Annotated in this window: 44 protein-coding genes and 1 pseudogene (2 of these 45 only partly in view); 32 read left to right on the forward strand and 13 right to left on the reverse strand. The window is 73.6% G+C overall.

From position 1 onward, the window contains the following. The 5 genes from ITX44_RS05290 to ITX44_RS05310 all read left to right on the forward strand — a co-directional run. Positions 1-382 carry the 3' portion of an ABC transporter permease gene (locus ITX44_RS05290; RefSeq protein ID WP_236060129.1) on the forward strand. Its footprint begins 509 nt before the window's first position, so 382 of the gene's 891 nt are visible here — the last part of the coding sequence; the start codon falls outside the window, past its left edge; the stop codon is at positions 380-382. Further along, positions 382-1179, forward strand: a complete 798-nt coding sequence (locus tag ITX44_RS05295) for an ABC transporter permease (protein ID WP_205355785.1) — start codon at positions 382-384, stop codon at positions 1177-1179. The genes ITX44_RS05290 and ITX44_RS05295 overlap by 1 nt, the downstream gene beginning before the upstream one ends. A gap of 102 nt (positions 1180-1281) precedes the next feature. Next, positions 1282-2676 (forward strand): NAD(P)/FAD-dependent oxidoreductase, encoded by a 1395-nt coding sequence (locus ITX44_RS05300; RefSeq protein ID WP_205355786.1) that lies wholly within the window; start codon positions 1282-1284, stop codon positions 2674-2676. Positions 2677-2852: 176 nt separating this feature from the next. Further along, positions 2853-3305: a hypothetical protein gene (locus tag ITX44_RS05305; protein ID WP_205355787.1), complete on the forward strand. Its 453-nt coding sequence runs from the start codon at positions 2853-2855 to the stop codon at positions 3303-3305. A gap of 127 nt (positions 3306-3432) precedes the next feature. Further along, the gene (locus ITX44_RS05310) at positions 3433-4935 is read left to right on the forward strand and encodes a CoA-acylating methylmalonate-semialdehyde dehydrogenase (RefSeq protein ID WP_307795102.1); all 1503 of its coding nucleotides are present in this window, start codon (positions 3433-3435) and stop codon (positions 4933-4935) included. Here ITX44_RS05310 and ITX44_RS05315 read toward each other — a convergent pair. Both ITX44_RS05315 and gabT read right to left on the reverse strand, forming a co-directional pair. Beyond that, entirely contained in the window at positions 4907-5563 is a 657-nt protein-coding gene (locus ITX44_RS05315) for a phosphatase PAP2 family protein (RefSeq protein ID WP_307795103.1), read from the reverse strand. The genes ITX44_RS05310 and ITX44_RS05315 overlap by 29 nt on opposite strands. A 432-nt stretch (positions 5564-5995) precedes the next feature. After that, positions 5996-7327, reverse strand: a complete 1332-nt coding sequence (gene gabT / locus ITX44_RS05320) for a 4-aminobutyrate--2-oxoglutarate transaminase (protein WP_205355790.1) — start codon at positions 7325-7327, stop codon at positions 5996-5998. A 256-nt stretch (positions 7328-7583) separates the two neighbouring features. Between gabT and ITX44_RS05325 the strand changes: the two genes are divergently transcribed. The 10 genes and pseudogenes from ITX44_RS05325 to ITX44_RS05370 all read left to right on the forward strand — a co-directional run bounded on the left by ITX44_RS05325 (position 7584) and on the right by ITX44_RS05370 (position 23175). Next, positions 7584-9947: a type IV secretory system conjugative DNA transfer family protein gene (locus ITX44_RS05325; protein ID WP_236060025.1), complete on the forward strand. Its 2364-nt coding sequence runs from the start codon at positions 7584-7586 to the stop codon at positions 9945-9947. 118 nt (positions 9948-10065) lie between these two features. Further along, on the forward strand, positions 10066-11607 hold the full coding sequence (locus ITX44_RS05330; RefSeq protein WP_205355791.1) for a PucR family transcriptional regulator: 1542 nt from the start codon (positions 10066-10068) through the stop codon (positions 11605-11607). Positions 11608-11753: 146 nt separating this feature from the next. Next, positions 11754-13214 carry an aldehyde dehydrogenase family protein gene (locus ITX44_RS05335; protein WP_205355792.1) on the forward strand — a complete coding sequence of 487 codons (1461 nt, stop codon included), beginning with the start codon at positions 11754-11756 and terminating at the stop codon, positions 13212-13214. Between the two features lie 321 nt (positions 13215-13535). Then, positions 13536-15458 carry an acyl-CoA dehydrogenase family protein gene (locus tag ITX44_RS05340; RefSeq protein ID WP_205355793.1) on the forward strand — a complete coding sequence of 641 codons (1923 nt, stop codon included), beginning with the start codon at positions 13536-13538 and terminating at the stop codon, positions 15456-15458. Positions 15459-15712: 254 nt separating this feature from the next. Then, positions 15713-16963 carry a 1-deoxy-D-xylulose-5-phosphate reductoisomerase gene (gene dxr / locus ITX44_RS05345; protein ID WP_205355794.1) on the forward strand — a complete coding sequence of 417 codons (1251 nt, stop codon included), beginning with the start codon at positions 15713-15715 and terminating at the stop codon, positions 16961-16963. Beyond that, positions 16960-18279, forward strand: coding sequence for a M50 family metallopeptidase (locus ITX44_RS05350; protein WP_205355795.1), 1320 nt, complete (start codon positions 16960-16962; stop codon positions 18277-18279). The genes dxr and ITX44_RS05350 overlap by 4 nt, the downstream gene beginning before the upstream one ends. Before the next feature lie 100 nt (positions 18280-18379). Further along, a complete protein-coding gene (ispG, locus tag ITX44_RS05355; RefSeq protein WP_205355796.1) occupies positions 18380-19534 on the forward strand; it encodes a flavodoxin-dependent (E)-4-hydroxy-3-methylbut-2-enyl-diphosphate synthase in 1155 nt (384 codons plus the stop codon). A 283-nt stretch (positions 19535-19817) separates the two neighbouring features. Then, complete coding sequence (locus ITX44_RS05360) at positions 19818-20663, forward strand: GNAT family N-acetyltransferase (protein WP_205355797.1); 846 nt, start codon at positions 19818-19820, stop codon at positions 20661-20663. A gap of 89 nt (positions 20664-20752) precedes the next feature. Continuing rightward, a pseudogene (locus tag ITX44_RS05365) lies at positions 20753-21286 on the forward strand (GNAT family N-acetyltransferase); the annotation flags it as partial. A 203-nt stretch (positions 21287-21489) separates the two neighbouring features. Next, a complete protein-coding gene (locus tag ITX44_RS05370) occupies positions 21490-23175 on the forward strand; it encodes a proline--tRNA ligase (RefSeq protein WP_205355799.1) in 1686 nt (561 codons plus the stop codon). Positions 23176-23196: 21 nt separating this feature from the next. Here ITX44_RS05370 and ITX44_RS05375 read toward each other — a convergent pair whose 3' ends face one another. From ITX44_RS05375 to ITX44_RS05385, 3 genes are all read right to left on the reverse strand, one after another. Further along, positions 23197-24138 carry an aminoglycoside phosphotransferase family protein gene (locus ITX44_RS05375; RefSeq protein ID WP_205355800.1) on the reverse strand — a complete coding sequence of 314 codons (942 nt, stop codon included), beginning with the start codon at positions 24136-24138 and terminating at the stop codon, positions 23197-23199. Positions 24139-24366: 228 nt separating this feature from the next. Further along, positions 24367-24873, reverse strand: coding sequence for a ferritin-like domain-containing protein (locus ITX44_RS05380; protein ID WP_205355801.1), 507 nt, complete (start codon positions 24871-24873; stop codon positions 24367-24369). Between the two features lie 202 nt (positions 24874-25075). Next, complete coding sequence (locus tag ITX44_RS05385) at positions 25076-25588, reverse strand: hypothetical protein (RefSeq protein ID WP_205355802.1); 513 nt, start codon at positions 25586-25588, stop codon at positions 25076-25078. A 187-nt stretch (positions 25589-25775) separates the two neighbouring features. Between ITX44_RS05385 and rimP the strand changes: the two genes are divergently transcribed. From rimP to ITX44_RS05435, 10 genes are all read left to right on the forward strand, one after another. Continuing rightward, on the forward strand, positions 25776-26393 hold the full coding sequence (gene rimP, locus ITX44_RS05390; RefSeq protein ID WP_205355803.1) for a ribosome maturation factor RimP: 618 nt from the start codon (positions 25776-25778) through the stop codon (positions 26391-26393). 2 nt (positions 26394-26395) lie between these two features. Further along, positions 26396-27382, forward strand: a complete 987-nt coding sequence (nusA, locus tag ITX44_RS05395; protein WP_205355804.1) for a transcription termination factor NusA — start codon at positions 26396-26398, stop codon at positions 27380-27382. Between the two features lie 67 nt (positions 27383-27449). Then, complete coding sequence (locus ITX44_RS05400; RefSeq protein ID WP_205355805.1) at positions 27450-27728, forward strand: YlxR family protein; 279 nt, start codon at positions 27450-27452, stop codon at positions 27726-27728. Positions 27729-27900: 172 nt separating this feature from the next. Then, positions 27901-31020, forward strand: coding sequence for a translation initiation factor IF-2 (gene infB, locus ITX44_RS05405; RefSeq protein ID WP_205355806.1), 3120 nt, complete (start codon positions 27901-27903; stop codon positions 31018-31020). Positions 31021-31113: 93 nt separating this feature from the next. Continuing rightward, on the forward strand, positions 31114-31407 hold the full coding sequence (locus ITX44_RS05410; RefSeq protein WP_205355807.1) for a DUF503 domain-containing protein: 294 nt from the start codon (positions 31114-31116) through the stop codon (positions 31405-31407). 48 nt (positions 31408-31455) lie between these two features. Further along, positions 31456-31980, forward strand: a complete 525-nt coding sequence (rbfA, locus tag ITX44_RS05415; RefSeq protein ID WP_205355808.1) for a 30S ribosome-binding factor RbfA — start codon at positions 31456-31458, stop codon at positions 31978-31980. Next, positions 31977-32867: a tRNA pseudouridine(55) synthase TruB gene (gene truB / locus ITX44_RS05420; RefSeq protein WP_205355809.1), complete on the forward strand. Its 891-nt coding sequence runs from the start codon at positions 31977-31979 to the stop codon at positions 32865-32867. The genes rbfA and truB overlap by 4 nt, the downstream gene beginning before the upstream one ends. Positions 32868-33386: 519 nt before the next feature. Then, positions 33387-37469 carry a serine protease gene (locus ITX44_RS05425; RefSeq protein ID WP_205355810.1) on the forward strand — a complete coding sequence of 1361 codons (4083 nt, stop codon included), beginning with the start codon at positions 33387-33389 and terminating at the stop codon, positions 37467-37469. Positions 37470-37703: 234 nt separating this feature from the next. Further along, a complete protein-coding gene (locus ITX44_RS05430; protein ID WP_205355811.1) occupies positions 37704-38663 on the forward strand; it encodes a bifunctional riboflavin kinase/FAD synthetase in 960 nt (319 codons plus the stop codon). 74 nt (positions 38664-38737) lie between these two features. Further along, entirely contained in the window at positions 38738-39301 is a 564-nt protein-coding gene (locus ITX44_RS05435; protein ID WP_205355812.1) for a DinB family protein, read from the forward strand. Between the two features lie 25 nt (positions 39302-39326). Here ITX44_RS05435 and ITX44_RS05440 read toward each other — a convergent pair whose 3' ends face one another. From ITX44_RS05440 to eccE, 7 genes are all read right to left on the reverse strand, one after another. Further along, positions 39327-40004: a response regulator transcription factor gene (locus ITX44_RS05440; RefSeq protein ID WP_307795114.1), complete on the reverse strand. Its 678-nt coding sequence runs from the start codon at positions 40002-40004 to the stop codon at positions 39327-39329. A gap of 113 nt (positions 40005-40117) precedes the next feature. Next, positions 40118-41323 carry a sensor histidine kinase gene (locus tag ITX44_RS05445; RefSeq protein ID WP_205355813.1) on the reverse strand — a complete coding sequence of 402 codons (1206 nt, stop codon included), beginning with the start codon at positions 41321-41323 and terminating at the stop codon, positions 40118-40120. A gap of 25 nt (positions 41324-41348) precedes the next feature. Next, positions 41349-42182 carry an ABC-2 transporter permease family protein gene (locus ITX44_RS05450; protein ID WP_205355814.1) on the reverse strand — a complete coding sequence of 278 codons (834 nt, stop codon included), beginning with the start codon at positions 42180-42182 and terminating at the stop codon, positions 41349-41351. Beyond that, positions 42179-43120, reverse strand: a complete 942-nt coding sequence (locus tag ITX44_RS05455; protein WP_205355815.1) for an ABC transporter ATP-binding protein — start codon at positions 43118-43120, stop codon at positions 42179-42181. The genes ITX44_RS05450 and ITX44_RS05455 overlap by 4 nt, the downstream gene beginning before the upstream one ends. 218 nt (positions 43121-43338) lie before the next feature. Further along, positions 43339-46215 carry an SCO5717 family growth-regulating ATPase gene (locus tag ITX44_RS05460; protein ID WP_307795105.1) on the reverse strand — a complete coding sequence of 959 codons (2877 nt, stop codon included), beginning with the start codon at positions 46213-46215 and terminating at the stop codon, positions 43339-43341. A gap of 329 nt (positions 46216-46544) precedes the next feature. Continuing rightward, on the reverse strand, positions 46545-47243 hold the full coding sequence (locus tag ITX44_RS05465) for a hypothetical protein (protein WP_236060026.1): 699 nt from the start codon (positions 47241-47243) through the stop codon (positions 46545-46547). 152 nt (positions 47244-47395) lie between these two features. After that, positions 47396-48691 carry a type VII secretion protein EccE gene (eccE, locus tag ITX44_RS05470; RefSeq protein WP_205355817.1) on the reverse strand — a complete coding sequence of 432 codons (1296 nt, stop codon included), beginning with the start codon at positions 48689-48691 and terminating at the stop codon, positions 47396-47398. A gap of 286 nt (positions 48692-48977) precedes the next feature. On the opposite strand from eccE, the gene eccB reads away from it, so the two are divergent. The 7 genes from eccB (at position 48978) to mycP (ITX44_RS05505) (ending at position 56456) form a co-directional block, all read left to right on the forward strand. Beyond that, positions 48978-50504, forward strand: a complete 1527-nt coding sequence (gene eccB / locus ITX44_RS05475; protein ID WP_205355818.1) for a type VII secretion protein EccB — start codon at positions 48978-48980, stop codon at positions 50502-50504. Next, a complete protein-coding gene (mycP, locus tag ITX44_RS05480) occupies positions 50501-51943 on the forward strand; it encodes a type VII secretion-associated serine protease mycosin (RefSeq protein ID WP_372440832.1) in 1443 nt (480 codons plus the stop codon). The genes eccB and mycP (ITX44_RS05480) overlap by 4 nt, the downstream gene beginning before the upstream one ends. Before the next feature lie 161 nt (positions 51944-52104). Then, complete coding sequence (locus ITX44_RS05485) at positions 52105-52443, forward strand: WXG100 family type VII secretion target (RefSeq protein ID WP_205355819.1); 339 nt, start codon at positions 52105-52107, stop codon at positions 52441-52443. A gap of 49 nt (positions 52444-52492) precedes the next feature. Then, positions 52493-52786 (forward strand): WXG100 family type VII secretion target, encoded by a 294-nt coding sequence (locus ITX44_RS05490; protein ID WP_205355820.1) that lies wholly within the window; start codon positions 52493-52495, stop codon positions 52784-52786. 248 nt (positions 52787-53034) lie between these two features. Continuing rightward, positions 53035-53505, forward strand: a complete 471-nt coding sequence (locus tag ITX44_RS05495; protein WP_205355821.1) for a DUF2563 family protein — start codon at positions 53035-53037, stop codon at positions 53503-53505. 149 nt (positions 53506-53654) lie between these two features. Further along, complete coding sequence (locus ITX44_RS05500) at positions 53655-55166, forward strand: WXG100 family type VII secretion target (protein ID WP_205355822.1); 1512 nt, start codon at positions 53655-53657, stop codon at positions 55164-55166. Between the two features lie 45 nt (positions 55167-55211). Further along, the gene (mycP, locus tag ITX44_RS05505; protein ID WP_205355823.1) at positions 55212-56456 is read left to right on the forward strand and encodes a type VII secretion-associated serine protease mycosin; all 1245 of its coding nucleotides are present in this window, start codon (positions 55212-55214) and stop codon (positions 56454-56456) included. A 123-nt stretch (positions 56457-56579) separates the two neighbouring features. On the opposite strand, the gene ITX44_RS05510 is transcribed toward mycP (ITX44_RS05505), so the two are convergent. After that, positions 56580-57671, reverse strand: the 3' portion of a protein-coding gene (locus ITX44_RS05510) for a hypothetical protein (protein ID WP_205355824.1). It continues 1203 nt past the right edge of the window; the window shows 1092 of its 2295 coding nt (coding positions 1204-2295); its start codon lies beyond the right edge, outside the window; its stop codon occupies positions 56580-56582.

Genomic DNA, 57671 nt, shown 5'->3' on the forward strand with positions numbered 1-57671 from the left:
CGGCCTGACGTACAACTTCCTGCCGTTCATGGTGCTGCCGCTGTACACCTCGCTGGAACGGGTGGACGGGCGGCTGCACGAGGCGGCCGGCGACCTGTACGCCACCCCGTTCACCACCTTCCGCAAGGTGACCTTCCCGCTGTCGCTGCCCGGAGTGGTGGCCGGCACCCTGCTCACCTTCATCCCCGCCTCCGGCGACTACATCAACGCCGAACTGCTCGGCTCCACCAATCAGAAGATGGTCGGCAGCGTCATCCAGTCGCAATTCCTGCGCGTGCTGGACTACCCGACCGCCGCCGCCCTGTCGTTCATCCTCATGGCCGTGATCCTCGCGATCGTCACCGTCTACATCCGCCGGGCCGGAACGGAGGAGCTGGTCTGATGCGTGCCGTCCGCTGGATCCGCCGCAATCTCGTGGTGATCGCCGGGGTGCTCACCCTGGCCTACCTGATCGTGCCCAACCTGGTGGTGCTGGCCTTCTCCTTCAACAAGCCCAAGGGCCGCTACAACTACACCTGGAACCACTTCTCCACCGACGCCTGGCGGCATCCGTGCGGGGTCCCCGGGATGTGCGGCTCGCTGGGCCTGAGCCTGCGGATCGCCGTGTACGCGACGATCGGCGCCACCGTGCTGGGCACCATGACCGCCTTCGCGCTGGCCCGCTACCGCTTCCGCGGCCGGGCCGCCACCAACATGCTGATCTTCCTGCCGATGGCGATGCCCGAGGTGGTGATGGGCGCCTCGCTCGGCACCCTGTTCCTCAACATGCGCATCCAGTTCGGCTTCTGGACCATCCTGATCGCGCACATCATGTTCTGCCTGAGCTTCGTGGTCACGGCGGTCAAGGCCCGGGTGATGAGCATGGACCCGCGCCTGGAACAGGCCGCGCAGGACCTCTACGCCTCCCCGGCGCAGACCTTCCTGCGGGTCACCCTGCCGCTGGCCGCCCCCGGCATCGCGGCCGGCGCCCTGCTGTCCTTCGCGCTGTCCTTCGACGACTACATCATCACCAGCTTCAACGCCGGCAACTCGGTGACCTTCCCGATGTACGTCTGGGGCTCGGCGCAGCGCGGCACACCGGTGCAGGTCAACGTGATCGGCACCGCGATGTTCCTGCTCGCGGTGGTGCTGGTGCTGGCCGGGCAGCTCGTCGCGGGCCGCCGCAGGGCGCGGGCCTGAACGGGGCGCCGTGGCGGAGGGGCCTGAGCAGGGCGCGCCTGACCGGCGCGTCATCGCGCAGGACCATGGAAGAGACGACCGAGAGCGAAGGTGCCCGACGCCATGGATCCAGCCCGCAGCCTCGCCGAAGCCGAGCCGGTGCCGTACTGGCTGGACGACCCCGGCCGGCCCGCCGCCGGGCCCGCGCTGACCGGGGAGGAACACTGCGGCCTGCTGGTGGTCGGCGGCGGCTACAGCGGGCTGTGGACCGCGCTGCTGGCCAAGGAGCGCGACCCGGGCCTGGACGTGGTGCTGATCGAGGCCGCCAGGATCGGCTGGGCCGCCTCGGGCCGCAACGGCGGCTTCTGCGCGGCCAGCCTCACCCACGGCCCGATGAACGGACTGGCCCGCTGGCCGGAGGAGTTCGCCCGGCTCCAGGAGTTCGGAGCGCGCAACCTCGACGCCATCGAGGAGGCGGTCGGCCGGTACGGCATCGCGTGCGACTTCGAGCGCACCGGCGAGATCGACGTGGCCACCGCGCCGTACCAGGTCGAGGAACTGCGGGAGGTCGCCCGCGTCACGGCCGGCCAGGGCGTCGGGCTGGAGTTCCTGGACCGGGACCGGGTGCGCGCCGAGGTCGACTCGCCCACCTTCCACGCCGGCCTGCTGGACCGGCGCGGCGTCGCCATGGTCCACCCGGCGAAGCTCGCCTGGGGCCTGCGCCGGGCGGCGGCGCGCGCCGGAGTACGGATCTACGAGCGCACGCCGGCCACCGCGCTGGCCCGCGACGGCGCCGCCCTCGCGGTGCGCACCCCCTACGGCCGGGTCCGCACCCACCGGGTCGCCCTCGGCACCGGCGTCTTCCCGTCACTGATCCGCCGGGTCCGCCCGTACACCGTGCCGGTCTACGACTACGCGCTGGTCACCGAGCCGCTGGACGCGGGCCGGCTGGCCTCGCTCGGCTGGCGCGGCCGGCAGGGCCTGGGGGACAGCGGCAACCAGTTCCACTACTTCCGGCTCACCGCCGACAACCGGGTCCTGTGGGGCGGCTACGACGCGATCCACCCGCGCGGCGGCCGGCTCGACTCCGGCTACGAGCAGCGGCCCACGACATTCCTGACCCTGGCCCGGCACTTCTTCGCCTGCTTCCCGCAACTGGAAGGGGTCCGCTTCAGCCACGCCTGGGGCGGCGCCATCGACACCTGCACCCGCTTCTCGGCGTTCTTCGGCACCGCGCACGGCGGCCGGGTGGCGTACGCGGCCGGCTACACCGGGCTCGGCGTCGGCGCCACCCGGTTCGGCGCCGAGGTCATGCTCGACCTGCTGGCCGGCGAGCCCACCGAACGCACCCGGCTGGCCATGGTGCGCCGCAAGCCCGTGCCCTTCCCGCCCGAGCCGCTGGCCTCCGCCGGCATCGAGCTGACCCGCTGGTCCCTGGCCCGCGCGGACGCCCACCAGGGGCGCCGCAACCTGTGGCTGCGCGCCCTGGACCGGGCCGGCCTGGGCTTCGACAGCTAGCGCCGCTCACCAGGAGCGCCTGAGTCCGATCGTCCACCGGTTCGAACCACGAAAATGTGACCTGGATCACCTGACTTCGGGCAGAAGCCGCGTAATAGGCCCGGCACACCCCGCTCTCCTCCCTGACCGCATTCGTCGGATGCGTTCGTCGGACGCGAGTGAGAGGGAGGGCCGCCATGGGCGGGGACGGCGGGACGAGGAGCGCGGTGGACTGGCTGGTGTCGGTCGCCGCGGACCCCGAGGGGTGCCGTTTCGAATGGGAGCGCAACCCGCTGGGCGTCACCCTGCTGCCGGCCGGCCGGCTGTGGGACGTGCTGATCCTGACCGGTGAACTGGGCTACGCCACGCTGGACGTGCTCACCCGGCTGATGGACCGCCCCGGCCCGGTGCTCTCCGACTTCGGCGACGCGCGGATGGGCTTCTTCGTGCCGCCGGGCACCGCCACCCGCTGGCTGGGCTCAGGTGTCCGCGCGGCGGGCCGCGGCACCTGGATCGTGGTGCCCTATCCGGGCCGCCCCACCGGCGGCGTGCGCTGGCTGGTCCCGCCGGACGGCACCGGGCACCTGACCGACCCGGTGGTGCTGGAACTGGCCATGCACGAGGCCGCCGCACAGCTCGCCGGCGGGTGAGGCCGACATCGGGGAAGGTCGGCGGTACCGGAGCACGGCGTCAGGGCAGGCCGGCCACCGCATGGGTTCTTGTCCGCGGCGCCCCGGGCTGGACACACTGGCCGCATACGACGAGGAGGGTCAGCCCGTGACTACGCGCATCACACACTGGATCGCCGGCCGGTCGTGGTCCGGCACCGCCGAGCGGCAGGGGGAGGTGTACGACCCGGCGACCGGCACCGTGACCGGCCGGGTGGACTTCGCCGGGCCCGAGGTGGTCGACGAAGCGGTCGGCGCGGCCCTGGCGGCCTTCCAGGACTGGCGGAACACCTCGGTCGCCCGGCGCACCACGGTGCTCTTCGCCTTCCGGGAACTGCTCAACGCCCGGCGCGAGGAACTCGCCGCGATCATCGTCTCCGAGCACGGCAAGGTGCACTCCGACGCGCTCGGGGAGATCGCCCGCGGTCTGGAGGTGGTGGAGTACGCCTGCGGGATCCCGCACCTGCTCAAGGGCGGCTTCACCGAGCAGGCGTCCACCGGCATCGACGTGTACTCCCTGCGCCAGCCGCTGGGCGTGGTCGGGGTGATCTCGCCGTTCAACTTCCCGGCCATGGTGCCGATGTGGTTCTTCCCGATCGCCATCGCCGCGGGCAACGCCGTGGTGGTCAAGCCGTCCGAGAAGGACCCCTCGGCGGCGAACTTCCTGGCCGGCCTGTGGCGCGAGGCCGGGCTGCCCGACGGGGTGTTCAACGTGGTCCACGGCGACAAGGCCGCGGTGGACCGGCTGCTGGAGCACCCCGACGTCAAGGCGGTCTCCTTCGTCGGCTCCACCCCGATCGCCCGGTACGTGTACGAGACCGGCACCCGGCACGGCAAGCGGGTGCAGGCACTGGGCGGGGCGAAGAACCACATGCTGGTGCTGCCCGACGCCGACCTGGACCTGGCCGCGGACGCCGCGGTGAACGCCGGCTTCGGCGCGGCCGGCGAGCGCTGCATGGCCGTGTCGGTGCTGGTGGCCGTCGACCCGGTCGGCGACGCCCTGGTCGAGCGGATCAAGACCCGGATGGCCGCCCTGACCGTGGGCCCCGGCAGCGCGCCCGCCTCCGAGATGGGACCCCTGGTCACCGGCGCCCACCGCGACAAGGTCACCGCCTACCTGGACAGCGGCGTCACCGACGGCGCCGACCTCACCGTCGACGGCCGCAAGCACCCGGTCACCGGCGAGGGCACGGTCGGCGGCTTCTGGCTCGGCCCGACCCTCTTCGACCGGGTCCGGCCGGGGATGTCGGTCTACGACGACGAGATCTTCGGCCCGGTGCTCTCGGTGGTCCGCGTCGGCTCCTACGACGAGGGGCTGGTGCTGATCAACGGCAATCCGTACGGCAACGGCACCGCGGTCTTCACCAACGACGGCGGCGCCGCCCGGCGTTTCCAGCACGAGGTGGAGGTCGGCATGGTGGGCATCAACGTGCCCATCCCGGTGCCGGTCGCCTACTACTCCTTCGGCGGCTGGAAGTCCTCCCTGTTCGGCGACGCGCACGCCTATGGCGAGGACGGGGTGCGCTTCTTCACCCGCGGCAAGGCGGTCACCCAGCGCTGGCTGGATCCCTCCCATGGCGGAATCAACCTGGGCTTCCCGACGAATCAGTGACCGGGGGCTCATGGGTGACCGGAGGCTCGCCCTCCCGTGGCCGGTGCGCCAGCGCGCCGGCCGCGGTCACCCACGGCAGCAGCACCGCCGCCAGGCACCAGCTCGCGGCCACGTCCAGCGGCCAGTGGTAATCGCACCACACCAGGGCCACCCCCACCGCGAGCACCAGCAGCGCGGTGCCCGCGACCAGGATGCGCCGCAGCAGGCCGCGCAGCCACGGCAGGAGCAGCAGCAGCGCCGCCCCGTACGCCACCGACGAGGTGGCGGTGTGCCCGGACGGGAACCAGCCGTAGCCGCTCGGGTCGGGGTGGGTGCTGCCGGGCGGCGGGCGGTGCACCCCGTCCTTGACGGTGACCACCACCAGCGGCACCAGCGCCATCACCAGCGCACCCGCCAGCGGCGGCAGCCACCAGCGGCCCAGCCCCGCCCGCCGGCCCCACCAGGCCGCGGCGCACACCGCGACGAACAGCACGGGCACGGCCGCCTGGATGTTGCCGAGTTTGCACAGGTAGTGGGCCGGGGTGTTCAGCCCCGGGTGCGCGGCCGAGCGGCGCAGCACCGCGTGCAGCAGGTGCCGGTCGGGGCCGAGCAGTACGCCGTGCCCGGCGACCTGCCAGGTCAGCAGCACGAAGAGGAGAGCGCCCGCGGCCGAGACGGCGTAGAGGACGCGCAGCAGCCGGAAAAGAGCCAGCCGCCCCGGAACAGGGGGGAGAGTTCCGGGGCGACCAGGGCGATCGCCGGTCCGTCCGTCCCGGGGGGTGTGGGACGAACGGCCTACCGATCGGCGAGGATTGCCGGGACCGGCCTCGGACCCGGCGGTGTCGTGCGCGAGGGCACTGCCGAGCCGGTGATGGGGATTCACCGGCGCGTTGTCGCCCGTGGCTTTCTGGGGAGTCCGCCACGTGCGGGGTGTTCGTGAAAAACGGTACGTCATCCGAGTGCCGCCAAGGCCGCCGATCACCCCTCCGCCATCAGGCCCGCACACCTTCTTCACGACCCCTTTCGTCCCGCCACGTCCGGAAGCCCGGCCGCCGTCCCGGCAGCCGGGCGCCCGCGCGGATCACACGCCGGCAAGGGCCTCCTCGATGATGTCGAGTCCCTCGTTCAGCAGATCCTCGCCGATGACGAGCGGCGGAAGGAAACGCAGCACGTTGCCGTAGGTGCCGCAGGTCAGCACCACCAGGCCGGCCGCGTGGCAGGCCTTGGCCACGGCCGAGGTCACCGCCGCGTCCGGCTCCTTGGTGCCCGGCTGCACCAGCTCGATCGCGATCATCGCGCCGCGCCCGCGGACCTCGCCGATCACCGGGAACTTCTCCTGCATCGCGCGCAGCCGCGGTGTCATGATCTCGCCGATCCGCCGGGCCCGGGCCGGCAGGTCCAGCTCCTGCATGGTCTCGATGGCCCCCAGCGCCGCGGCGCACGCCACCGGGTTGCCGCCGTAGGTGCCGCCCAGGCCACCGACGTGCGCGGCGTCCATGATCTCCGCGCGCCCGGTGACCGCGGCCAGCGGCAGGCCGCCCGCGATGCCCTTGGCGGTGGTGATCAGGTCCGGCACCACACCTTCGTCCTCGCAGGCGAACCACTGGCCGGTGCGGCAGAAACCGGTCTGGATCTCGTCGGCGACGAACACGATCCCGTTCTCCCGGGCGAACTGCGCCATGCGCGGCAGGAAGCCGCGGGCCGGCACGATGAAGCCGCCCTCGCCGGCGATCGGCTCGATCACGATCGCGGCCACGTGCTGCGCCCCGATCTGCTTGGTGATCAGGTCGATGGCCTGGGCCGCGGCCTCCTCGGCGGCGTTCTCCGGCCCGGTCAGCCAGCGGTAGGGATAGGGCAGCGGCACCCGGTACACCTCGGGTGCGAACGGTCCGAAGCCCTCCTTGTACGGCATGTTCTTCGCGGTCAGCGCCATCGTCAGGTTGGTCCGGCCGTGGTAGCCGTGGTCGAACACCACCACCGCGGGCCGCTTGGTGTACGAGCGGGCGATCTTCACCGCGTTCTCCACCGCCTCGGCGCCGGAGTTGAACAGCGCCGACTTCTTCGGGTGGTCGCCCGGGGTCAGCTCGGCCAGTTTCTCGGCGACCGCGACGTACTCCTCGTACGGCGTGACCATGAAGCAGGTGTGGGTGAAGTCGGCGAGCTGGGCCGCGGCCCGGCGCACCACGGCCTCGGCGCTGTTGCCGACCGAGGTGACGGCGATGCCGGAGCCGAAGTCGATCAGCCGGTTGCCGTCGACGTCCTCCACGACGCCGCCGCCGGCCCGGGCCACGAACACCGGCAGGGTCACCCCGACCCCGTTCGCCACCGCGGCCGACTTGCGGGCGAGCAGCTCCTGCGACTTCGGTCCGGGCACGGCGGTGACGAGCCGGCGCTCCTGGGGCAGTTCGGTCATGGCGGAGATCTCCCTCGTACGTCCTGCTTGCGGCCTGTCCTGCGGTTCCTGCGTGTCCCCTTTCCGCAGGCTAGGCTCCCCGCTCCGGCGCCCGCATACGCCGCCGGGTCCCACTGCGGCCCCCGGATGCGCCGCCACGGCCAGTGCGCGCGGCCCCTCCCGCTCCCCACTTACCGCCCCAAGATCCTTTTTCCGGCGTAGCGGCTCCACTACATTGAGCGCATCGTCGGAGACGAGGGGCGAGGGGCACGCGCCGATGAACGCCAAGGACTACGAGGGCACGCCGGGTTACGGCCACGGGGTGCCGCAGCGGCCCGGGCATGCCCCGGTGCCGCGCCCGGCCGCCCCGCCGCCCGCGCCCCCGCAGGCGCCGCCGATGTCCGCGGTGGAGCGCTGGCTGCGCGCCCCCCGGGTGTCCGACGCGCCCGGGGTGTTCGCCTACGAGCACGTGCCCCGGCAGCCCGACGACCCCGACCGCGTCACCGACCGCCGGCTGATCGGCGGCGCGCTGCTGTCGTTCCTGACCGGCGTGCTCGTCTGGTCGCTGCTCCACAACGGCTACATCCCGTTCTGGCGCGAGCCGCTGACCCTGCTCACCCCGCGCGACTGGTGGAACGGCGGCGGGCTCTCCCGCCCCGAGGCCGTCGCCGACAACCTCTACAGCGTGCTGTGGTCCGCCCTGCTGGCCTACTACTTCGGCCGGATCGGCAACTGGGCCGAGGTGCCGCGCCGCTACCTGACCACGCCCGCGCTGCGCGCCTGGGCCGCGCTCGCCGTCGGCCTGGTGATCTGGGAGCTGAGCTGGAAGGGGTACGTGCCGATCCTGGGCGCCGTGCTGCCGCTGTTCCCCGCCTCCTGGATCGAGGGCGGCGGCGACAAGTACACCGCGGCCTTCGTCACGTACACCATCTACGCCGCGGTGGCGCTGCTGATCGCCTGGCCGTGCGCGAAGTACGGCGGCTGGTTCGATCTGCTGCGCGGGCGGGCCGGGACCGGGCCGGACCGCCCGCAGCCGCGCCCGGGCACGGGCGGCGCGGCCGGTGCCGGGCAGCCCGGGCCGAGCCCGGCCGAGTGGCCCGAACTGCGGGCCGCCGGCCACCACGACGCGGCCGAGCGGCTCACCCGCGAGGTGACCCTGGGCCGGATGAACGACGTGGACTGCATCCGGATCCGCCACGCCTGGGACCTGGTGCGGGCCACCCACGAAGGCGCCCGCGAGTTCACCGACACCGTGCTGCGCCTGGGCGGCGCGACCGGCGTCCACCCCTCCGGCGACCGCGACCTGCCGGCCCGGGCCGCCCCGCACGACCTGCTCACCGGCCAGGTCCGGATCGGACAGGGCGTGGCCGACAAGCGCAACGGCTACCACTACCGCGGCTCCGGCCTGGCCCTGGACCCCACCCTCCTCGGCACCGGCCTGCTGATCGTCGGCCCGCCCGGAGCCGGCAAGACCCGCCAGGTGATGCGGCCGGTCGCCGAGTCGCTGTGCCTGCACGCGCTCACCGGCCAGGCCGCGGTCATCGCGGTGGCCGGCGCCGACGCCGACCTCGGGCCGCGCGAGTCCTACGACGTGGTCATCTCGCCCGGCAACCCCGCCTCCCGCTACGACCTGGACCTCTACGGCGGCACCGCGGACCCCGACCAGGCCGCCTGGCTGCTGGCCCAGGCCCTGGTCGACGGCCCCGAGGCCGAGCAGCGCCGGGCCGCCACCGCGCTCGGCCAGCTCCTCGGCCCCTACGCCGCCGCCCACGGCCACTTCCCGTCGGTGCCGCTGCTGCGCGAACTGCTGGACGGTGTCGAGCACGTCTACGCCGACCTGCGCGGCGCCCTGGACGCGGCGGGCGCGCCCGCGCTGGTGCGCGAACTCGACGCCAGGCAGCGGCAGTCCGCCCGGCCCGGCGACATCGGCAGTCAGCTCGCCGACCGGATCGCGCTGCTCGACCGGCCCGCCTTCGCCGGCTTCTTCGACACCTCCGGGCGCACCCGGCCGTTCTCCATGGACGCGCTCGCCCACCCGCTGCGGGTCCGCGTCGAACTGCCCGAGAGCGGCCACGCCGAGGCGTCCCGCATCCTGGTGCGGCTGCTGATCGCCCAGTTCACCGCCACCGTGCTCGCCCGGCGCGACCGCTCCCAGTTCGCCTGCCTGCTGGTGGACGACGCGGGGCACGCCGTCACCCCCGGCACGGTGCGCGCCCTGTCCTCGCTGCGCTCGGCCAACGCCGGCATGGTGCTCGGCCTGCGCACCCTGGACGACGTGCCCGAGGCCCTGCGCGCCTCACTGGTCGCCTCGGCCGGCTGCCGGATGGCGCTCGCCGGGGTCACCCCCTGGGACGGCCGGTTCTTCGCCGAGGCGTGGGGCACCACCCGGGTGGAGACCCGCGACGTGACCCGCACCCCCGACCAGTCCGGCGGCCTGCCGCGGCGGCTCAGCCGCGGGGTGCGCCGGGTGTTCACCGGCGAGACGGTCACCACCGAGTCCGTCACGGTCCGCGAGGTGGAACGCGAGCGCTGGTCCGCCTCCGATCTGGCGCACACGGTGCCGGCCGGGCACGCGGTGCTGTCGCTGACCACCACCGGCGGTCAGTCGGCCGCGCCGGTGCTGCTGGACCTGCGGGCCTGAAGGGGGGAGGTCGATGTACGGTGCGGCACAATTGAGGGTGCCGGCCGCTGTCGGCCGGACAGGAAACACAGACCGGGGGTCCGCAAGGCGCCCGCCCGACCCACGGCAACAGGTACGCATGCCCCTCACACTCGCCTCGCTCGCCCAGCACTCCGCGCTCCGGCTCGCCGTGCTCGCCGGGAACCCGGAACGCCTGGGCGCCGAGGTCAGGTGGGTGCACACCAGCGAACTGGACGACCCCGGGCCCTACCTGGAGGGCGGCGAACTCCTGCTGACCACCGGGCTGAAGCTGGACGGCGGCGACCCGGTGGCGCTGCGCGGATACGTCCGCAGGCTCGCCGCGGCCGGAGTGGTCGGCCTCGGCTTCGGCGTCGGGCTCGGCCACGACCGGGTGCCGCCCGCCCTGGTGGACGCCGCCGCCCACGAAGGACTGCCGCTGCTGGAGGTGCCGCGGGCCACCCCCTTCATCGCCATCAGCAAGGCCGTGTCCGCCGCGATCGCCGCCGACCAGTACAAGGCGGTCACCGCCGGCTTCGAGGCACAGCGCGAACTCACCCGGGCCGCCCTGGCCCCCGACGGCACCACCGCCCTGCTCACCCGGCTGGCCGCCCACCTGGACGGCTGGGCCGCGCTCTACGACGCCTCCGGCGCGGTGCTGGCCGCCGCCCCGGAATGGGCCGGGCGCCGGGCCGCCCGGCTGGCCGGCGAGATCGACCGGCTGCGCGACACCCCTGCGCCGACCAGCGCCGCGCTCGCCGGCCCGGCCGGCACCGAAGACCGGGTCGAGGTGCAGTCGCTCGGCACCGGGCGGCGCCCCCGCGGCTTCCTCGCGGTCGGCACCGAGGAACGCCTCGACACCTCGGCCCGCTACGTCGTGCACGCCGCCGTCGCGCTGCTCACCCTCTCCCTGGAACAGTCCCGCACCCTCCAGGAGGCGCAGGCCCGGCTGGCCGCCGCGCTGCTGCGGATGCTGCTGGCCGGCGAGCCGGGCCACGCCCGCAGCGTCGCCGGGCGGCTGTACGGCACGTTGTTCGACCACCCGCTGCGGCTGATGATCGCCGAGCCCGCCCAGGCCGGCGCCGACGCCGAGGCGGTCACCGTACTGGGCGAACGCGCCGAGGCCGCCGCCGTCCGCTCCGGCGAGCCCATGCTCACCGTCCGGGACGGGCCGCGCCTGCTCCTGCTGGCCGCCGAGGACGCCCTCGCCCTGGCCACCGCCGCCGACCTGGCCGAGGCCAGCGACGGGCTGGCCGCGGGCCTGTCGGCGTCCGTCGACCCGGCCGGCGTCCCCGAGGCCCACCGCCAGGCCGAACGCGCCCTCGCCGTCGCCCTGCGCCGCGGCCGCCCCTTGGTCGAACACGGCGAGGTCGGCGCCGGCTCGGTCCTGCCGCTGCTCGCCGACGAGGCCGTACGCGCCTTCTCCGAGGGCCTGCTGCGGCCGCTGCGCGAACACGACGCGACCTCCCGCGGCGACCTGATCGCCTCTCTCGCCGCCTGGCTCTCCCACCACGGGCAGTGGGACGCCGCCGCCGCGGACCTCGGCGTCCACCGCCACACCCTGCGCTACCGCATGCGCCGCGTGGAGGAGATCCTCGGCCGCTCCCTGGACGACCCCGACGTCCGGATGGAACTGTGGCTCGCCCTGAAGGCGGGCGGATAGGGCACCCCCGCGAGGGCCCCGCCCGCACTGGCCGATCCGTAGCGTCGCGGCCGCCGCGTACTCCGCGGTGGACAACACCTCACCCGTACGGCCGCGCCTACCGTGAAGGGGATCCGAGGGTGTCGGGCAGGAAGGGCGGAGTGGCGATGGCAACGGCAGGGGCGGCGCAGCCGCGGGCGTTCTGGGTGGCGGGGCGCCCGGTCACCGGCGAGGAGAGCTTCGAGGTCACCAGTTCCTGGGACGGCTCGGTGGTCGGCACCGTCAGCGTGCCCACGGACCAGCAGGTGGAGCAGGCCGTGGCGGCGGCCGACGCCGTGCAGTACGACTTCGCCGCCACTCCCGCGCACGTACGGGCCGCCGCGCTGGACCACGTGTCCCGGCGGCTGGCCGAGCGGGCCGAGGAGATCGCCCAGCTGATCACCGCCGAGAACGGCAAGCCGGTCAAGTGGTCCCGCGGCGAGGTCGGCCGCGCGGTGTCGGTCTTCCGGTTCGCCGCCGAGGAGGCCCGCCGGTTCAACGGCGGCGAGGCCCAGCGGCTGGACACCGACCCCGGCGGCGTGGGCCGGCTGGCCCTCACCCGCCGCTTCCCGCGCGGCCCGGTGCTCGGCATCGCCCCCTTCAACTTCCCGCTCAACCTGGTCGCCCACAAGGTCGCCCCGGCCATCGCGGTGGGCGCGCCGATCATCGTCAAGCCCGCGCCCGCCACCCCGCTCACCGCGCTGCTGCTCGGTGAGCTGCTGGCCGAGACCGAGCTGCCCGAGGGCGCCTGGAGCGTGCTGACGGTGCCCAACGACCGGATGCCGTCCCTGGTCCAGGACCCGCGGCTGCCGGTGATCTCCTTCACCGGCTCCGACACCGTCGGCTACGCGATCACCGACTCGGTGCCGCGCAAGCACGTCACGCTGGAGCTCGGCGGGAACGCCGCCGCCGTGGTCCTGGCCGACTGGTCCTCCGACGCCGACCTGGACTGGGCGGCGACCCGTATCGCCACCTTCGCCAACTACCAGGGCGGCCAGTCCTGCATCTCCGTCCAGCGGGTGATCGTGGCGGACGCGGTGTACGACGCCCTGGCCGAACGCGTCCTCGCCAAGGTCCGCGCCCAGGTCACCGGCGACCCCGCCGACGACGCCACCGACGTGGGCCCCCTGGTCAGCGAGGCCGCCGCCGCCCGGGTGGCCGACTGGGTCGACGACGCCGTGACCAAGGGCGCCAAGCTGCTCACCGGCGGCGCCCGCGACGGCGCGAGCTACGCCCCCACCGTCCTCACCGACCTGCCCGGCGACTCCGTCCTGGCCACCGCCGAGGCCTTCGGCCCGGTCCTCTCCCTGCACCGCGTCAGCGGCCCCGACGAGGCCTTCGCCGCCGTCAACGACTCCCGCTTCGGCCTCCAGGCCGGCATCTTCACCCACGACATCCAGCTCGCCTTCCGCGCCCACCGCGAACTCCAGGTCGGCGGCGTCATCATCGGCGACGTCCCCTCCTACCGCGCCGACCAAATGCCCTACGGCGGCGTCAAGGACTCCGGCACCGGCCGCGAAGGCATCCGCTACGCCATGTCCGACTACACCTACGACCGCGTCCTCGTTTTGACGAGTTTGGACCTGTAGCCCGTCCAAGGCTGCGGGTGGCATATGGGGGGGCTGGGGTCCGCAGGACCCCGTGTCCCCCCGGGCACGCCGGGAGCACCCAGGGGCGCGGGGTTGCATTCGATATGCGGCTGGCGCCGAGTGGGCGCGACAAGCCCACCACAGCCCGCAGAAGGCCACCGGCTGAGCGGGGCAGACGCTGTCAAAAAAACCCACTATCCGCACAAATGACCGTACCCTTGAGCCCGCGTCAGCGACCCGCACACAAAAATGGTGCCCTCACCCCGCATCGGGTAATACGGACAGGTAGCACTGATCGGTAACCCCCACCGGAGGTGAACCGTGTCCGCACCAGCCGCCACACGCAAGGTCTCCGAACGAGAAGCCCGCCAGGTCGCGGAGGCCGCCCGGGAGCAGGCCTGGCACAAGCCGAGCTTCGCCAAGGAACTGTTCCTCGGCCGCTTCCGCCTGGACCTCGTCCACCCGCACCCGCTGCCCTCGCCCGAAGCCGTGGCGAAGGGCGAAGCCTTCCTCGCCCGGCTCCGCGACTTCTGCGAGACCGAGGTGGACGCGGCGCGGATCGAGCGCGAGGCCCGTATCCCGGACGAGACCGTACGCGGGCTGAAGGACCTGGGCGCGTTCGGGATGAAGATCGACGAGGCGTACGGCGGCCTCGGCCTCACCCAGGTGTACTACAACAAGGCGCTGGCCCTGGTCGGCAGCGCGAGCCCGGCGATCGGCGCGCTGCTGTCGGCCCATCAGTCGATCGGCGTACCGCAGCCGCTGAAGCTGTTCGGCACCGAGGAGCAGAAGGCCCGCTTCCTGCCGCGCTGCGCCCGTACCGACATCAGCGCCTTCCTGCTCACCGAGCCCGACGTCGGCTCGGACCCGGCCCGGCTCGCCACCACCGCGGAGCCCGACGGGGACGACTACGTCCTGGACGGCGTCAAGCTGTGGACCACCAACGGCGTGGTCGCCGACCTGCTGGTCGTGATGGCCCGGGTGCCGAAGTCCGACGGGCACAAGGGCGGCATCACCGCGTTCGTGGTCGAGGCCGGCACCGAGGGGATCACCGTCGAGCACCGCAACGCCTTCATGGGCCTGCGCGGCCTGGAGAACGGCGTCACCCGCTTCCACCGGGTCCGGGTCCCGGCGGCCAACCGGGTCGGTCCGGAGGGCGCCGGCCTGAAGATCGCCCTGACCACCCTCAACACCGGCCGCCTGTCCCTGCCTGCCGGCTGCGCGGGAGCCGGCAAGTGGTGCCTGAAGATCGCCCGCGAGTGGTCCGGGGCCCGCGAGCAGTGGGGCAAGCCCATCGCCGAGCACGAGGCGGTCGGCGCCAAGATCTCCTACATCGCGGCCACCACCTTCGCACTGGAGGCGATGGTGGACCTCGCCTCCCAGATGGCCGACGAGGACCGCAACGACATCCGCATCGAGGCCGCGCTCGCCAAGCTCTACGGTTCCGAGGCCGCCTGGACCATGGCCGACGAGCTGGTGCAGATCCGCGGCGGCCGCGGCTTCGAGACCGCCGAGTCGCTGGCCGCCCGCGGCGAACGCGGCGTGCCCGCCGAACAGTTGTTGCGCGACCTGCGGATCAACCGGATCTTCGAGGGCTCCACCGAGATCATGCACCTGCTGATCGCCCGCGAGGCGGTCGACGCGCACCTGTCGGTCGCCGGCGACCTCATCGACCCCGACACCTCACTGAGCGACAAGGCCAGGGCCGGCGCCCGAGCCGGCGGCTTCTACGCCCGCTGGCTGCCCAAGCTGGTCGCCGGGCCGGGCCAACTTCCGCACTCCTACGCCGAATTCGGCACCCTCGCCGGCCACTTGCGGTACATCGAGCGCAGCTCCCGCAAGCTCGCCCGCTGCACCTTCTACGCCATGTCGCGCTGGCAGGGCCGGATGGAGCTCAAGCAGAACTTCCTGGCGCGGATCGTCGACATCGGCGCGGAGCTGTTCGCCATGAGCGCGGCGTGCGTGCGGGCCCAGCATCTGGCCGCGACCTCCGATCACGGCCTTGAGGCGCGGTTGCTGGCCGACACGTTTTGCTCGCAGGCGCGGGTTCGGACGGATGAGCTTTTCGGGCGGCTCTGGAGCAATACGGATGGGGCGGATCGGGGGCTGACCAAGGCTGTGCTGCGGGGGGACATGGCGTGGCTCGAAGCGGGGATCGTTGACGTCAGCGGTGGGGGGCCCTGGATCGAGGAGACTGCTCCTGGGGCTTCGCGGGTCGAGAACGTGCGGCGGGTAATTCGTTAAGGGGCCGGACGTCGGCTTGGCGTTCTCCCTGATCCGGCTTCGCGCCGTTACGGTTGCGCGGTTCTCTGTGTGCGCGCTGTTTGTGGCTTGTCGCGCCCACGCGGCGCCAGCCGCGAATGGACAACAGCCTCGCGCCCCTTCGGGGCACGTCCCGGCTCGGGCTCGCTCATAGGTGCGGGCGCTCCTCGGTGCGGGTTTTCCACAGGCTTGGCTCCGGTGCGTCGGGAGGGGCGGGGGCAGGACAGAATGAGGGCATGACCGACGCACTCGCAGACCCGCACTACCGACCCTTCGCCGCGCCGGATGCCGGTGGGGGGCCCCGGGACATCGTGATTCTCGGCTCCACGGGGTCGATCGGCACGCAGGCGATCGACGTGGTGCTGCGCAACCAGGAGCGGTTCCGGGTGGTGGCGCTTTCGGCGGCCGGCGGGCGGGTGGGGCTGCTGGCGGATCAGGCGCACACGCTGGGAGTGCACACGGTCGCGGTGGCGGACGAGGGGGCGGCGTCGGCACTGCGGGAGGCGCTGGCCGAGCGGTACGGGGCGGAGCGCACGCCGGAGATCCTGGCCGGGCAGGGGGCGGCGGCGGAGGTGGCGGCGCTGCCGTGCCACTCGGTGCTGAACGGGATCACCGGGTCGATCGGGCTGCGGCCGACGCTGGCCGCGCTGGAGGCGGGCCGGGTGCTGGTGCTGGCCAACAAGGAGTCGCTGATCGCCGGGGGGCCGCTGGTCAAGGCGGTGGCGAAGCCCGGGCAGGTGGTGCCGGTGGACTCCGAGCACTCGGCGCTGTTCCAGGCACTGATGGGCGGCACCCGCGGGGAGGTGCGCAAGCTGATCGTGACGGCGTCGGGGGGCCCGTTCCGCGGCCGGACCCTGGCCGAGATGGCCGGGGTGACGCCGGCGGAGGCGATGGCCCACCCCACCTGGGACATGGGGCCGGTGATCACCATCAACTCGGCCACGTTGGTGAACAAGGGCCTGGAGGTCATCGAGGCCCACCTGCTGTACGACATCCCGTTCGACCGGATCGAGGTCGTCGTCCACCCGCAGTCCTACGTTCACTCGATGGTGGAATTCACCGACGGCTCCACGCTCGCCCAGGCCGGCCCGCCGGACATGCGCGTACCCATTGCGCTGGGCCTGGGCTGGCCGCACCGGGTGCCGGACGCCGCACCGGCCTTCGACTGGTCCAAGGCGTCCACCTGGGAGTTCTTCCCGCTGGACGAGACGGCCTTCCCGTCTGTCGCGCTGAGCCGCCATGTGGGTACCCTCGGGGGCACCGCGCCCGCGGTGTTCAACGCCGCCAACGAGGAGTGCGTAGCCGCCTTCCGGCAGGGCACGCTGTCCTTCACGGGCATCATGGACACCGTCGCCCGGGTGGTCGGCGAGCACGGCACACCCGTTCCGGGAACTTCTCTCACCGTCGAGGACGTCCTGGAAGCGGAGACCTGGGCCCGCGCCCGGGCCCGGGAACTGGCACAGGCATCGGAGGCAGCAGGCGTATGACGGCCCTCATGACGGTCCTCGGCATCGTCGTCTTCGCCATCGGGCTGATGATCTCCATCGCCTGGCACGAGTTCGGGCACCTGTCCACGGCCAAGCTCTTCAAGATCAGGGTGCCGCAGTACATGGTCGGCTTCGGGCCGACCGTATTCTCGCGACAGAAGGGCGAGACCGAGTACGGCCTCAAGGCCGTCCCGCTCGGCGGCTACATCCGGATGATCGGCATGTTCCCGCCCGGCGAGGACGGACGGGTCACCGCCCGTTCCACCTCGCCGTGGCGCAGCATGATCGAGGACGCCCGCTCGGCGGCGTACGAGGAACTGAAGCCCGGCGACGAGACGCGGATGTTCTACACCCGCGCGCCGTGGAAGCGGGTCATCGTGATGTTCGCCGGACCGTTCATGAACCTCATCCTGGCCGTCGCCCTGTTCCTCGGCGTCTTCATGGGCTTCGGCATCAGCATGCGGACCACCGTCATCGGATCGGTCAGCGACTGCGTGATCTCCCAGTCCGACACCTCCCAGCGGAACCCGGACAACCCGTGCCGGTCCACCGACCCGGTCGCGCCCGCCAAGCAGGCCGGCTTCAAGGCGGGGGACAAGTTCCTGGAGTTCAACGGCCGGCCGGTCAAGGACTGGGCCCAGCTGTCCAACGACATCCGCGACAACCCGGGCACCAAGGCCACCGTCGTGGTGGAGCGCAAGGGACAGCGGGTCACCCTGCACCCGACCATCACCACCAACACGGTGGCGAAGACCGACAGCAACGGCGACTACGTCACCGGCACCGTGAAGGCCGGCTTCCTCGGCTTCGCCCCCGCCACCCACGTCCAGCCGCTCGGCTTCACCGACTCCTTCCAGCACATGGGCGACATGGCCCGGCAGGGCGTCGACTCCCTGGTCAGCCTGCCCAAGCGGATCCCCGACCTGTGGAACTCGGCCTTCAACGGCGCTCCGCGCAAGGCCGACTCGCCGATGGGCGTGGTCGGCGCGGCCCGGGTCGGCGGCGAGGTGTTCGCCCTCAAGGCGCCCGCCATCGACCGCGTGATGTTCATGGTCACCCTGGTCGCCGGGTTCAACCTGTCGCTGTTCCTGTTCAACATGCTGCCGCTGCTGCCGCTGGACGGCGGCCACATCGCCGGCGCGCTGTGGGAGGCGCTGCGCCGGCACACCGCCCGCGCGTTCCGCCGCCCCGACCCGGGACCGTTCGACGTGGCGAAGCTGATGCCCGTCGCCTACGTGGTGGCCGGCATATTCGTGTCCTTCACCCTGCTGGTGCTGATCGCCGATGTGGTGAACCCCGTCAAACTCAATTCGTAATGCCCCGAGCCGGGTGAGACGCGTGGGCGGGTTGCCGTAATCTCGATGCCGGAGCCCGCCCACGCGGGACCTCGATCACCACCTTGGGGATGCCACGCACATGACCGCGATTTCGCTCGGTATGCCGGATGTTCCGACCAAGCTCGCCGACCGCCGCAAAAGCCGTCAGATCCAGGTCGGAAGCGTCGCAGTGGGCGGCGACGCACCGGTTTCCGTTCAGTCGATGACCACCACCCGCACCTCCGACATCGGCGCCACCCTCCAGCAGATCGCCGAGCTCACCGCCTCCGGCTGCCAGATCGTCCGGGTCGCCTGCCCCACGCAGGACGACGCCGACGCGCTGCCGGTGATCGCGAAGAAGTCGCAGATCCCGGTCATCGCCGACATCCACTTCCAGCCCAAGTACGTGTTCGCCGCCATCGACGCGGGCTGCGCCGCGGTGCGGGTCAACCCCGGCAACATCAAGCAGTTCGACGACAAGGTCAAGGAGATCGCCAAGGCCGCCGCCGCGTCCGGCGTGCCCATCCGGATCGGCGTCAACGCCGGCTCCCTGGACCGGCGGCTGCTGGAGAAGTACGGCAAGGCCACCCCCGAGGCGCTGGTGGAGTCCGCGCTGTGGGAGGCGTCGCTGTTCGAGGAGCACGATTTCCGCGACATCAAGATCTCGGTCAAGCACAACGACCCGGTCGTGATGGTCAACGCCTACCGGCTGCTGGCGCAGAAGTGCGACTACCCGCTGCACCTGGGCGTCACCGAGGCCGGTCCGGCCTTCCAGGGCACCATCAAGTCCGCGGTCGCCTTCGGCGCGCTGCTCAGCGAGGGCATCGGCGACACCATCCGGGTCTCGCTGTCCGCGCCGCCGGCCGAGGAGGTCAAGGTCGGCATCCAGATCCTGGAGTCGCTGAACCTGCGCCAGCGCCGGCTGGAGATCGTCTCCTGCCCGTCCTGCGGCCGCGCCCAGGTGGACGTCTACAAGCTCGCCGACGAGGTCACCGCGGGTCTGGAGGGCATGGAGGTGCCGCTGCGCGTCGCCGTCATGGGCTGCGTCGTCAACGGCCCCGGCGAGGCCCGCGAGGCCGACCTCGGCGTCGCCTCCGGCAACGGCAAGGGCCAGATCTTCGTCAAGGGCGAGGTCATCAAGACCGTGCCCGAGTCCAAGATCGTGGAGACCCTGATCGACGAGGCGATGAAGCTCGCCGAGCAGATGGAGAAGGCCGGGGTCGCCTCCGGCGAGCCGCAGGTGAGCATCTCCTGACCGGCGCCGCCGCACGCCTCCTGACCGGCGCCGCCGCACGCCTCCTGACCGGCGCCGCCGCACGCCGCGGCCCGTACCGCGCACGCTTCGGCCGCACGCCGGCGCATCGTCTCCCGCTTCGGGACGGCGGTGCGCCGGCGGCGTATGCCCCTGCCCGCCCGGCACCTCCCCCAGGCTTCGCCCGGGAGGTGCCCCCACGAGCGGCCCACGGCCCGCCGTACGAGGTAAAGTGCTCGGACCATCCGCCGCCGTCGCCCGCGGCCCCATCCGGTGAGGCGCTGCCTTGTTGACCCACCCGACTGCCCGAGTCCTCGAACCCGGCGACCTCGACGCGGCCCTCGCCGTCCTCGACCGTGATCCGGTGGCCAACGCGTTCGTCACCTCGCGGGTCAACGTCGCAGGGCTCGACCCGTGGCGGCTCGGCGGCGAGATGTGGGGCTGGTACTCCGGCGGCAAGCTCGCCTCGCTGTGCTACGCCGGTGCCAACCTGGTGCCGATCTGCGCCACCCCCGAGGCGATCAGCGCCTTCGCCGAGCGTGCCCGCCGGGCCGGCCGCCGCTGCTCGTCCATCGTCGGCCCCGCCGAGACCACCAAGGACCTGTGGGCCCGGCTCGAACCGCACTGGGGACCGGCCCGCGAGATCCGCGCCCACCAGCCGCTGATGACCACCCGCACGCTGCCGCCCGACGTGACCCCCGACCCGCTGGTCCGCCGGGTCCGCCGCGACGAGATGGACGTGATCATGCCGGCCTGCGTCGCCATGTTCACCGAGGAGGTCGGCGTCTCCCCGCTTGCCGGCGACGGCGGCCTGCTCTACCAGGCCCGGGTCGCCGAACTGGTCTCCACCGGGCGGGCGTTCGCGCGGATACAGGACGGCCGCGTGGTCTTCAAGGCCGAGATCGGCGCGGTCACCCGGCACACCTGCCAGATCCAGGGCGTCTGGGTCGCCCCCGAGTACCGCGGCCGCGGCCTGTCCGAGAGCGGCATGGCCGCCGTGCTCCACTACGCACTGCGCGACGTCGCGCCCGTCGCCAGCCTCTACGTCAACGACTTCAACGCGCCCGCCCGCGCGGCGTACCGCCGGGTGGGCTTCACCGAGGTCGGGGCGTTCATGAGCGTGCTGTTCTGACCCCCTGAAGACTCTGCGCAAGGCCCGGAAACGGTCCCGGTTCGCCCGGGAAATGGTTACCGAGGGTGCCCGCCCGGTAGGGTCGGCTCATGGGAGACGTGGTGATCGGCCCGTGCGACCTCGCCGCACACGTGGACGAGGCGCTGGCCGTGCAGGCGGTCGCCTTCGGGCTGGGCCCCGAGGAGGTCGCCATCCGGCGGCAGATCGTGCTGCGGCACCTGGCCTCGCCCGGGGCGCGGGCACTGGCCGCGCACACCGACGACGGAAGCATGGTCGGCTTCGTCTACGGGCTGCCCAACGACCGCGCGCACTGGTGGTCCAGCGTGGTCCAGCCCTATCTTCGCGACCGCGGCAACGACGGCTGGCTGGACGACTCCTTCGTGATCACCGAACTGCACGTGCTGCCCGGCTTCCAGAACCGGGGCATCGGCCGCCGCCTGATCACCGAGATCACCGACACCGCGAGCGAACCGCGCTCCATCCTGTCCGCGATCGACGGCGAGAGCCCGGCCCGCCACCTCTACCGCAACCTCGGCTACCGCGACCTGGCCCGCCCGGTGCACTTCCCCAGCGCCGCCCGCCCGTACGCCGTGATGGGCGCCTTCCTGCCGCTGCTGCGCAAGCCCGCGACGCCGGGTCCGGCGCAGGCGACGGCCCCGCACGAGCCGTCGGCGGCACGGGAACCCGGACGTGAACCCGGGCGCGAGCCGGGGGCGTAAAGCCGAACCGGGGGCGTAGAACCGGAGGCGTAAAACGTTTGCGGGCGCCCGCGGCACGGCCGGTATCCTCGCCGGACTTTCCCGATCCTCCCGGAGGAGGCCCGCCCATGGTGCTGCGCATGTCCCGGCTGATGGTCACGACGCTGCGCGACGCCCCGGCCGACGCCGAGACCCTCAGCCACAAGCTGCTGGTCCGCGCCGGGTACGTACGCCGGTCCTCGGCGGGGATGTGGAGCTGGCTGCCGCTGGGCAAGCGCGTGCTGGACAACGTGGCGCGGATCGTCCGCGAGGAGATGGACGCCATCGGCGGCCAGGAGGTGCTGCTGCCCGCCCTGCTGCCCGGCGAGACGTACGAGGCCACCGGCCGCGCGCAGGAGTACGGCGACCTGCTGTTCCGGCTCACCGACCGCAAGGGCGCCGGCTACGTGCTCGGGCCCACCCATGAAGAGGTCTTCACGCTGCTGGTGAAGGACCAGGTCAGCTCGTACAAGGACCTGCCGCTGATCCTCTACCAGATCCAGGCCAAGTACCGGGACGAGGCCCGGCCCCGCTCCGGGGTGCTGCGCGGGCGCGAGTTCCTGATGAAGGACGCGTACTCCTTCGACACCGGCGAGGAGGGGCAGATCGCCGCGTACCGGGCGCACCGCGAGGCGTACGTACGGATCTTCCGCCGGCTCGGGCTGGACTTCCGGATCGTCTCCGCGGTCTCCGGCGCGATGGGCGGCTCGGACTCCGAGGAGTTCCTGGCGCCCGCCGCGGCCGGCGAGGACACCTTCGCCGACTGTCCGGCTTGCGATTACGCGGCCAACACCGAGGCGGTCACCTTCACCCCGCCGCCCGCCGCGGACGAGGGGCACGGCGCTCCGACCGAGCTCGACACGCCCGACACGCCCACCATCGAGGCCCTGGCCGCCCACCTCGGCGTGCCCGCCGCCGCCACGCTGAAGAACCTGCTGGTCACGGTCGACGGCGAGATCACCGCGGTGGGCGTGCCCGGCGACCGCGAGGTGGACCTCGGCAAGCTCGCCGAACACCTCGCGCCGGCCACCGTCGCCCTGGTCACCGCCGAGGACTTCGCCCGCCGCCCCGACCTGGTCCGCGGCTACGTCGGGCCGCAGGGCCTGGACCTCCCCTACCTCGCCGACCCCCGGGTGGCCCCCGGCACCGCCTGGATCACCGGCGCCAACAAGCCCGGCCGGCACGCGGCGAACGTGGTGTGCGGGCGGGACTTCACCGTGGACCGCTACCTCGACGTGGTGACCGTCCGGTCCGGCGACCCCTGCCCGAACTGCGGGGCCGGCCTGAGCCTGGGCCGCGCCATCGAGATCGGCCACATCTTCCGGCTCGGCACGAAGTACACCGACGCCTTCGGGGTGGACGTGCTCGGACCCGACGGCACACCCGTCCGCGTGACCATGGGCTCCTACGGCATCGGTGTCTCCCGCGCGGTGGCCGCCCTGGCCGAGCAGACCGCCGACGAGCACGGCCTGTGCTGGCCCGCCGAGGTCGCGCCCGCCCGGGTGCACGTGGTCGCCGCGGGGAAGGCCGCGCAGGCCGAACTGGCCGAGCAGATCGCGGATCGCCTGCACGCCGCGGGCGTCACCGTCCTGCTGGACGACCGCACCGGAGTGTCGGCGGGTGTGAAGTTCACCGACGCCGAACTCCTCGGCGTCCCGCGGATCCTGGTCGCCGGCCGCCGCGCCGCCGAAGGCGTCGTCGAACTGCGCGACCGCCGTACGGGTGAACGCGAGGACCTGCCGGTGGCGGAGGCGCTCGCCCGGCTCACCTCCTGACCGGCGGTCCCCGGCAGGGTGTTACAGCCAGCTCGCGAACTCCAGCAGCAGTTCGCCGTCCTCGCGGCCGCCCACCGACAGGTACCAGACGCCCGCCTCCACCGCGCGGAACAGCGACCAGCCGCGCAGCCGGTCGCGGTCGACCTCCAGGGCGTCGGCGAGGCTGGTGATGCGGCGCCGGGCGGCGGCCCGGGAACCGGGTTGGGCGGCGAGTGTGGCGAGCCGGTCGCGGGCCAGCCAGGCCAGGTCGTAGGCGCGTTCGCCGACCTTCGGCTTGGGGTCGATGGCCAGCCAGGGCATCCGGTCGCCGGCCAGCACGTTCCCGTGGTGGAAGTCGCCGTGCAGCAGGAAGCTCTCCGCGCTGTCGGCCACCAGGCCGGCCCGTGCCGCCAGCGCCTCGTCGATCAGGGCCCGGGCGTCCGCGGCGTACGGCTCCGCCCGGCGCCGGGCCAGCAGCTCCGCCAGCTCACCGGTGAAGTCGGCCACCGAGGTGAAGGGGTGGCCGGCGGCCGGCGGCACCCACAGCCGCCGCAGCAGGTCGGTGGCCTCCAGCATCGCCCGCGGTTCGGCGAGCGAGCGCAGGCTCTCGTCGGCGTGCAGCCGTTCCAGCAGCAGCGCGCCCTGCCCGGGATCGGCGGCCAGCAGCCGTACGGCCCCGTGTCCGTCCCAGTGCGCCAGCGCCGCGTGCTCCTGGTCGGTCTCCCGGTTGACCAGGCCGACCTTGAGCACGGCCGGGCCGCCCTCGGCGTCCCGCACCAGCACGATCATGCTGATCTGACCGCCCGCGGCGAGCACCCGCTCCGGGGTCAGCCGCCAGCGCCGCAGCAGCTCCGCCGTCAGGTCCGGCAGGGCCGCCAGCCACGCCCGGCCCGCCTCGCCCTCCCACGCGGTGACCGTCCTGCTCAGCCGCTCGGGCGGGTCCAGGCGTACGGGCGCGGCCCCGTCGTCCCCCGCTGAACCCATGGCAGTGCGTCCCTCCGTCGTGCGTACGTCCCCGGCGCGGCCTGCACGCCCCGCGCTGCGACTACCGGCCGGACGGTTGGCCGGGTTCCGGCAGTCCCGGGAAGGCTACGCCGCTGCCGGTCCAGCGCACCGCGCGCACCGCCGCCTCGCGCAGGGCGGCCGCCGTGTCCGGCCGGATGTCGCCTGTCGCGTACGTCCCCGGCGCGGCCCGTACCCCCCGCGCTGCGACTACCGGCCGGACGGTTGGCCGAGTTCCGCCAGTCCCGGGAAGGCTACGCCGCTGCCGGTCCAGCGCACCGCGCGCACCGCCGCCTCGCGCAGGGCGGCCGCCGCGTCCCGCCGGATGTCGCCTATCGCGACCCGCACCAGGTCGCCGTACGCGCCGGCCACCCGCTCCTCCAGGAAGGCCGCGAGCTTCACCGCACCGGCCGCGTCCGGCACGGCGAACGGCAGCTCGTACCCCGGGGCGGCGGCCACCGGCACCGCGCCCAGGTCCACGACCGTGCGCGCCAGCGTGTCCCGCCGGGCCCGGTGCGCGTCGTACGCCTGCCGCGCCTCGGCCTGGCGGGCCCCGGCGACCCGGCCGCCGACCACCGTGTACCCGTACACCGCGGCGTGCTCGGCCGCGAGCGCCGCCTGGGCGGCGTCGATGACCGCGTTCACTTCTCTCCCCGACTTCTTCCGGATCGTTCTCGGTCGTTTCCGGGCTGTGCCCGGTTGTGCCTGGCTGTTCATGATCGTTGCCGGCCGTTCCCGGCTGATCGCGAATGTTCGCGGCCGTTCCCGCCCGGCCTGCCCGGCCGGCCGCTGGGGGCCGGTTCTCCTCGTCCGCCCGCGGCCGGGGCCAGTCCTTCTCCTCCGCCCGCGGTCCGGCTCTCCGCTTCCCCGGCCGCGGTCCGGCTCTCCGCTTCCCCGGCCGCGGCGGTCGTCCGCGCTGTCAGCCGGCGCCGGCGCCCGACACCGCGCCGGGCCGCCCCTGCGCCGCAGTCAGCAGGACCACGTGCGCTGCGCCCGCCGCCGCCACCGAGGCCAGCAACCGCGCCAAGTCCCCGGGCACCTCCAGCACAGTGGCGGCCCTGCGGTCGGCGAGCGTGCGCTCCATCGCTACGAGCGAGGTGAGCGTGGGGACGGACCGGGCCGCCGGGGTGCTTGCGTGGCCGGGAGCCGCCGGGGTGCCGCCGAAGGCCTGGACGTGGCGGGCGACCTCCGCGCGCAGCGGGCGCAGCGAGGCGGCCAGCGCGGGGTGGGCGGCGATCACGGCGTCGTACGAGGCGAGCAGCGCGGCGCTGTCCCGCAGGGCCTGCGTGCGCTCGGCGGTCCCCGGTGGCCGCGGTGCCGCACGGTGGCCGCTGCCGCTGTCCGGCGCGCACCCGGCCGTGGTGCCCACGGTGCCCGCGGCCGCGACGGCCAGTAGTCTGCGCCTGCTCGGCCGGGGGATGTCCGGGATCATGCAGGGAGTTTAGGGCCTGTTCCGGGTGCCGGAGCCCGGGGTCCGCGGCGACCGCGGCCCGCCGCGGGAGCGTGCTCGCAGGAGTCCCGCCCGGGGCGAATTGGTCGGGGAGCCGCCCGCCCGGGTAAAGTTTGGCTGACACGCGACCTTCCATGACAACAGCAGACGCGGCCGAGGAGTCACCCGGATGAGCACCACCCAGAGCGAGAGGCTGCGCGCGCTGCTGGAGCCGCTTGTGAGCAAGGCCGGCCTGGACCTGGAGGAGATCAAGGTCACGGCGGCCGGGAACAGGCGTCAGCTCCTGATCGTTGTCGATGCGGACGACGGCGTGGACCTCGACGCGATGGCGGAGGTCAGCCGGGAGGTCTCCCAGGCCCTGGACGTCTCGGACGTGATGGGCGAGACCCCGTACCAGCTCGAGGTGAGCTCGCCCGGCACCGACCGGCCGCTCACCGAGCCCCGCCAGTTCCGGCGCAACACCGGCCGGCTGGTCAAGCTGCGGCTCAAGGAGCGCGGCGAGCTGATCGCGCGGATCATGGCGGTGGACGACACCGGGCTGGACCTGGAGGTCCCCGGGGTGAAGGGGCGCAAGCCCAAACCGGCCAGGGCCGAGTTCGACGAGATCGAGCGGGCCCGGATCGAGGTGGAGTTCAGCCGGAAGCAGGACGCGGCGGACGGGGACGACGCGCTCGACACCGTCGACACGGACGACGCCATCGACGCGGACGACCTGGACCACGACACCGACCTGGACGAACCGGGGACCGACGGCGGCGCCGTCGACGAGAGCACTGAGGAGGCGTAGCCGTGGACATCGACATGAAGGCCCTGCGGGGCTTGGTGCAGGAAAGGCAGATCTCGTTCGACCTGCTGGTCGAGGCCATCGAGTCCGCGCTCCTCATCGCCTACCACCGCGAGCCGGGCAGCCACCGCAAGGCGCGCGTCGAGCTGGACCGTACCTCCGGGCACGTGACCGTATGGGCCACCGAGGAACCGGAGGAGGCCGGCGAGGGGGCCGAGCCGCGCGAGTTCGACGACACGCCGAGCGGATTCGGCCGGATCGCGGCGTCCACCGCCAAGCAGGTGATCCTGCAGCGGCTGCGCGACGCCGAGGACGACGTCACCTTCGGGGAGTACGCCGGCCGTGAGGGCGACATCGTCACCGGTGTGGTCCAGCAGGGCAAGGACCCGAAGAACGTGCTGGTCGACATCGGCAAGCTGGAGGCGATCCTGCCGGTGCAGGAGCAGGTGCCGGGCGAGGACTACGCCCACGGCACGCGCCTGCGCAGCTACGTCGTCCGGGTCGCCAAGGGCATGCGCGGCCCGTCGGTGACGCTCTCGCGCACCCACCCCAACCTGGTGAAGAAGCTGTTCGCGCTGGAGGTGCCGGAGATCGCCGACGGCTCGGTGGTCATCGAGGCGATCGCCCGCGAGGCCGGTCACCGCTCCAAGATCGCGGTCCGCTCGACCCGGTCCGGGCTGAACGCCAAGGGCGCCTGCATCGGACCGCTGGGCGCCCGGGTGCGCGCGGTGATGGCCGAGCTCAACGGCGAGAAGATCGACATCGTGGACTGGTCGGACGACCCGGCCGAGATGGTGGCCAACGCGCTGTCGCCGGCCCGGGTCTCCAAGGTCGACGTCGTCGACCAGGCGGCCAGGTCCGCCCGGGTGACCGTGCCCGATTACCAGTTGTCACTGGCGATCGGCAAGGAGGGCCAGAACGCCCGGCTCGCCGCCCGGCTGACCGGCTGGCGGATCGACATCCGGCCCGACACCGAGCAGCCCCAGGGCTGAAACACGCGAACAACCGTGCGCCGACTCACTCGAAGGGGTGAGGTCGGCGCGGGGAGGTAGACTAGGAGTGTCTGGTCGGACGCTGGTCCCAGCATGCCCGGAGCGAACCTGCATCGGCTGCCGGCAGCGAGCGGCCAAGACCGATCTGCTGCGTGTGGCGGTGGCCGGGGACGCGTGCGTACCCGATCATCGCGGTACGCTGCCCGGTCGGGGTGCTTATCTGCATCCCGCCCTTGCCTGTCTCGACCTGGCGGTCCGCCGCCGGGCGTTCGCCAGGGCGTTCAAGCGCCCGGTGACGCCCGACAGTGCGGAACTGCGCCGATACGTCGAGCGGGCAGCCCCGTAAGAACCCGTAAGTAGTAGGAAACGTACGGCACGGCCCACCCCGTGCGGTCAGGTACCTCGCGCGAGATGGAAGTAGGTCGAGATTGCGATGAGCACTCGATGAGTACGCGATGAGTACGCCCATGAAGTAGCGAAGGTCCGGCGGACGACCACCCCGGACCAGAAGGAGCGAAGTGGCTAAGGTCCGGGTATACGAACTCGCCAAGGAGATGGGAGTCGAGAGCAAGGTCGTCATGGCCAAGCTCCAGGAACTCGGCGAATTCGTCCGTTCGGCGTCCTCGACGATCGAGGCACCGGTAGTCCGTAAACTGACTGACGCTTTCCAGGGACCCGGCACCGCCGGCAAGTCCGCTGCCAAGCCGTCCGCGCCCCGCAAGGCGGCGCCCGCCAAGCCGGCCCCCACCCCGGGTGCGCCGGCCCGTCCCGCTGCCCCGGCGCCCAAGCCGGGTATCCCGGCCGGTCCCGCGGCCCCCGCCGCGCCGTCCGGCGCCGGCCCCGCGCCGGCCTCGACCCCGGGCTCCGGCCCGCGGCCCGGTCCGCGACCCACCCCGGGTCCCCGGCCGGCCCCGGCGGCACCCGTGCCGGCCGCGGAGTTCCAGGCGCCGCCGTCGGCCCCGCCGGCTCAGCAGCAGCAGCCGCCGCAGCAACAGCAGCAGTCCCCGCGCTCCGGCGCGACCCCCGGCCCGCGGCCGGCCCCCCGGCCCGGTCAGGGTGGACAGGGCGGCCAGCACCGCGGCGAGGACCGTCCGCGTCCCGGTGGCCGTCCGGCCCCCGGCCAGGGCGGCGGTGGCCAGCGTCCGGGCGGTGCCCGTCCGGCCGGCCCGCGTCCGGGCAACAACCCCTTCACGTCCGGTTCCACCGGCATGCCCCGCCCGGGTGGCGGTCCGCGTCCCGGTGGCGGCCAGGGCGGTGGCCCGCGTCCCGCGGCCCCCGGCGGCGGTCCGCGTCCCGGTGGCGCCCCTCGTCCGGGTGCGCCCGGCGGTCAGGCCGGTCCCGGCGGACCGCGTCCCACGCCCGGCGGCATGCCGCGCCCGCAGTCCGCGGGTCCGCGGCCGAACCCGGGCATGATGCCGCAGCGTCCCTCCAGTGGTCCTGGTGGCGGCGGTCCCGGCGGGCGTTCCGGCGCTCCCGGCCGTCCCGGCCCCGGCGGCCGCGGTGGCGGCGGCGGTCCGCGTCCCGGTGGTGGCGGCGGCGGCTTCGCCGGCCGTCCGGCCGGTCCCGGCGGCGGTGGTGGTCGTTCCGGCGGCTTCGGCGGCCCGCGTCCCGGTGGCGGCGGCGCCCCCGGTGGTGGCGGCGGCTTCGGCGGCGGCGGTGCGCGTCCCGGCTTCGGCGGCAGGCCCGGTGGTCCGGGCGGTCGCGGTGGCACGCAGGGTGCGTTCGGCCGCGGTCCCGGCGGGCGTCCGGCGCGCGGTCGCAAGAGCAAGCGGCAGCGGCGCCAGGAGTACGAGGCCATGCAGGCCCCGTCCGTGGGCGGTGTGCTGCTGCCCCGCGGCAACGGCCAGACCGTGCGGCTGTCGCGCGGTGCCTCGCTGACGGACTTCGCCGAGAAGATCAACGCCAACCCGGCGTCGCTCGTCCAGGTGATGCTCAACCTCGGGGAGATGGTCACCGCCACCCAGTCGGTGTCCGACTCCACCCTGGAGCTGCTCGCCGGCGAGATGAACTACGTGCTGGAGATCGTCAGCCCGGAGGAGGAGGACCGCGAGCTGCTCGAGTCCTTCGACATCGAGTTCGGCGAGGACGAGGGCGGCGAGGAAGCACTCGTCTCCCGGCCCCCGGTGGTCACCGTCATGGGTCACGTCGACCACGGCAAGACCCGCCTGCTCGACGCGATCCGCAAGACCAACGTGGTCGCGGGCGAGGCCGGCGGCATCACCCAGCACATCGGCGCGTACCAGGTCGCCACCGAGGTCAACGGCGACGAGCGGCAGATCACCTTCATCGACACCCCGGGTCACGAGGCGTTCACCGCCATGCGTGCCCGCGGTGCGAAGTCGACCGACATCGCCATCCTGGTCGTCGCGGCCAACGACGGCGTGATGCCGCAGACGGTCGAGGCGCTCAACCACGCCAAGGCCGCCGACGTGCCGATCGTGGTCGCGGTGAACAAGATCGACGTCGAGGGAGCAGACCCGACCAAGGTGCGCGGCCAGCTCACCGAGTACGGGCTGGTGGCCGAGGAGTACGGCGGCGACACCATGTTCGTCGACATCTCCGCCAAGCAGGGCCTGCACATCGACCAGCTCCTGGAGGCGGTCGTCCTGACCGCCGACGCGGCGCTGGACCTGCGGGCCAACCCGGAGCAGAGCGCACAGGGCATCGCCATCGAGGCGCACCTGGACAAGGGCCGCGGCGCCACCGCGACCGTCCTGGTGCAGCGCGGCACCCTGCGGGTCGGCGAGACCATGGTCGTCGGCGACGCGTACGGCCGCGTGCGGGCCATGCTCGACGACGCGGGCAACACCGTCGACGAGGCCGGCCCGTCCATGCCGGTCCAGGTGCTGGGCCTGACCAACGTGCCCGGCGCCGGCGACAGCTTCATCGTCGTCGACGAGGACCGCACCGCTCGGCAGATCGCCGAGAAGCGGGCCGCCCGTGAGCGCAACGCCGCGTTCGCCCGCAAGGGCCGCCGGTTCTCGCTGGAGAACCTGGACGAGGCGCTGCGGGCCGGTGAGGTGCAGGAACTCAACCTCATCATCAAGGGCGACGCGTCCGGTTCGGTCGAGGCCCTGGAGTCCGCGCTGGTCCAGCTCGACGTCGGCGAGGAGGTCGACATCCGGGTGCTGCACCGCGGCGTGGGTGCCGTCACCGAGTCGGACATCGACCTGGCGACCGGCTCCGACGCCATCGTGATCGGCTTCAACGTGCGCGCCGCCGGGCGTGCCACGCAGATGGCCGAGCGCGAGGGTGTGGACGTCCGCTACTACTCGGTGATCTACCAGGCCATCGAGGAGATCGAGGCGGCCCTCAAGGGCATGCTCAAGCCGGAGTTCGAGGAGGTGGAGCTCGGCACCGCCGAGATCCGCGAGGTCTTCCGCTCCTCCAAGCTCGGCAACATCGCCGGTGTGCTCATCCGCTCCGGCGAGGTGCGGCGCAACACCAAGGCGCGGCTGCTGCGCGACGGCAAGGTCATCGCGGAGAACCTCACCATCGAGGGTCTGCGCCGCTTCAAGGACGACGTCACCGAGATTCGTGAGGGTTACGAGGGCGGTATCAACCTCGGCAACTACAACGACATCAAGATCGACGACGTCATCGCCACCTACGAGATGCGGGAGAAGCCGCGCGGCTGACACCGCTGACCGATTGAGCCGGCGGTTCGGGGCCGGTCGACGGAACGCAAATTCCGTCGATCGGCCCCTGCCGTCGCCTGTACCGTCGTACCCATGTACGCAGGCACGCTCCGACTTGACCTGCTCCTGGGTGACGTACGGTCGCTGAAGGAGAAGAGGTCCGTGGTCCGCCCGATCGTCGCCGAGCTGCACCGCCGATTCGGGGTCAGCGTGGCCGAGACCGGGGACCAGGACCTCTACCGCAGGGCCGAGATAGGCATCGCGGTGGTGTCCGGTGAACTCGGGCACATCAAGGACGTCCTCGACCGGTGCGAGCGCTGGATGGCGGCCCGGCCCGAGGTGGACCTGCTGTCGGCACGGCAGCGGATCCACGGCGACGACGACTGACACCGGGCCGCGCGCCGCGCCCGGACCGGAGAAGAGAGAAACAGGACGATGACCGACACCGCGCGGGCGCGCAAGCTGGCCGACCGCATCCGGGTCGTGGTCGCGGAGACCCTCCAGCGCCGGATCAAGGACCCCCGGCTGGGCTATGTGACGATCACCGACACCCGGGTCACCGGTGACCTGCGAGAGGCGACCGTCTTCTACACGGTCTACGGGGACGACGAGGAGCGCGCCGCCTCCGCCGCCGCCCTGGAGAGCGCCAAGGGCGTGCTGCGCTCGGAGGTGGGCCGGCAGACCGGGGTGCGCTTCACCCCGACGCTGGCCTTCGTCGCCGACGCGCTGCCGGACAACGCCCGCACCATCGACGACCTGCTCGCCAAGGCCCGCGCGGCCGACGAGGAGGTGCGCAAGAGCGCCACGGACGCGCAGTACGCGGGCGACGCGGACCCGTACCGCAAGCCGGCCGAGGCGGAGGACGAGGACGCCGACTCGATCGACGAGGCCGCCGCGGCGGCCGACGAGCCCGGCGGGACCCGTGGCGCCGCCGACGAGGACGGTCCGTCACAGGCATGACGCACACGCGTACCCAGGCGCCCTCCGGGCTGGTGATCGTCGACAAGCCCGGGGGGCTCACCTCGCACGGGGTGGTCTCCCGGATGCGGCGGCTGGCCGGCACCCGGCGGGTCGGCCACGCCGGCACCCTGGACCCGATGGCGACCGGCGTGCTGATCATCGGCGTGGAGAAGGCCACCCGGCTGCTCGGCCACCTCGCGCTCACCGAGAAGGAGTACACCGCCACCATCCGGCTCGGCCAGAGCACGGTCACCGACGACGCCGAGGGCGAGGTCACCGCCTCCGCCCCGGCGACCGGGGTCACCGAGCAGGGCGTGGCGGCCGGGATCGCCGCGCTCACCGGCCCCATCCAGCAGGTGCCGTCCAAGGTCAGCGCGATCAAGGTGGGGGGCGTGCGCTCGTACACCCGGGTGCGCGAGGGCGAGGACTTCGAACTCGCCGCGCGCCCGGTCACCGTGCACTCCTTCACCGTCCAGGACCTGCGGCGCACCGGTGACCTGCTCGACCTCGACGTCACCGTGGTCTGCTCCTCCGGCACGTACATCCGCGCCCTCGCCCGCGACCTGGGCGCCGGGCTGGGCGTCGGCGGCCACTTGACCGCCCTGCGCCGCACCCGCGTCGGCCCCTACGCCATCGGGCAGGCCCGCACCCTCGAGCAGTTGGAGGAGTCCTTCGCGGTGCTGCCCATCGAGGACGCGGCCGGCGCGGCCTTCCCCCGCTGGGACGTCGACGCCGAGCAGGCCCGTCTGCTGGGCCACGGGGTACGGATCGCCGCGCCCGCCCTGCCCGCCGGCCCGACCGCCGCTTTCGGCCCGGACGGCCGCCTGCTGGCCCTGGTCGAGGAACACAGCGGCCAGGTCCGGATCGTGGCGGGCTTCGCGCAGTAGCGCCACGCGCCGCCAAGGGGCCCGGGCGCCGTGCCCCTCCCCGGATCCTTCTTCGGATTCCTCTTCGGATCCCTCTTCGGACGCGCACCGTGGAGCGGGCCGGTTTGTCCCCACAGCCGTCCCGCTCCACGATCCCCTCCACCCCCCTGACCTGTCCCTATCCATCCAGTACTCCGAAATCACTCCAATGGCCGGGCGCTCGGAGTGAACCGAGGGAGCACAGGGGGGCGCTTTCGCCCGGTGATCTGGGCGGAAGATCGCCGGGCACCTACCGTCGAAGCCGGACAAGGGCCTGTCCGGCGGATCTCGGCGGAGCAGCCCGCGGCGTCCGGTGCAGGGAGGCACCTCCCAGCGGCAGCCGGGGGGAGCGTGGCAAGGCGGAGAGTCGCCCCTCGTACCGGGTCGTACACGGATGACTGGACAACGCGGCAAGGTGCGGTGCCGGGGGGCGTGGGCCCGGCTGGATCCGCCGGACAGGCCCTGGAGTCGCGGCAGGCGGGGACGGGTGGGGAGGACGGCATGGCGGCGCACGGCGGCGGTACGGAGGAGGCGCTGGTCCGGGTGCGCGATCTGGCCGGCCGGCCCCGCGGCACCGGCTTCCTGGCCGATCACCTCGGCACCATGGTCACCAGTCACGAGGCGGTCGACGGCCTGGCCCGGCTCGTGCTGCACGCTCCCGGCGGTCAGGTGCGCCTGGCCGAGGCCGCGGCGATCACCCCGCTGCCCGAGCAGGGCCTGGCGCTGGTGGCCACCGAAGGGCTGACGGCGGCGCCGCTGCCGGTGGCGCCGGGCGGCCCCGCCGACCCGCACCGCCGGACCCGGCTGCCGCTGTCGGCCGCGCGCGGCGTGGTGGTGGCCTCCGGGCCCGTCACGTACACCGCCACCGACCGCTTCCACCTGCTGGACCAGGCGTACGAACTCGACCTGGACGGCGCCGAGGTGGCCGGGCTCGGCCCCGACGCGTCCGGCACCCCGCTGATCGACGCGGCCACCGGCGCCGTGCTCGCCGTGGTGGCCACCGCGTTGAACTCCGGACACCGTGCCGGCGGGTTCGCCGTACCCCTGCGTCCGGCGAACGCGCCGGAGCCACTGGCCGCCCTGCTCGCCCGCAACGCGGCGACCGTGCCCGCCTACGGCGCCCACCTCAACCTCGCCGGGACCCTGCACCTGGCCGCCGCCTCCACCGGCCCCGCGACCCGGACCGAGCGGTGGCGCACGGCGGTGGCCCGGCCCGGGATCACCGAGCCGCTGCGGGACTTCCTCACCGGGGACGTACGGGCCGCCGGTACGCCGCTGGTGCTCGCCCTGGTCGGTGAGCCCGGCACCGGCCGCACCACGGAACTGGCCGCGATCGCCGCGCGCCGCGCCCGGGAGCCGGGGCCCGCGCCCACGGTGTGGCTGCGCGGCGCCGACCTGCGCGCGGCCGACACCTCGATCGCCGACGCCGTGGAGCGCGCGCTGTGCGCCGCGGCCCGACTGGTCGATGCCTCGCCCGGCGCGCCCGAATGCGCCCCCGCGGACGCCGTCTGCGCCGTGGCGGCCGCCGCCGGGCGTCCGCTGCTGGTCGTGCTCGACACGCCCGAGGAGATGCCGCCGGCCCTCGCGCACGCCCTGGCCGGCTGGGCCTCGGCCACCGCCGCCTGGCTGCGGCCCGGCCCGGCCCGCCTGGTCCTCGCCTGCCGCCCCGAGTTCTGGGAGCACGCGGGCGCCCTGTTCCCGGCCGACCTGGTGTGCGGCCCGGCGTACGGGGCCGCGGCCGTGCCCGGGGGCGTACGCGCCGCTTCTGCGCCCCCGCACCGGCCGCTGCCGCCCTGTCTGCGGGTGACCGATCTCGATCCCGGGGAGGCGGCCCGGGCCCGGTCCTCGCTCGGGCTGGAACCCGGTGCGCTGCGCCTCGCCGACGCCGCCCACCCACTGGCCCTGCGCCTGCTGTCCGAGATCCGCGCCGAACTGCCCGGTGCCGAGCCCGGCCCGGCGCCCTCACGCGCCGAGGTGTTCGCCGCCCACCTGGACCTGCTGTGCCTGCGCACCGCGGAACGGCTCGCGGCCGATGCGCGGCGGCCGGTACGCGGCAGCGAACTGCGCCGGCTCGCCGCCCGGGTCGCCGGGCGCGTCCACGAGGCCGCCCGGCACTGCCTCGGCCCGGGCCAGGGCCAGCTGGACCGCGAGGCGTTCGCGGGCCTGTTCCCCTGGCGCACCGGCTGGGCGTCCGCCGTCCTCGCCGAGGGCCTCCTCGTCCCGGCCGGCGCCGGCTACCGCTTCCCCCACGAGGAGTTCGCCGACTGGCTCCAGGCCCTCCACCTCGACCTCCCGGCCGCCCTCCACGCCCTGGTCCACCGCGGGCTGCCCGCACCTCGCGGTGCGGTGGTGGCGGGTGAGGGGCGGTTCCGGGTGCCCGCGCAGGGGGCTGCCGAGACGGTGCCGGGCGCCGCTGTGCCGGCCGGAGCGGCGGCCCGGTCCCGTCCGGCGCGGCACCGCTGGTTCGCGCGGCCGTCGGCGGAGGCGGCGGGGCGGGCCGCGGGCGTGGGGGAGGGCGGGGCACGGGTGCCGGCGCAAGGGGGTACGCGGCGCCGGGAGGCGGCGGAGGCGACGGCCGCTCCTGGGGTGCGGCGCGGCGCACGGGCGGGGGAGGGACCGCGTTCCGTGCTGTCGGCCGGGTCCGGCTCGGTGGGGCAGGACAGGCTCATGCCCTCCGGGGTCGGTGGGAAGCCGTCGCAGGAGCCGCCGGCCGCGACAGGGAATCCGCCTCGTGCCCTGAAGCAGCGCTGGTTCGCCGCGTCCGCCGGGAGCGGGGACGGGGCAGCCCTGCGCGTTGCGGGGCGGGAGGACGCCGAGGAGGTGCTCGTACGGCTGCCCGTACGCCGTCTCGTGGCTCGCAGTGGGGCGCAGCCGCCGCCTGTGCCGCCGGCTCCGGCGGTGGCGCCCAGGGCGGTGCCGGTGCCCCGACACCGGGCCGGGCCGGTGGTGCAGGCCTTGCTGCTCGCGCCCGAGGAGGCGCGGGTGGCGCATCTCGGCGCCCTGGTGGCGGCGCTCGGGCGGGACCCGGGGCGCGAGGCCGGCTGGTGGGGCACGCACCTGGTGCGGGAGACGGTGCTGCGGGCCGCGGACGCGACGGCGTACCGCGAGGTGCTGGGGGAGCTGGCCGAGCGGATCGTGGCCGGGGCAGGGGAGCGCGGCGGCTTCGCGGCGGACGGACGGATGGGGGACCTCGGCGGCTTCGGGCCGTGGTTCTGGCAGCGGCTGCCGCTGGGCGCGATCGAACGGCTCGACCTGCTGCGCGTGCTGCTGCCCGCGGACCCTCCGCCGCCTGCCGGGCGCAATGGTGACGGGAAAGCCCGCTTCCTGGATGCCGCCGCCATGCTGCTGCGCGAGGACCCGGCACGGGCCGTGCCCGCCGTCTGCGGGTGGCTGCGCGACGAGCGGCCCTTGCATCCGGGAGCGGGGCCGGACCGGCCCCGGCTGACCGTGGCCCGCGCCGCGCAGGCGCTGCTGCACACCCACCGGCGGCTGGCCCCGGACGAGCTCATGGAGGCGCTGAGCGCGGCCGCCCACCCGCGGGCCGGGGAACTGCTGGCCGCCCTTGCCGAGGACGAGCCGTCGGCGGTGTGCCGCGCGGTCGACCGCTGGGCGCGCGACCCGCGGCCGGAGCGCCGGGCGGCCGCCGCCGCGTACGCGCCCATGGCGGCGAGCCATGCCCGCTCCGGAGCCGACCGCGCGCTGTTGCGGCACGCGGCGCTGGCCCTGCTGGAGCGGCCCGCCGACCACGCCCTGCACGGCGCCGCACTCGGCCTGCTGGTCCAGGACCCCGCCACCCGCGACCGTCACCTGTACCCGGCGCTGGAGCGCTTCACGGCCGGCGACCCCGGGGTGCCCGCGGCCGCGCTGGCAGCCGCCCTGCCGGCCCGGCCCGAGCCGGTGCTGGCCGCCTTCGGGGCGCGGCTGCGGACGGGCGGCGAAGGCGCCGCAGAGGTGCTGCGCGAACTGGCGGCGGTCACCGACCCCGCGCTGACCGGCCGCCTCACCGCCCTGCTCGCCGACCACCTCGCGCACCGCCCCGAGCAGGCCGGCGGTGTCGCGGCCTATCTGGACCTGCGGCTGGAGCGCGGCCCGGCGGTGCGGGCGGAGCTGGTCGCACTGACCCGCGCGGTGCTCCGGGACCACCCGCCGCAGGTGCGGCGCACCCTGCTGCCGGTGTTCGCGGCGCCCGGCACGCCCGCCTCGCGGCCGCTGCGGCAGGAACTGCTGGACCTGGTGCTGGACGGCGAGCACGACCCCGAGGTGCTGGACGCGCTGCTGGCCGCCGCCGCGGACGGCTGCCGCGGCCGGCGCCCGGTGCGTACCCGCGCCCTGGTGCACCGCCTCGGCCTGCTGCTCGGCCGCGACCCGGAGGGCGCCGCCCGCTTCGACCGCCGCGTGGTGGAATTCGCCCGCGCCGACCCCGAGTTCGGCCGCCTGGTACGGGGCTGGCTGACCGACGGCGCCGCCTGGGACGCGGTGCTCGGGCCCAGCGCGCGGCGCCGGCTGGAGGCCGCGGCGGCCCCGGACCCGGCCGGGCGGGGCGGCACCCAGGCAGGATGGCGCCGCGCGCGGGGCCCCGGCTAGAGTCGCGGCGTAGCAGGGCTCGCACCGGGCGGCGTACGCCCACGCGCGGGCCGCGCGGCGGCGCCGTACGGCGGCCGCACAGGTGCGGGGCGGATCCGCGGCCGAAGCAGCCCGCGGGGCTCCGCGGACCGTGCCGGTGGGCACGGCCGCCCGTCGGCATGGCAGGCTTGGTCCTGCAGGGCGACAGGGCTCGCGATCGTGATCCGGACTCGGTGAGGAAGCAGGAGCGGCAAGGTGCAGCGCTGGCGGGGCTTGGAGGACGTTCCCGGCGACTGGGGACGCAGCGTCGTCACCATCGGCTCGTACGACGGAGTGCACCGGGGCCACCAGTTGATCATGCGGCGGGCGGTGGACCGGGGCCGCGAGCTGGGGCTGCCCGTGGTCGTGGTCACCTTCGACCCGCACCCGAGCGAGGTCGTACGGCCCGGCAGCCATCCGCCGCTGCTGGCCGCCCACCACCGGCGGGCCGAACTCGTGGCGGAACTCGGCGTGGACGCGCTGCTGATCCTGCCGTTCACCCGTGAGTTCTCCCGGCTGTCGCCGAGCGAGTTCGTCAAGACGGTGCTGGTCGACGGGCTGCACGCGAAGGCCGTGGTGGAGGGCCCCAACTTCCGCTTCGGGCACAAGGCGGCCGGCGACGTGGAGTTCCTGTCCGCGCTCGGCCTGAAGTACGACTACGAGCTCGAGGTCGTCGACCTGTTCGTGCGGGGCGAGGCCGGCGGGGGTGAGCCCTTTTCCTCCAGCCTGACCCGGCGGCTGGTGGCCGGGGGCGACGTCGAGGGCGCCGCCGAGGTGCTGGGCCGCCCGCACCGGGTGGAGGGCGTCGTGGTCCGCGGTGCCCAGCGCGGGCGCGAGCTCGGCTACCCGACCGCGAACGTGGAGACCCTGCCGCACACCGCGATCCCCGCCGACGGCGTCTACGCGGGCTGGCTGCACGCGGCCGGCGAGGCGATGCCCGCGGCGATCTCGATCGGCACCAACCCCACCTTCGACGGCACCGCGCGCACGGTGGAGGCGTACGCCATCGACCGGGTCGACCTGGACCTGTACGGGCTGCACGTGGCTGTGGACTTCCTGGCCTACCTGCGCGGCATGGAGAAGTTCGACACCATCGACGCGCTGCTGGAGCGGATGGCCGACGACGTGAAGCGGGCCCGCGAGGTGGTCGACGCGGCGGCGGCCGCGGAGGGCTGAGTCCCGGCGCCGGCCCGGAATCCCGCCGTACCGGCTCAGGGGCCGTTGTCAGTGGTGCCTGCCACACTCCCGGTATGAGCGAACAGGCGTACCTACCTCCCGCACAGAGCGTCGTGCTCTCCCCGAAGTGGGCCGAGGACGACCGGCCCGCGCTGCCCACCGTGGGCAGCGAGCGGGAGATCCTCACCGCCTTCCTCGACTGGCACCGGGCCACCTTCGAGATGAAGTGCCGCGGGCTGGCCGCCGAACGCCTCTCGGAGCGGTCGGTGCCGCCCTCCGGGCTCAGCCTGCACGGGCTGGTACGGCACCTGGCCGGGGTCGAGCGCTGGTGGATACGGATGCACGTGGCCGGCGAGGACCTGCCGATGCTGAACTACTCCGACGACGACCCGGACCAGGACTTCGAGCGGCTCGACGGCGACGTGGAGGCCGCCTTCGCCGTGTGGCGGGCCGAGCGCGACCGGGCCAGGATCATCGTCGCCGAGGCGCCCTCCCTCGACATCACCTGCCGCTCCCTGGTCACCGGCAAGGTCCTGTCGCTGCGCTACGTCCTGGTCAACCTCATAGCCGAGTACGCCCGGCACAACGGCCACGCCGACCTGCTCCGGGAGCGGATCGACGGCGCGACCGGGATGTGACCGGGCCCGCCCTCGTGCGGTGCGGTCAGGCCGGGCGGACCAGCCGGGTCTCGTAGGCGAAGACCACCGCCTGGACCCGGTCGCGCAGTTCGAGCTTGACCAGGATCCGGCTCAGGTGCGTCTTCACGGTGGCCTCGGCCAGGTGCAGGGCGGCGGCGATCTCCGTGTTGGACAGGCCCCGGCCCACCTCGACCAGCACCTCGCGCTCCCGGGCGGTGAGCCGGGCCAGCCGTTCGTCCTCCGCGGGGCCGGCCGGTCCGTCCGGGCCGCCGGCGGGGGAGGGGAGCTGGTGGGCGAAGTGCTCCAGCAGCCGCCGGGTGATCCGCGGGGCGACCACCGCGTCGCCCGCCGCCACCGCCCGGATCGCCGCGAGCAGTTCCTCGGGCAGCGCGTTCTTCAGCAGGAAGCCCGAGGCGCCCGCCTTCAGCCCGGCGAACGCGTACTCGTCCAGGTCGAAGGTGGTGAGGATGAGCACCCGGGACTGCGGGCAGCTCTCGATGATGCGGGCGGTCGCCTCGATGCCGTCCGTGCCGGGCATCCGTACGTCCATCAGCACCACGTCCGGCCGCAGTTCCCTGGTCAGCCGCAGCGCCTGCTCCCCGTCGCCGGCCTCGCCCACCGGCTGCATGTCGGCCTGCGCGTCCAGCACCATGGTGAACGCCATCCGCAGCAGCGGTTCGTCGTCCACCAGCAGCACCCGGATCGGCCCGGGGCGCTCGGCGGCCGTCGCGCCCTCGGCCCCGGCGGGCCGCGGGCCCGTTCCGGATGCCTGCGCGGGGATCGGGCCACGCACGGGGCCCGGGGAGGTCCGGGGGGTCACGGTGTCTCCGGAGTGGTGAGGAGGAGGTGGGCGGCGACCTGCCAGCCGCCGCCGGGGCGCGGGCCCGCGGTCAGCCGGCCGCCGTAGGCCGCGGCGCGCTCGCGCATGCCGGGCAGGCCGTGGCCGGTGGAGCGGGCCGGTGCCTGCGGCGGGATCGGCGCCCCGGCCCCGTCGTCGGTCACGGTGACCTCGACCGCGTCGGGCGCGCAGGCCACCCGTACCTCGGCCCGGGCGCCCGCGGGGGCGTGCTTCAAGGTGTTGGTCAGCGCTTCCTGGACCAGCCGGTAGGCGGTGAGCTGGGCGGCGGCCGGTATCCCGGCGGTCTCGCCCGACACCTCCAGCCGGGTGGGCAGCCCGGCCGCCCGTACCTGCTCGGCCAGGGCGTCCAGTTGCGCGATGCCGGGCATCGGGTGCCGCATCGCGTCGGGCTCGTCGGCCCGCAGCACCCCCAGGAAGCGCCGCATGTCGGTGATCGCCTGCCGCCCGGTGGCCGACACCTGCCGCATCGCCGCGGTGGCCCGTTCCGGGGCCCGCTCCTGGGCGAAGACCGCGCCGTCGGCGAGGGCGACCATCACCGACAGGTTGTGGGTCACGATGTCGTGCATCTCGCGGGCGATCCGGGACCGTTCGCCCGCCACCGCCAACTGCGCCTGCTGGTCCCGCTCGCGCTCCAGCCGGACCGCACGCTCGCGCAGGAAGGCCAGTTGCGCGCGGCGGCCCTTCATGTTGGTGCCGATCACCGCGGCCGCGATCGCCATCGCCGACAGCGACACGAAGGTCCCCAGGATCCGGTCCTCGTACGACCACCTCGCCGCGGCCAGCGCGATACCGCACTCCATCACCGCGAAGGCGATCATGGTGCCGCGCCGGTCCCGGTAGGCGGCCACCGTGTACAGGGCCACCAGCAGGGCGATGTCCGCCATCGTCCGGATGTCCAGCGCCCACTGCACCAGCGCCACGCCCGCCACGCAGCAGAACACCGCCAGCGGCGCCCGGCGGCGCCACACCAGCGGCAGCAGCATCGCGGTCTGCACGCTCAGCAGCGGCACCGGGTCGTCCCGGATCGCCAGCCGCCCGCCTGCCGTCAGCGCCACGAACAGCCCCGCGGCGAACAGCGCGTCCACCAGCGTCGGGGCGAGCCTGGTGCGCAGCACGCCCCGGACCGCGGCCGACAGCCGCGGTCCGGGGGAGACAAGGGTCATCGCCCGTGTCCGGGTGCCTGCCCGCTCACGCGTCGCGCCGCTTGAGCAGGTACGCCGCACCCGCCAGCGCGACCAGCCCGTACAGGAGGAACACCGTGAAACCCGTCCACGGGGACAGCGTATGGGCCTGGTGGTGCAGGGTGACCAGGGACTGTCCGGCGTTGCTGGGCAGCCACTGGTTGACGTGGTTCGCCCACGAGGACGGCAGCGCCTCGAAGAGCACCGGCACCACCAGCAGCAGGCCGAAGACGGTGGCGATGCCGCCCGCGGTGTTGCGGATCAGCGCGCCGATCGCCACCCCGAGCAGGCCGACCACGGTCAGGTACAGGCCCGCGCCGAACACCACCCGGGCCACCCCGGGCGCGCTCAGCGAGGTGCCGATGTGCTTGGACGACAGGATCCCCTGGCCCAGCAGGAACGCGATCAGCGAGCCCACCGTGGCGACCACCCACACCACGGCCGCGTACAGCCCGGCCTTGGCCCACAGCACCGGCAGCCGGGTCGGCACGGCGGCCAGCGTGGCGCGGATCATCCCGGTCGCGTACTCCCCGGTGATCATGAGCACCCCGAGGACGCCGATGGCGAGCTGCGCCAGGAAGTAGCCGCGCAGGCTGGTCAGGGTCGGCTCGAAGTCCGCGCGCTCGTGCGGGTTGAAGCTCGCCCAGCGGCTGGCGGTGAACGTGCAGAACAGCGCGCCCAGTCCGATCAGCGCGATGAGCGCCGCCGCCAGCGTCCAGAACGTGGACCGTAGCGTGCGCATCTTGATCCACTCCGAGCGCAGCACCCGGGCCTGGGTGACCTGACCGCGCGGTGCGGCCGGAGCCGTGCTCGTCACGGGTTCCGCGGTGATCGTGCTCATGCTGCCTGTCCTTCCTTCGCCAGGGCCGGCTCGCGCGCGGGGGCCTGGAACTCCACCGCGTCCCGGGTCAGTTCCATGAACGCCTCCTCCAGCGAGGCGAGCTGCGGGGTGAGTTCGGCCAGCGCGATGCCGGCGTCGGCGGCGATCCGGCCGATCCGGTCACTGGTCAGGCCGGACACCTCCAGCACCGACCGCTCCGCCGAGGCCACGCTCACGTCCGGCCCGGCCAGCAGCGTCCGCAGCCGGTCCGCCTCCTCGGTGCGCACCCGCACCGACCCGCCCGCCGCGCCACGTACGAACTCCGCCACCGAGGTGTCGGCGATCAGCCGCCCCCGCCCGATCACGATCAGGTGCTCGGCGGTCAGCGACATCTCCGACATCAGGTGCGAGGACAGCAGCACGGTACGGCCCTGCGCCGCCAGGTCCTTGAGCAGGTTGCGGATCCACAGGATGCCCTCGGGGTCCAGGCCGTTGACCGGCTCGTCCAGCACGAGGGTGGCCGGGTCGCCGAGCAGGGCGCTGGCGATGCCCAGCCGCTGGCCCATGCCCAGCGAGAAGCCCCCGACCCGCTTGCGGGCCGCCTCGCGCAGGCCCACGATCTCGATCACCTCGTCCACCCGGCGCTGCGGTATGCCGGTGGTGGCGGCCAGCGCCAGCAGGTGGTTGTACGCGGTGCGGCCGGTGTGGATGGCGCGGGCCTCCAGCATCGCCCCCACCTCGTGCAGCGGCGCTCGGTGCCGGGCGTACGCCTTTCCGTTCACGGTGACGCTGCCGGAGGTCGGGGCGTCCAGGCCCAGGATCATCCGCATCGTGGTGGACTTCCCGGCGCCGTTCGGGCCGAGGAAGCCGGTCACCACGCCGGGCCGGACGGTGAAACTCAGGTCGGTGACGGCGGCGCGCTCGCCGTAGCGCTTGCTCAGGGCATGGGCTTCGATCATGGGACGGTCCTCGTGGGGATAGTGCGGGGTGTGAACTCCATCCTCGAATCCCGAACCGCCCCGCGGCGACGGTCCACGGGGGGATTCCGTGTCCGCGGCCCTGCACCCAGGGGCGGACGCGGCATACGACCGGTGTCGTACGGGTCGCCCGAACAGGTGAAAGGCCGCCCTCGCGCGGCGGGCGCGGGGACGGCCTGTCATCCGTTGGGGCAAGCGCCTCAACTCTGCGCGGGCGGGGGCGGCGGGTAGCCGTAACCGGGTTGCGGGTCCTGCCCGGACGGGTCCTGCGGCTGCTGCGGGCCGGGCGGCGGGACCGGCGATTGACCGGCGGGGGCCTGCGGCGGCTGCTGCGGCCAGCCCTGCTGCGCCTGGGGCGCCTGCGGCTGCGAGGACTGCGGCTGGAACTGCTGCGGGGCCGTGCCCGGCTGGGGCTGCCCGTACGGCTGCTGGGCCTGCGGGGGAGTGCCGTACGGGCCGGGCGGGACCTGGCCGGGCTGGCCGTACGGACCCGGCTGGGCGGGCGGCTGGCCGTATCCGGGCTGCCCCTGCGGCGGGTAGCCCGGCGCGGGCTGCTGCTGCGGGTAGCCGGCCGGCGCGCCCCCGTACGGCCCCGGCGCCTGGTACTGGCCCGGCATCGGCGGCGGCTGCATCGGCGGCTGGCTGCCGCCGTCCCCGGTCCACAGCCCCTGCGCCTGCTGCGCCCGTACGAAGTCCTCGGCGACCATCGCGGACAGGTTGAAGTACGCCTCGCGCGTCCTGGGCCGCATCATGTCCAGGTCCACCTCGGCGCCGGCCGCCAGGTGCTCGTCGAACGGCACGACCTGCACGCCCCGGCAGCGGGTCCGGAAGTGCGCGACGATGTCCTCGACCTTGATCATCTTGCCGGTCTCGCGGACCCCGGAGATCACCGTGATGCTGCGCGAGACCAGTTCGGCGTAGCCGTGCGCGGACAGCCAGTCCAAGGTGGTGCTCGCGCTGGACGCGCCGTCCACCGACGGCGTCGAGACGATGATCAGCTGATCGGCCAGGTCCAGCACGCCACGCATGGCGCTGTACAGCAGACCGGTGCCGGAGTCGGTGAGGATCACCGGGTACTGACGGCCCAGCACGTCGATGGCCCGCCGGTAGTCCTCGTCGTTGAACGTGGTCGACACCGCAGGGTCCACGTCGTTGGCGATGATCTCCAGGCCCGACGGCGCCTGCGAGGTGAACCGCCGGATGTCCATGTAGCTGTTCAGGTACGGGATGGCCTGCACCAGGTCGCGGATGGTCGCGCCGGTCTCCCGGCGCACCCGGCGGCCCAGGGTGCCCGCGTCCGGGTTCGCGTCGATCGCCAGGATCTTGTCCTGCCGCTCGCTGGCCAGGGTGGCGCCCAGCGCGGTGGTCGTCGTGGTCTTGCCGACGCCGCCCTTCAGGCTGATCACCGCGATGCGGTAGCAGGACAGCACCGGGGTGCGGATCAGCTCCAGCTTGCGCTGCCGCTCCGCCTCTTCCTTCTTGGCGCCGAACTTGAACCGGCTCGGCTGCGCGTTGGCGCCCGGCCGTTTCGGCTTGGGCTGATTGCGCAGCAGCCGGTCCGAACTCAGCTCCACCGCCGCGGTGTAGCCGAGCGGCGCCCCGCCCTGCGCGGTGGGCTGCCGCTGGTCGGGCGTGACGGACGGCCAGCCGCCGGCCGCCCGCGGGTCGACGGGGGCGCCGTAGCCCTGCTGGGGCTGGGGGGTCTGCGGGTCGGGCAGCGGGACCGGCTGGCCGGGGTGACCTGACGGGCCGTCCGCCGGCGGGCCCGGGACGCCGGGGTGGGCCGGGGGAACCGGCTGGCCGGGCTGTCCCGGGTGGGCGGGCGGCGCCGGCGGGGCGGGGTGCGGGAAGCCGTAACCGCCCTGCGCGGGCAGCGGCGGCAGCGGACCGGCCTCGGGCTGCGGTGCGCCCTGCTGCGGGAAGCCGTAACCGCCTTGGTCAGCCGGTGCGGGCGGCTGTGGTGCGGGCGGCGGGGGTACGGGCTGCTGGGCCGCCGGGCCCGGCGCGGGGGCCGGCGGCTGCGGGGGTACGGCGTCGGGCCCGGCGAACTGCTGCGGGAAGGCGGGCTGCGGGGCCGGGGGTTGGGGCGCGCCGGCCTGCGGGAAGCCGTAACCGCCTTGTGCGGGCAGGGTGTCGGCGGGCTGCGGGGCCCGGGCGGGCGGGTAGCCGTAACCGGTCTGTGGCGCAGGTGCGTCGGCGGGCTGCGGGTCGGGGGCGACCGGATAGCCGTAACCGCCCTGTGCGGGAGGAGCGCCGGCGGGCTCCGTGTTCGGCGCGGGCGGGAAGCCGTAACCCCCTTGTACGGGCGGGGCGTCGGCCGGCTGCGGCTGCTCGGGCGGCCGGGGGCCTTCCGGTTCCGGGGCGGCCAGCGGGAAGCCGGAGCTGCCGGAGGCGAACGCCGTGTCCTCGGCCGGGGTGTCCTGGACCCGCTGGTAGGAGGGCGGCAGCGGCGGCATCGCGCTCTGCGGGGGCGCGGGCGTCCACGGGCCGGGGGAGTCCGACGGGGGCACCGGCGGGTTCCAGCGCTCGGGGCTGTCGGCGGGTTCGGATTCCCGCGGGCTGTCCGTACGCTCCGGTTCCGGGGCGCCGTATCCGCTGTCGGCCGGCTCGTCCGGCGTGCGCTCGGGCAGCTTCTCGCCGGCCCGCGCCTCGATCTCGCGCCGCATCGCCTCCGCGGTGAACCGCATCGTGGCCGCGTCCATCCGGGCCGGCGGCTCGGGCGGCTCCTCGGCGACCGGTTCGGGCGCGGGCGCGGGCGGCGGGGTGTGCCGGGGCTCGGGCATCCGGGCGGGCGGCACCTGCGCGGGCGGAACGGGGGCCGGGGGCACCGGATTCGGCGGCACCGGAGCGGAGGAGAACGGAGTCGGCGGGGCGGGCGCAGGTGGGGCAGGGGCCGGCGGCGCGGGCTGCTCGTTCCGGGCCGGCGCACCGGACGAGCCGGTGGACCCGCTGCTGCCGCCGGTGTACCAGGCGGGCGGGGTGTAGTCGATGGTGAACTCACCCGTGTGATCGACGACGGATCGATCTTCGTCGGACGCCGCCCCGCCCGCGCCCATGTCGTCCCGGTCGTTGGTCACCGCATTGCCTCCTGAAGTACGGACCCGCTCACGAACGGCGAACGCACACAGGGAAGGGTCCGGCACATGTCCCGTTCCATCCCCTTGCTCCCTTCCCGGTGCGGTGGTGGTCAACCCGCCCACGCGGGGCGCCGCTCAGGACGACAGCCTAAGTGACGCCGCCCCGCCCCGGGCAGGTCCGCCCCCGGTCCACGCAGGGTCCCGGCCCCGTATCCGCACCCGTATCGGCACTCGTATCCGCACTCGGAAACGGCGCCGCGCCGGCGGACCCGCACGGCACCGGCCCGTACCCGGAGTCGGCCTCGAACCACCGTTGCCGCAGGAGCCGTTCAGTCCACCCGGCGGGCCGTCCCGAGCAGCCCGGACTCCGCGTCCGTGGGCTCGGTCATGACGAACTGCCGGTGCCGCCGAGTGCACCACAGGGTGATCGAGTCGTCCAGGGTCGGCAGCACCGCCAGGTCCGCGGCCGGCACCGCGAGGATCCGGCCCACCACCTCGGCCTCCTGCGGCGACACCCGCTGGACGCCCACCAGTTCCGCGTTCTGCAGCAGCCGCGGCGCGTTCGGGCCCAGATACTGCAGCAGCGTGAGCACCGACTGCCAGGGCGCGGCCGTCACCCGACCGCGCGGCGGCTGCGCCCCGCAGTCCCGCACGATCAGCACCGGACCCGCCACCGAGGCGCCCTGCGGCGGCACTCGGCCCGGCTCGTGGATGGTGACCGCCTGCTGGCCGCCGCCCGCGGCCTGCGCCATGGCCGTCCACACCTGCGGCCGGGCGGTCTCGACCGCGACCCGGGCGCCCGTGGCGACCGTACGGAACGCGATCACCTGAGCCGCCCACAGGCCGCCGACCAGCACCATGTCGAAGGCGGCCGGCCGGTTGACGCCGAGCGTGACCGGCTGGCGGGCGGCGTCGACCCCTATCACCACGCCGTCGTCGCCGACCGGCAGCGACAGCGAGGCCAACTGCTCGCCGCCGTCCAGCACATGGCGGTCCCGGCGCGGGCCGCGCAGCCCGAACCCGGGCATCGCACGGCGGCTCGGCCGCGGCGCCGCGGCCGGGTCGGCCGGCCCGGGAACGGCCGGGCCGTAACCACGGCCGCGCACTCCTGAACCGCCAGCCGGCCCGGACCGGCCGGCGGCGTGCCCCTGACCGGGGGCTGGCATCACGGGCCCGGACATCAGCGGGTACCTCCCAGGGGCAGCGTGGCCAGGACACCGGGCACCTGCTCGCGGTCCAGGCGCACCAGACCGGCCCGCACCCCGCGCGCCGCGCGCTGCAAGTTGCGGCGGGCCGCGACGAGTTCGTTCTCACTGCGGGCGGTCAGCCGGACGTGCCCGGTCAGCGCGGGCGCGCCGCCCGCCCCCCGGCTCACCGCCAGGCTGAAGGTGCTGGCCATCGCCGGCATCGAGGTCAGCAGCGCCACCAGGTTCGCCGACGGGGTCGCCCCCACGCCCAGCTTCGGCCACCGCGCCACCCAGTACGTGGTGTGCCAGCGGTCGTCGCAGCGCCAGGCGCGCGACGTCTCGGCGGTGCGCCGCGCGTCACCCGCCGCCCGCCCGGCCTGCGCCTGGGAGCTGGCCAGCGGGTTCGCCCCGGAGGACGTGGCCAGCGCAGCCGTCAGCTCCGCCTCGGACAGCACCTCCGCGTCGAAGCCCGCCCCGGCCAGCCGGCTCGCCAACTGGTCGGCGGCGCGCAGCAGTGCCCGCTGCGCACCGCCCAGCCCGCCGCCGCGCGCCCGTACCGCCTCCGGGCACAGTTCGGGGTCGAACTTCAGCGCCACCCAGGTCAGCCGGGTGGCCGGCGCGCCGGACTGGGCCTGCAACTGCGCGTACGAGCGGGCCGCGATCGACTGCTCCGGCAGATGCGGGGCCGGCGCCGGATGGGTGTGCTGCACGATCTGGGCGGACTCCAGCCGGATGTCGTCCACCTCCAGTACCCCGTACAGCGTTTCCAGCGGCAATGGACGCGCGGAACGGGCCGGCCGCAGCGGCTCGTCCCGCGCCTGCACCCGTACCACCGCGGTCAGGAAGGTGCCGTCGCCGACCATGCCGACGCCGCGGTCCTGCTTGCGGTCGGTATAGGCGTACGTGCGCAGCGCCGGATCGCACTCCACCACCGGCCCGAGGCTCGGCTCGATCTCGCCCAGCCGGCGCGGGTCCACCGCGGTGCGCTGCCGGCGGCGCAGGCCCATGATCGTCCGCAGCCACTCCACCACCGGCCGGCCGCGCCGCCGGACCACCGCCACCAGCACCAGCGCGAGCGCGACCACGGCGGCCGGCGCGATCATTCTGCGGCTGACCGCCCAGCCCACCAGCACCACCGCGGCGGCCACCTCGATCAGCACCACCTGGTGCAGCCACACCCCGCCGAGCCGGCCCGCCCGCGGCTGGACGTGCATCACCGCCGCGGCCTCCCGGCCACCGGCCGTCGCCACCGTGGGCCCCGCGCGCCGCCCGTCCCGCCTGCCGGACATCCCGGCCGTCCCCCGATTAGCCACCCGTTGTCCCTCGTCGTCCGTCGTTCCCGCCCGTCGCGCCGGGGCGCGCGGCGACATCCGTCCGCCGTCCCGGACCGCGACCCGACCCGCGGCCGCCGGCACCGGTGATACAGCGTCAGAACCTTGACCCCGCGCCGAGAACGCGGACCCGCGTGCCCGCGCCCGCCGGGACGGTCCGCCGACCGTACCGCGGCACCCGCCGCGCGGCGCAACGGGCATAGTAGTGCGGCGTACCGACAACGTTCCGGGGGAGCAGCAGCGGATGGCCTCGCGCAAGGACCAGCTCAACGCGTACAACTTCGCCCGGCGGCGCACCGTCGCCGCCTTCCTGCAGCCGAGCCCCACCGGCTCGGAGGAAGGCGCCCCGCGGCCGCTGCGGGCGCTCGGGCCGAGCCTGGTGGTCGGCGCGCTGGCCCTCGCCGCCTTCGGCGCATGGGGCCTGCTCCAGCCGGCCGCGCCCTCGGGCTGGGACACCCCCGGCTCGTACGTGATCGTCGGCAGTGAGTCCACCACCCGTTACGTGGTCCTCAAGGACACCGGCCCGAACGGCAAACCCGGTCCCGCGCAGCTCCACCCGGTGCTCAACTTCGCCTCCGCCAAGCTGCTCCTGGACCCCGACAAGGGCCAGGTCATCAAGGTCAAGGAGTCCGTGCTCGACAGCGGCACGATCCGGCACGGCGCGACCATAGGCATCCCCTACGCCCCCGACCGGCTGCCCAGCCCCCAGGACGCGGGCACGCCCAAGGACTGGGCCGTCTGCGACCGCCCCGGCGCGGTCGCCGGCACCGCGCCCGACCAGGCCGTCTTCGTCCTCGCCGCAAAGGAGGCGGTTCCCGCAGGGAAGCGCATGCGGCTGACGGGCAATCAGGTGCTCTACGTCCGCGACCGCGACAGCGGCACCGAGTGGCTGGTCGACGCGCACGGCACCCGCTACGAACTGGGCGGCCCGCAGGGGAACCAGGCGTCGAACGCCCCCGAGATGCAGACGCTCCGGACCACCCTCTTCGGCCAGTCCGCGCAACCGCAGCCCGTCACCAAGGCGTGGCTGAACTCCCTCAACCCCGGCTCCCCGATCGTGCTCCCGAACATCCCCGGCCTGAAGACCACCGACGCCTCCGGCCGGAAGGTCGGCACCGTCCTGGAGGCGACCTCGGCGGCCGGCGAGAACTTCTACGTCGTGCAGCAGGACGGCGTCGCGTCCACCACCGCCTTCGCCGCGCTGCTGATCGAGCAGGAGATGGGACAGGCCGCCCCCGTGCGCACGGCGGTGCCCAGCGGAGTCGTCGGCCGCTTCACCGGCGCCGCCCTTGACTGGCCCGCCCTGGAGCCGCACACCGTCAACGTGGCCACCGCCGGCGGCGCCACGCCCACCACCGTCGCGTGCAGCGTCCTGGCCGGCCCGGCCGGCACCACCGGCCGCCTGCCCCTGGAGGTGTGGGCCGGCGCCGACTACCCGGCCACCATCGTCAACGGCGCCACCAGCGCGTACGTCACCCCCGGCACCGGCCTCCTCTACGTCGAGGTCACCGGCAACGACCCGACCAGCGGCACCCTCTACCTGGTCACCGACACCGGCCTGCGCTACGCGGTGCCCCGCAACAACGACAGCACCGCCGCGACCCCGACCCCGGCGCCCACCCCCGGCGGCACCGCCGCCGTCAACCTGGCGCAGACCCGCCTCGGTTACGGCGGAGTGACCCCCAAGGGCATCCCGCTGGCCTGGTCGGAGTTCCTGCCCAAGGGACCCACGCTGGACACCGAGAGCGCGATGCAGGCACAGGGGTCGTGACGATGGGGCACCTGGAGAAGGACGACACCATGGCGGCGGGGGCGGGGCGGAAGGCCGGCGCTGTTGTGACGGGTGCGGAGGCCAAGCCCGCGGCTAATGCGACGGGTATGCCGCCAAAAGACGCCGCCACTGCGGCGGATACGGGGACGGCTGCGGCTGTTGCGGCGCGGACGCCGGCGAAAGGCGTCACCATTGCGGCGGGCGCAGCACCGTACCGGCGGGACCGGCTGCGCCGGCTGCTCGGCGCCTGCGCGGGGGCGCTGCTGACGGTGGTGCCCGCGGCCGTACCGGTGGGCGACGCGGCGGGGCTGCGCCTGGCCGACAGCGGTGAATGCACCTTTCCCGCGCAGAACATCAAGGGCACGCCCTGGGCGATCCAGCGCGTGCTGCTCAACCAGTTGTGGCAGCACACCAAGGGCGCCGGGGTCACGGTCGCCGTCATCGACTCCGGGGTCGACGCCGCGAACCCGCAGCTGACGTCCGCGATGGTCAAGGGTCACGGCTACGACGTCACCACCGGCCCGGGCAAGGCAGGCGGCGGCACCACCGACACCATCGGGCACGGCACCAAGGTCGCCGGGATCATCGCCGCCCGCCAGAGCAAGGCCACCGGATTCGTCGGCTTGGCGCCGGACGCGATGATCCTGCCCATCCGGCAGTACGTCGAGGACGATCCGTCGGCGAAAAACGTGCCCGCCCTGGTCCGCGGCATCGACAAGGCCGTCACCGCTGGCGCCCAGATCATCAACATCTCCGAGGACACCCCAAAGGACGATTCGGACCTGCGCCAGGCGGTGGAGCACGCGCTCGCCCAGCACGTCCTGATCATCGCCGCCTCCGGCAACGAGGGCACCGGAGGCACCGTGCACACCACCTACCCGGCGGCCTACCCCGGAGTGCTCGCCGTCGGCGCCTCGGACCGCAACAACGAACGCGCCGACTTCTCGCAGGCCGGCCCGTTCGTGGGCGTCGCGGCGCCGGGCGTCGACATGGTCTCCACCGTCCCCGGCGGCGGCCAGTGCGTCGACCAGGGCACCAGCTTCTCCGCGCCCTACGTCGCCGGGGTCGCCGCCCTGATCAAGTCCCGCTACCCGAAGTGGGGGCCGGAACAGATCATCGCCCGCATCGAGCAGACCGCGCAGCGCACCTCGCTCGGCCGCACCAACTTCGTCGGCTGGGGCGTCGTCGACCCGGTCCGCGCGGTCAACGACGACTCCCCCGGGGTCACGCAGGCCACCCCCGACAAGGGCCTCGCCCGCAGCAGCGGCCACGTCATACCCGCCGCCCTGACCTTCGGCGAGAGCCGGCGCGCGCACGACCGCCGGATCGCCACGTACGTCCTCGGCGCCGGCCTGCTCGCGGTCCTGGTGGTGGCGGGCGGCGCCGTCGCACTGCGCGATCTGCGCCGCCGGACCGACGGAATCGGTCGGGGATTGTGACAACCATGTACTAAGCCCGAGTACGCGTAGGTGTACTGTCGGCGACCCCCGATACAGTGGGGATGACGTTGCATCAGTGAATGGACGCGTCGGCCGCACCAGGGCGGAATCTGCCTGGTCGCATTGCACAGCCGGCGCCTTGTCATGGGGGAAGGTGAACAATGTCGGACAAGACGAAGGTCAGTGCCAGCGAACTCAAGGACCTCGCCGGCAAGATCGACACGGTGACGGGCGAGATCCAGGGAGTCATGAGCAAGCTCGACGGCATTGCGGTCGAGATGCAGTCCCACTGGTCCGGTGCGGCCGCCATTGCGTACCAGGGCCTGCAGCAGCAGGTCAACGACGACGGCAAGGCCCTGAACCGGATCCTCGGCGACATCCGCGACGCCCTGGCCGCGTCCGGCACCGACTTCGGCAGCCAGGAAGAGGACCAGAAGCACGTTCTGGAGCAGCTCAAGGGCAGCACCGCCGACGACAGCATCCTGAAGGCGTTCGGCTGACGGTCGCGCCCGGTTCTCGTCCCCGCCCGAAGAAGGAAGAGGAAAAGCCATGTCCGACATGGGAATCTCCGTAACGTATTCCGGCCTCACCACCGCCGCCGACGGCATCGGCACCTCCGCCCAGCACATCGCCAGCCACCTGGAAGACGTCAAGCAGCACGTCAACCGGGTCGTGGCCACCTGGGAAGGTGCCGCCAAGGAGGCGTACGCCCCCAAGCAGGCGGAGTGGAACCGGCACGCGGCGCACCTGCACGAGACGCTGCTCAAGGTGGAGAAGGCGGTCCGCGAGGCCGCCGAGCACTACCACCACACCGACAAGCGGAACGCCGACCGCTGGCGCTGACGTACCGCTGACGCGGCGCCCAGGCGTCGCCACAGCGAGACCGACGTGCCGACGTGCCGGGGCGTACGCGCCGGGTACGGACGGGCGGGCCGAACGGCGGGCGGGCGCGGGCATCATCGCGCCCGCCCGGCACCGGTTGGCCGACCGGGTACCCGGGCAACACGCCCAGGGGACGTCCTCCGGGACGTACCCACGGGACGGCGGACGGGCCAGAATGGAAGAAGAAAACACGGGGGAGGCGAAAGGACGTGTCGCAAGCGGCGGGTGACGGCGGTCCGGCCGGCACCAAGGTAAAGCTCGAAACACTCACCACCTTCAAGGCGCGCATCGACGAGATGCTCAAGGACCTCGACTCCTCGGACGCCTCGCCGAAGAGGATCGGTGACGACCGGCTGCAGGCTGCCCACCTGGGCACCGGCTTCGGCGAGTCGAGCAAGCTGATGGGTGCGTACAACCACGTCCACGATCGCCTGGAAACCCTCTCCAAGCTCCTCGCCGACCAGATCGAGGCGATGAGCATCACGGTGTACGGCGCCAACGTCGGCTACGCCAACGTCGACGAGGAACAGCGTCGCCGGATGTGGGCCATCTACGACACCACCGACAAGAACTACGACCCGGCGCTCGATCCCAACGCCCCGAAGAACACCGGCTCCACGCCGCCCGGCCAGACCGACGGCACGCAGCAGCAGTCGAGTGTCGGCGGGCAGACCGGATGACCGCGCCGGCGGACACGGGGGAAAGGAAGAGCTGAGTCATGTCACGACCCGACGACGCGGGCGACAACCCGTATCACGCGTCGACCGACTTCGAGAGCTTCAGTCACTCTCAGATGCTCGACATGATCCAGAACGCCGACGCGGGCAAGGTGACCGACCTCGGCCACAAGCTGAACGCCATCGCCACCAAGACGCAGAAGATCGGCACCGACCTGCAGACGCACATGAGTCAGGTCGACTGGGGCGGCGAGGGCGGCGACGCCTTCCGCGACTGGGGTTCGCGCGTCGTCAGCGCCACGCTCACCCTGTCCGACTACAGCTCCAACGCGGGCGTCTTCATCGTCAACGCGGGCCAGGTCCTCAGCGAGGTCCAGCGCGACATGCCCAAGGTGCCGAGCAACGCCTACCACACGGTCGTCGCCTACCGCGCCACCAAGAACATCCAGGGCCCCTACACCGACACGGCCGGTGTTACCCCGGACCACCTCGACGGCGTCTACGGCCCCTACGCCACGAAGCCCACCGACGCCCAGTACCGCAGCGCCCAGACCGCCCTGGAAACCGCCCGCACCTCCGCGGCCGACCAGATGAACAAGCTGGGGCAGGCGTACAACATGGCGACGGACGTCATCTCGACGTCCCAGGAACCGACGTTCCCGCCGACGCCGGCGAAGATTATGCCTCAACGGCCAACCGATCGATTCGGCGGTTCGTACGTCCCGGGTACCACGAATCCGGCGGGGACTGGGCGAACGGGCGGTACCGCGTCGGTGCATCAAGAACATTTCTCTGTCCCGGGCAACACCGACCTCACTTCGACGCACATCGCGGCAACTACAGGATCCCCGGTTTCGCCGGTGACGCCTGCGCACTTGCCGAAGGACCCGGGCCTGAACCTGGACTCGGTCGGTACGTTGCACCCGACCGCTCCGGTGGCACCGTCCCTGCCCACCCTGCCGCTGTCTCCTCCGGCGCCGCAGCCGACTCCGCCCGGCATGCCGCTTCCAGTGCCCCCTCCGTCGGGTCTGGGGCCGCTGCCGGTGTCCGGTCTCGGGCCCAACGGCCTCGGGAAGGTGCGGATGGACGTCCCGCCGAATGAACCCAATGGGTTGGGGGTCACGCGGAGGGCGGTCCAGAACGAGGCCGGAACGCTCAACGAGAACTTTTCCGGGTACGGTCCTGGCGGTCGTATGCCGGGTGGTGGCCGGGTGCCCGTGCCCGGCATGAACGGTGGGCCGGTGCCAGGGACGAGCGGTCTGTCCGCCCCCACCACAGGTGGTACCCCGGGCGGGCGGCCTCCAGTTCCAGGTTCCACGATCACCGGCGGCCGTCAGCGTCTCGGCGGGGTCGAGAGCGAGGAGGGAGCCGTTCCGCGCGGCACGGTCATCGGCGGTGCGGGCAGCGTCTCGAGCGGCCAGGGGCGTGGCTTGCACCCCACGTCGTTCGGCAGCGTCGGGAACCAGCGCCGGGAGGGCGGCGACGGTCACCGCCGGGGCGCCGACGAGGAACCGGAAGGCGTCATCGGCGGTACGCCTGCGCGCGAGCAGCGGCGCACCCGACGTCATGCCAGGAACTTCACCGCGGGCGGCGCCGGTCTTGGCCGCGAACGCGAGGAAACCACCGACAACGAGGGCGAGGACACGCCCCACATGTGGGAGTAATACCGGGGACCCTGTCTCCGACCCGCTCCCGCAGAAAGTTGACGCATGCGCACCAGCACTGAAGTCCCCGGGCGCCCGTACCGCGCCGTCGCGACCGTACTGGCGGCCGGGGCCGCCCTCCTCGGCCTGGGCACGGTGGTCGCCGTCCCGGCGGCTGCTCAGACCATCAGGGACCAGCAGTGGCACATCAAGGCCATGCGTCTGGGCGAGGCGTGGAAGTACAGCAAGGGGCAGGGGGTCACCGTCGCTGTTATCGACAGCGGGGTTGACCCTTCTGTATCGGGGTTGGCTGGGAGAGTACTGCCAGGCAAGAACTTCGCTCCGGTGGCAGGCAGCGCTCATGATCCCTTGGACGCACACGGAACCGGTATGGCAAGCCTCATCGCTGGCTCCGGAGACGGACCGTCGGGCCCCATCGGCGTGGCCCCGGAAGCCATGATTCTGCCCCTGCGAATCGACCCCGACATCAAGGGTATGCAGGGGCAGGTTGAACCGATCATCCGGGCTGAGATTGCCAAAGCGATTCGCTACGCGGCAGATTCCAGCACCAGGGTTATCAATATCTCCCAGGGGCTGGCAGAGTCCGGGTCAGATTTGGCCAGCGCGGTTTCCTACGCACAGTCCAAAGGCAAGCTGATCTTCGCTGCAGTTGGGAACAGCGGCGACACGACGAATGCCGTTGAGTACCCTGCAGCTCTTCCAGGGGTCGTTGGCGTTGCGGCATTCGACGAGAAGGGCAACTCGGCCAAGTTCTCCGAGCGTGGCCCCCAAGTCGCCCTTGCCGCCGCAGGTGTGGACATGTACCACGCCTGCTCCGGAGGTACGGGCTTCTGCAAGACCTACGGCACCAGCGACTCCACCGCCCTCGCCTCCGGCTCCGCCGCCCTCGTATGGGCCAAGCACCCCGATTGGACCGCCAACCAGGTCCTGCGCGTTCTGATCAACACCGCCGGGCACCCGGTGAGCGGCGCCAAACGGGACAACGTCGTCGGCTACGGCGCCGTGCGCCCGCGGCTGGCCCTGGAGAACCCCGGCGACCCCGGGCCGGCCGATGTGAACCCCTTGATCGCCGCAAGCGCGACTGCCTCGCCGACCCCCGCCGCCTCGACCACTCCCACGGCAAGCGCCACCCCCACCCCGACCGGCACCGCCAACCCCGGACCCGCCGCAGCGTCGGACACGTCGTCCAAGAGCAGCAACAAGGGCCTCGTGATCGGGGTGGTCATCGCAGCGGTGGTCGTGGTCGCCGCGATCGTCGGAGTGACGGTCAGCAGGCGCCGCCGAGCCTGATCCACGAAATACGCACGCTGCGGCTCGCCGAACCCACCCGTCACCCTTGCGGGTGGGTTCGGCCGCGCCTCGCACCGCTCCTCAGAGTGAAGCTGTGCAACGCAGGCGGCAAAGAAGAAGGAGCTAGTCCTTCTTGAACGCCGGCTCCCCCTGGTACTCGTCCACCGCCGTGCCGCCCGCCTCGTAGGCGTCGTGGAGCTGGTTGGAGAGAGATTCGCCCTGGTCGAGCAGGTACTGATGGACGCCGGGGAGGCTCAGGTAGGCGAGGACGGACCGGTCGATGTCACGGGTGCCGGCGGAGAAGAACTGCTCGGAGCTCAGGGCGGCCTGCCGCGAGGTGTCGGCCTGGTGGTGGGCGGCCATGTCGTCGATGCGGTGACCGAGGAAGGTGGAGAAGGCCTGGCCCACCGTGTCGGTGGCGATGGGCACCACTGCGGCGCCGACCGCGCTCGACCCGGGGACCGGGACCAGGCCCACGCCGATACCGATCAGTGTGCCGGTGCCGATCTTGAGGTAGTCGGTGGACCGGGCGAGTTCCTGGTCGGCGTCGGCGGACGCCGCGCCCAGGTCGGCGTGTACCTGGCCCACCCGGGCGTGGTCGAGGATGCCGCGCACGTGGGCCTCGACGAACAGAGCCGATTCCGCGTTGCCGAAGTTCGCCCGGGTGGTCGGCGGGGAGTGCAGCAGCATGCTCGCCGTGTAGGTGTGCTGCGCCGCCGAGACGATGCCGTGCGCCGTGCGGTCCTGGCCGATCGTGCTCAGGAAACGGATCGCGTCGCGCCGGGCGTTCGCCGAGTCCCCGAGGGCCCGGTACGCGCGCCCGCCCGCCGGGAACGGATCACCGGGCGTCGTGCCGTCGAGCATCGCGTTGTCGAGGTCGTCGATGTACGCCGCTCCCACCCGCCCGATGCTGTCCGCGATCCCGGACTGCGTATGGATCAGTGCGGGGTTGGCGCCGTATCCGGTGATCACCTCGTCGGCCACGAAGGATGTGGCGTCCGTACGGTGCAGGGCATGGCGCGTGGCGTCGTACGCGCTGCCGGTGGTGGCCGCCTCCAGGGCGTGGCCGAGGCAGTCGTAGCCGGCGATCGGGCGGGAGCCGGGGTCGGGGAGGTACGAGGTGGCGTCCAGCGGCCAGGCGCGGGCGGGGGAGCCGCCCGGCCCGGAGCCGGTGAGGTAGTGGAAGGCGTTCGGGTTCCTGAACAGGTCGGTGGC

The sequence above is a fragment of the Actinacidiphila acididurans genome, from assembly GCF_016918855.1.
GTDB classification, from domain to species: domain Bacteria; phylum Actinomycetota; class Actinomycetes; order Streptomycetales; family Streptomycetaceae; genus Actinacidiphila; species Actinacidiphila acididurans.

Coding starts and splice junctions, on each gene's coding strand:
- ITX44_RS05295 (WP_205355785.1), top strand. CDS start 382: ATGCGTGCCGTCCGCTGGATCCGCCGCAATCTCGTGGTGATCGCCGGG.
- ITX44_RS05300 (WP_205355786.1), top strand. CDS start 1,282: ATGGATCCAGCCCGCAGCCTCGCCGAAGCCGAGCCGGTGCCGTACTGG.
- ITX44_RS05305 (WP_205355787.1), top strand. CDS start 2,853: ATGGGCGGGGACGGCGGGACGAGGAGCGCGGTGGACTGGCTGGTGTCG.
- gabT (WP_205355790.1), bottom strand. CDS start 7,327: ATGACCGAACTGCCCCAGGAGCGCCGGCTCGTCACCGCCGTGCCCGGA.
- ITX44_RS05325 (WP_236060025.1), top strand. CDS start 7,584: ATGAACGCCAAGGACTACGAGGGCACGCCGGGTTACGGCCACGGGGTG.
- ITX44_RS05330 (WP_205355791.1), top strand. CDS start 10,066: ATGCCCCTCACACTCGCCTCGCTCGCCCAGCACTCCGCGCTCCGGCTC.
- ITX44_RS05335 (WP_205355792.1), top strand. CDS start 11,754: ATGGCAACGGCAGGGGCGGCGCAGCCGCGGGCGTTCTGGGTGGCGGGG.
- dxr (WP_205355794.1), top strand. CDS start 15,713: ATGACCGACGCACTCGCAGACCCGCACTACCGACCCTTCGCCGCGCCG.
- ITX44_RS05350 (WP_205355795.1), top strand. CDS start 16,960: ATGACGGCCCTCATGACGGTCCTCGGCATCGTCGTCTTCGCCATCGGG.
- ispG (WP_205355796.1), top strand. CDS start 18,380: ATGACCGCGATTTCGCTCGGTATGCCGGATGTTCCGACCAAGCTCGCC.
- ITX44_RS05370 (WP_205355799.1), top strand. CDS start 21,490: ATGGTGCTGCGCATGTCCCGGCTGATGGTCACGACGCTGCGCGACGCC.
- ITX44_RS05375 (WP_205355800.1), bottom strand. CDS start 24,138: ATGGGTTCAGCGGGGGACGACGGGGCCGCGCCCGTACGCCTGGACCCG.
- ITX44_RS05380 (WP_205355801.1), bottom strand. CDS start 24,873: ATGAACAGCCAGGCACAACCGGGCACAGCCCGGAAACGACCGAGAACG.
- ITX44_RS05385 (WP_205355802.1), bottom strand. CDS start 25,588: ATGATCCCGGACATCCCCCGGCCGAGCAGGCGCAGACTACTGGCCGTC.
- rimP (WP_205355803.1), top strand. CDS start 25,776: ATGAGCACCACCCAGAGCGAGAGGCTGCGCGCGCTGCTGGAGCCGCTT.
- ITX44_RS05410 (WP_205355807.1), top strand. CDS start 31,114: ATGTACGCAGGCACGCTCCGACTTGACCTGCTCCTGGGTGACGTACGG.
- rbfA (WP_205355808.1), top strand. CDS start 31,456: ATGACCGACACCGCGCGGGCGCGCAAGCTGGCCGACCGCATCCGGGTC.
- truB (WP_205355809.1), top strand. CDS start 31,977: ATGACGCACACGCGTACCCAGGCGCCCTCCGGGCTGGTGATCGTCGAC.
- ITX44_RS05425 (WP_205355810.1), top strand. CDS start 33,387: ATGGCGGCGCACGGCGGCGGTACGGAGGAGGCGCTGGTCCGGGTGCGC.
- ITX44_RS05435 (WP_205355812.1), top strand. CDS start 38,738: ATGAGCGAACAGGCGTACCTACCTCCCGCACAGAGCGTCGTGCTCTCC.
- ITX44_RS05445 (WP_205355813.1), bottom strand. CDS start 41,323: ATGACCCTTGTCTCCCCCGGACCGCGGCTGTCGGCCGCGGTCCGGGGC.
- ITX44_RS05450 (WP_205355814.1), bottom strand. CDS start 42,182: ATGAGCACGATCACCGCGGAACCCGTGACGAGCACGGCTCCGGCCGCA.
- ITX44_RS05455 (WP_205355815.1), bottom strand. CDS start 43,120: ATGATCGAAGCCCATGCCCTGAGCAAGCGCTACGGCGAGCGCGCCGCC.
- ITX44_RS05465 (WP_236060026.1), bottom strand. CDS start 47,243: ATGCCCGGGTTCGGGCTGCGCGGCCCGCGCCGGGACCGCCATGTGCTG.
- eccE (WP_205355817.1), bottom strand. CDS start 48,691: ATGTCCGGCAGGCGGGACGGGCGGCGCGCGGGGCCCACGGTGGCGACG.
- eccB (WP_205355818.1), top strand. CDS start 48,978: ATGGCCTCGCGCAAGGACCAGCTCAACGCGTACAACTTCGCCCGGCGG.
- ITX44_RS05485 (WP_205355819.1), top strand. CDS start 52,105: ATGTCGGACAAGACGAAGGTCAGTGCCAGCGAACTCAAGGACCTCGCC.
- ITX44_RS05490 (WP_205355820.1), top strand. CDS start 52,493: ATGTCCGACATGGGAATCTCCGTAACGTATTCCGGCCTCACCACCGCC.
- mycP (WP_205355823.1), top strand. CDS start 55,212: ATGCGCACCAGCACTGAAGTCCCCGGGCGCCCGTACCGCGCCGTCGCG.